General features: G+C 53.7%; 49 protein-coding genes (2 of these 49 only partly in view). 9 read left to right on the forward strand and 40 right to left on the reverse strand.

Annotation, left to right across the window (positions count from 1 at the left end; genetic code table 11):
- On the forward strand, window positions 1–169 hold the 3' end of the coding sequence (locus tag DFP98_RS12445; RefSeq protein ID WP_116060913.1) for a threonine/serine exporter family protein. The gene continues 266 nt to the left of window position 1, outside the view; 169 of the gene's 435 nt are visible here — the last part of the coding sequence; its start codon lies beyond the left edge, outside the window; the stop codon is at window positions 167–169.
- A gap of 98 nt (window positions 170–267) precedes the next feature.
- On the opposite strand, the gene DFP98_RS12450 is transcribed toward DFP98_RS12445, so the two are convergent.
- The 3 genes from DFP98_RS12450 to DFP98_RS12460 all read right to left on the reverse strand — a co-directional run bounded on the left by DFP98_RS12450 (window position 268) and on the right by DFP98_RS12460 (window position 2,258).
- Window positions 268–633: a hypothetical protein gene (locus tag DFP98_RS12450; RefSeq protein ID WP_116060914.1), complete on the reverse strand. Its 366-nt coding sequence runs from the start codon at window positions 631–633 to the stop codon at window positions 268–270.
- 148 nt (window positions 634–781) lie between these two features.
- Complete coding sequence (locus tag DFP98_RS12455; RefSeq protein ID WP_116060915.1) at window positions 782–949, reverse strand: CxxH/CxxC protein; 168 nt, start codon at window positions 947–949, stop codon at window positions 782–784.
- 58 nt (window positions 950–1,007) lie between these two features.
- Window positions 1,008–2,258, reverse strand: a complete 1,251-nt coding sequence (locus DFP98_RS12460; RefSeq protein WP_342772487.1) for a S1C family serine protease — start codon at window positions 2,256–2,258, stop codon at window positions 1,008–1,010.
- A 301-nt stretch (window positions 2,259–2,559) separates the two neighbouring features.
- Between DFP98_RS12460 and DFP98_RS12465 the strand changes: the two genes are divergently transcribed.
- Window positions 2,560–2,760 carry a hypothetical protein gene (locus DFP98_RS12465; RefSeq protein ID WP_116060917.1) on the forward strand — a complete coding sequence of 67 codons (201 nt, stop codon included), beginning with the start codon at window positions 2,560–2,562 and terminating at the stop codon, window positions 2,758–2,760.
- Between the two features lie 20 nt (window positions 2,761–2,780).
- Here DFP98_RS12465 and DFP98_RS12470 read toward each other — a convergent pair whose 3' ends face one another.
- From DFP98_RS12470 to yycF, 5 genes are read right to left on the reverse strand one after another with little or no spacing between them, the layout of a single operon-like run.
- On the reverse strand, window positions 2,781–3,581 hold the full coding sequence (locus DFP98_RS12470; RefSeq protein ID WP_116060918.1) for an MBL fold metallo-hydrolase: 801 nt from the start codon (window positions 3,579–3,581) through the stop codon (window positions 2,781–2,783).
- A gap of 55 nt (window positions 3,582–3,636) precedes the next feature.
- Window positions 3,637–4,401 (reverse strand): two-component system regulatory protein YycI, encoded by a 765-nt coding sequence (gene yycI / locus DFP98_RS12475; RefSeq protein ID WP_116060919.1) that lies wholly within the window; start codon window positions 4,399–4,401, stop codon window positions 3,637–3,639.
- Window positions 4,402–4,432: 31 nt separating this feature from the next.
- The gene (yycH, locus tag DFP98_RS12480) at window positions 4,433–5,758 is read right to left on the reverse strand and encodes a two-component system activity regulator YycH (RefSeq protein WP_116060920.1); all 1,326 of its coding nucleotides are present in this window, start codon (window positions 5,756–5,758) and stop codon (window positions 4,433–4,435) included.
- On the reverse strand, window positions 5,755–7,578 hold the full coding sequence (gene walK / locus DFP98_RS12485) for a cell wall metabolism sensor histidine kinase WalK (protein WP_116060921.1): 1,824 nt from the start codon (window positions 7,576–7,578) through the stop codon (window positions 5,755–5,757). The genes yycH and walK overlap by 4 nt, the downstream gene beginning before the upstream one ends.
- Window positions 7,575–8,315, reverse strand: coding sequence for a response regulator YycF (gene yycF, locus DFP98_RS12490; protein ID WP_147310178.1), 741 nt, complete (start codon window positions 8,313–8,315; stop codon window positions 7,575–7,577). Before yycF ends, walK begins: the two co-directional genes overlap by 4 nt.
- A gap of 284 nt (window positions 8,316–8,599) precedes the next feature.
- Between yycF and DFP98_RS12495 the strand changes: the two genes are divergently transcribed.
- A complete protein-coding gene (locus DFP98_RS12495; protein ID WP_116060922.1) occupies window positions 8,600–8,845 on the forward strand; it encodes a type II toxin-antitoxin system Phd/YefM family antitoxin in 246 nt (81 codons plus the stop codon).
- Window positions 8,842–9,261, forward strand: coding sequence for a type II toxin-antitoxin system VapC family toxin (locus tag DFP98_RS12500; protein ID WP_116060923.1), 420 nt, complete (start codon window positions 8,842–8,844; stop codon window positions 9,259–9,261). Before DFP98_RS12495 ends, DFP98_RS12500 begins: the two co-directional genes overlap by 4 nt.
- Window positions 9,262–9,320: 59 nt before the next feature.
- Here DFP98_RS12500 and DFP98_RS12505 read toward each other — a convergent pair whose 3' ends face one another.
- The 3 genes from DFP98_RS12505 to DFP98_RS12510 all read right to left on the reverse strand — a co-directional run bounded on the left by DFP98_RS12505 (window position 9,321) and on the right by DFP98_RS12510 (window position 10,698).
- Window positions 9,321–9,905 carry an LOG family protein gene (locus DFP98_RS12505; RefSeq protein ID WP_116060924.1) on the reverse strand — a complete coding sequence of 195 codons (585 nt, stop codon included), beginning with the start codon at window positions 9,903–9,905 and terminating at the stop codon, window positions 9,321–9,323.
- A gap of 175 nt (window positions 9,906–10,080) precedes the next feature.
- Entirely contained in the window at window positions 10,081–10,362 is a 282-nt protein-coding gene (locus tag DFP98_RS38640) for a hypothetical protein (protein ID WP_147310179.1), read from the reverse strand.
- 69 nt (window positions 10,363–10,431) lie between these two features.
- The gene (locus DFP98_RS12510; protein WP_116060925.1) at window positions 10,432–10,698 is read right to left on the reverse strand and encodes a DUF6809 family protein; all 267 of its coding nucleotides are present in this window, start codon (window positions 10,696–10,698) and stop codon (window positions 10,432–10,434) included.
- A gap of 122 nt (window positions 10,699–10,820) precedes the next feature.
- On the opposite strand from DFP98_RS12510, the gene DFP98_RS12515 reads away from it, so the two are divergent.
- On the forward strand, window positions 10,821–11,048 hold the full coding sequence (locus DFP98_RS12515) for a helix-turn-helix domain-containing protein (RefSeq protein ID WP_342772488.1): 228 nt from the start codon (window positions 10,821–10,823) through the stop codon (window positions 11,046–11,048).
- Window positions 11,049–11,107: 59 nt separating this feature from the next.
- Here DFP98_RS12515 and DFP98_RS12520 read toward each other — a convergent pair whose 3' ends face one another.
- From DFP98_RS12520 to proV, 6 genes are all read right to left on the reverse strand, one after another.
- On the reverse strand, window positions 11,108–12,676 hold the full coding sequence (locus DFP98_RS12520) for a M23 family metallopeptidase (RefSeq protein WP_116060926.1): 1,569 nt from the start codon (window positions 12,674–12,676) through the stop codon (window positions 11,108–11,110).
- 194 nt (window positions 12,677–12,870) lie between these two features.
- A complete protein-coding gene (locus tag DFP98_RS12525; protein ID WP_116060927.1) occupies window positions 12,871–13,518 on the reverse strand; it encodes a hypothetical protein in 648 nt (215 codons plus the stop codon).
- Between the two features lie 188 nt (window positions 13,519–13,706).
- Window positions 13,707–16,739 carry an efflux RND transporter permease subunit gene (locus DFP98_RS12530; protein ID WP_116060928.1) on the reverse strand — a complete coding sequence of 1,011 codons (3,033 nt, stop codon included), beginning with the start codon at window positions 16,737–16,739 and terminating at the stop codon, window positions 13,707–13,709.
- A gap of 238 nt (window positions 16,740–16,977) precedes the next feature.
- On the reverse strand, window positions 16,978–17,892 hold the full coding sequence (locus tag DFP98_RS12535) for a glycine betaine ABC transporter substrate-binding protein (protein ID WP_116060929.1): 915 nt from the start codon (window positions 17,890–17,892) through the stop codon (window positions 16,978–16,980).
- A complete protein-coding gene (locus DFP98_RS12540) occupies window positions 17,892–18,752 on the reverse strand; it encodes an ABC transporter permease (RefSeq protein WP_220377089.1) in 861 nt (286 codons plus the stop codon). The genes DFP98_RS12535 and DFP98_RS12540 overlap by 1 nt, the downstream gene beginning before the upstream one ends.
- Window positions 18,752–19,948, reverse strand: coding sequence for a glycine betaine/L-proline ABC transporter ATP-binding protein ProV (gene proV / locus DFP98_RS12545; RefSeq protein WP_425455533.1), 1,197 nt, complete (start codon window positions 19,946–19,948; stop codon window positions 18,752–18,754). The genes DFP98_RS12540 and proV overlap by 1 nt, the downstream gene beginning before the upstream one ends.
- Window positions 19,949–20,230: 282 nt before the next feature.
- Here proV and DFP98_RS12550 point away from each other — a divergent pair, with 282 nt between their 5' ends.
- Window positions 20,231–20,794, forward strand: coding sequence for a GbsR/MarR family transcriptional regulator (locus tag DFP98_RS12550; protein ID WP_116060932.1), 564 nt, complete (start codon window positions 20,231–20,233; stop codon window positions 20,792–20,794).
- A gap of 352 nt (window positions 20,795–21,146) precedes the next feature.
- On the opposite strand, the gene DFP98_RS12555 is transcribed toward DFP98_RS12550, so the two are convergent.
- From DFP98_RS12555 to DFP98_RS12595, 9 genes are all read right to left on the reverse strand, one after another.
- Window positions 21,147–22,436, reverse strand: a complete 1,290-nt coding sequence (locus DFP98_RS12555; RefSeq protein ID WP_116060933.1) for an adenylosuccinate synthase — start codon at window positions 22,434–22,436, stop codon at window positions 21,147–21,149.
- Window positions 22,437–22,617: 181 nt separating this feature from the next.
- Window positions 22,618–23,994 carry a replicative DNA helicase gene (gene dnaB / locus DFP98_RS12560; protein ID WP_371822810.1) on the reverse strand — a complete coding sequence of 459 codons (1,377 nt, stop codon included), beginning with the start codon at window positions 23,992–23,994 and terminating at the stop codon, window positions 22,618–22,620.
- 4 nt (window positions 23,995–23,998) lie between these two features.
- The gene (rplI, locus tag DFP98_RS12565) at window positions 23,999–24,442 is read right to left on the reverse strand and encodes a 50S ribosomal protein L9 (protein ID WP_116060934.1); all 444 of its coding nucleotides are present in this window, start codon (window positions 24,440–24,442) and stop codon (window positions 23,999–24,001) included.
- Window positions 24,439–26,403, reverse strand: coding sequence for a DHH family phosphoesterase (locus DFP98_RS12570; RefSeq protein WP_116060935.1), 1,965 nt, complete (start codon window positions 26,401–26,403; stop codon window positions 24,439–24,441). The genes rplI and DFP98_RS12570 overlap by 4 nt, the downstream gene beginning before the upstream one ends.
- A 68-nt stretch (window positions 26,404–26,471) precedes the next feature.
- Window positions 26,472–27,467 (reverse strand): DUF2232 domain-containing protein, encoded by a 996-nt coding sequence (locus DFP98_RS12575; protein WP_116060936.1) that lies wholly within the window; start codon window positions 27,465–27,467, stop codon window positions 26,472–26,474.
- Window positions 27,468–27,472: 5 nt separating this feature from the next.
- On the reverse strand, window positions 27,473–27,775 hold the full coding sequence (locus DFP98_RS12580; RefSeq protein ID WP_116060937.1) for a MazG-like family protein: 303 nt from the start codon (window positions 27,773–27,775) through the stop codon (window positions 27,473–27,475).
- Between the two features lie 164 nt (window positions 27,776–27,939).
- On the reverse strand, window positions 27,940–29,883 hold the full coding sequence (locus DFP98_RS12585; RefSeq protein ID WP_246016508.1) for an amidohydrolase family protein: 1,944 nt from the start codon (window positions 29,881–29,883) through the stop codon (window positions 27,940–27,942).
- A gap of 75 nt (window positions 29,884–29,958) precedes the next feature.
- Entirely contained in the window at window positions 29,959–30,396 is a 438-nt protein-coding gene (locus DFP98_RS12590) for a CBS domain-containing protein (RefSeq protein ID WP_116060939.1), read from the reverse strand.
- A 108-nt stretch (window positions 30,397–30,504) separates the two neighbouring features.
- On the reverse strand, window positions 30,505–31,533 hold the full coding sequence (locus tag DFP98_RS12595) for an LCP family protein (protein WP_116060940.1): 1,029 nt from the start codon (window positions 31,531–31,533) through the stop codon (window positions 30,505–30,507).
- A gap of 285 nt (window positions 31,534–31,818) precedes the next feature.
- Between DFP98_RS12595 and DFP98_RS39030 the strand changes: the two genes are divergently transcribed.
- Together DFP98_RS39030 and DFP98_RS39035 are read left to right on the forward strand one after the other, a co-directional pair.
- Window positions 31,819–32,745, forward strand: a complete 927-nt coding sequence (locus DFP98_RS39030) for an ABC transporter ATP-binding protein (RefSeq protein ID WP_425455532.1) — start codon at window positions 31,819–31,821, stop codon at window positions 32,743–32,745.
- Window positions 32,738–33,694, forward strand: coding sequence for an ABC transporter permease (locus tag DFP98_RS39035; protein ID WP_181917657.1), 957 nt, complete (start codon window positions 32,738–32,740; stop codon window positions 33,692–33,694). The genes DFP98_RS39030 and DFP98_RS39035 overlap by 8 nt, the downstream gene beginning before the upstream one ends.
- 83 nt (window positions 33,695–33,777) lie before the next feature.
- Here DFP98_RS39035 and DFP98_RS12605 read toward each other — a convergent pair whose 3' ends face one another.
- The 5 genes from DFP98_RS12605 to DFP98_RS12625 are packed head-to-tail and all read right to left on the reverse strand — an operon-like array spanning window position 33,778 to window position 39,695.
- Complete coding sequence (locus tag DFP98_RS12605) at window positions 33,778–35,181, reverse strand: sialidase family protein (protein ID WP_116060941.1); 1,404 nt, start codon at window positions 35,179–35,181, stop codon at window positions 33,778–33,780.
- A gap of 13 nt (window positions 35,182–35,194) precedes the next feature.
- Window positions 35,195–36,097, reverse strand: coding sequence for a carbohydrate ABC transporter permease (locus DFP98_RS12610; protein WP_246016509.1), 903 nt, complete (start codon window positions 36,095–36,097; stop codon window positions 35,195–35,197).
- An 11-nt stretch (window positions 36,098–36,108) separates the two neighbouring features.
- Entirely contained in the window at window positions 36,109–37,056 is a 948-nt protein-coding gene (locus DFP98_RS12615; protein ID WP_116060943.1) for an ABC transporter permease, read from the reverse strand.
- Window positions 37,057–37,074: 18 nt separating this feature from the next.
- Complete coding sequence (locus DFP98_RS12620) at window positions 37,075–38,724, reverse strand: type 2 periplasmic-binding domain-containing protein (RefSeq protein WP_116060944.1); 1,650 nt, start codon at window positions 38,722–38,724, stop codon at window positions 37,075–37,077.
- Window positions 38,725–38,765: 41 nt separating this feature from the next.
- On the reverse strand, window positions 38,766–39,695 hold the full coding sequence (locus DFP98_RS12625; RefSeq protein ID WP_116060945.1) for a dihydrodipicolinate synthase family protein: 930 nt from the start codon (window positions 39,693–39,695) through the stop codon (window positions 38,766–38,768).
- 218 nt (window positions 39,696–39,913) lie between these two features.
- On the opposite strand from DFP98_RS12625, the gene DFP98_RS12630 reads away from it, so the two are divergent.
- Entirely contained in the window at window positions 39,914–40,666 is a 753-nt protein-coding gene (locus DFP98_RS12630) for an IclR family transcriptional regulator (RefSeq protein ID WP_116060946.1), read from the forward strand.
- 846 nt (window positions 40,667–41,512) lie between these two features.
- Here the strand turns inward: DFP98_RS12630 and DFP98_RS12640 are convergent.
- The 9 genes from DFP98_RS12640 to DFP98_RS12680 form a co-directional block, all read right to left on the reverse strand.
- Window positions 41,513–44,902 carry an S-layer homology domain-containing protein gene (locus DFP98_RS12640; protein WP_116060948.1) on the reverse strand — a complete coding sequence of 1,130 codons (3,390 nt, stop codon included), beginning with the start codon at window positions 44,900–44,902 and terminating at the stop codon, window positions 41,513–41,515.
- 15 nt (window positions 44,903–44,917) lie between these two features.
- A complete protein-coding gene (locus tag DFP98_RS12645; RefSeq protein ID WP_116060949.1) occupies window positions 44,918–47,671 on the reverse strand; it encodes a carbohydrate binding domain-containing protein in 2,754 nt (917 codons plus the stop codon).
- Window positions 47,672–47,803: 132 nt separating this feature from the next.
- The gene (locus tag DFP98_RS12650; RefSeq protein ID WP_116060950.1) at window positions 47,804–50,455 is read right to left on the reverse strand and encodes a glucosidase family protein; all 2,652 of its coding nucleotides are present in this window, start codon (window positions 50,453–50,455) and stop codon (window positions 47,804–47,806) included.
- Between the two features lie 33 nt (window positions 50,456–50,488).
- Window positions 50,489–51,379: a carbohydrate ABC transporter permease gene (locus tag DFP98_RS12655; RefSeq protein WP_371822812.1), complete on the reverse strand. Its 891-nt coding sequence runs from the start codon at window positions 51,377–51,379 to the stop codon at window positions 50,489–50,491.
- 17 nt (window positions 51,380–51,396) lie between these two features.
- Window positions 51,397–52,287 carry an ABC transporter permease gene (locus DFP98_RS12660; RefSeq protein ID WP_116060951.1) on the reverse strand — a complete coding sequence of 297 codons (891 nt, stop codon included), beginning with the start codon at window positions 52,285–52,287 and terminating at the stop codon, window positions 51,397–51,399.
- Window positions 52,288–52,359: 72 nt separating this feature from the next.
- A complete protein-coding gene (locus DFP98_RS12665) occupies window positions 52,360–54,021 on the reverse strand; it encodes an extracellular solute-binding protein (RefSeq protein WP_116060952.1) in 1,662 nt (553 codons plus the stop codon).
- A 166-nt stretch (window positions 54,022–54,187) separates the two neighbouring features.
- Window positions 54,188–55,606 carry a helix-turn-helix domain-containing protein gene (locus DFP98_RS12670; RefSeq protein WP_116060953.1) on the reverse strand — a complete coding sequence of 473 codons (1,419 nt, stop codon included), beginning with the start codon at window positions 55,604–55,606 and terminating at the stop codon, window positions 54,188–54,190.
- 5 nt (window positions 55,607–55,611) lie between these two features.
- Window positions 55,612–57,372: a sensor histidine kinase gene (locus tag DFP98_RS12675; protein ID WP_116060954.1), complete on the reverse strand. Its 1,761-nt coding sequence runs from the start codon at window positions 57,370–57,372 to the stop codon at window positions 55,612–55,614.
- A 64-nt stretch (window positions 57,373–57,436) separates the two neighbouring features.
- Window positions 57,437–57,671: the 3' portion of a hypothetical protein gene (locus DFP98_RS12680; protein WP_116060955.1), read on the reverse strand. It continues 146 nt past the right edge of the window; 235 of the gene's 381 nt are visible here — the last part of the coding sequence; its start codon lies beyond the right edge, outside the window; it ends in the stop codon at window positions 57,437–57,439.

Consider the following 57,671-nt stretch of genomic DNA (forward strand, 5'->3'; position numbering starts at 1 on the left):
GCTTGTTCCCGGAGGGCTGGCTTACAACGCGATGCGCAGCGCCGTGGAGAACGAGTTCGACGCCGCCCTGCAATCGGGCATGCAAGCCTTCATGCTCTCCGGCGCGATCGCCATGGGACTTGTTCTGTCCGAGGTAATCAACCAGGCCATTCGCAGGTCTCGCTTGTAGCTTTCCGAATCGTCCTTACCGTTCAAGTAGTACCGAGCCCAAGCTCGTATTGTAAACTTATTCGTTGAAAGCTGGGAGAATGGAAGTTACCGATAAATTTAGGAGTGCGGAACTTGGCATACATTGTAACGGGAGGCCCATTTTTCACAGGTAATCACTTTTGTTCCTTCGTTACCTTCGAAAAACAGCCCCGCTCCATTCTGATCGACGTATCTCCAACCTTCCTTCTCCATCTTTGCAATCATCCGCTTATTCGTCTCAGATGGACTCGTTTTGGAAATATACCAGTCTGCAGATTGATAAGTACCTAGTTGAACCAACTCGTCGGATGATCGTTCTACTTTCAAAACGGCTGATATCGGCTTCACTTCTTTGGCTGGAAAATCAAGATTGCTCACGTACGCAACCAGCAACAGTATTCCAGCAATCGTGATTCCAACAATGCCGAAAAGCATCTTTTTCATGAATTCCCTCCGTTTAGCAGTTCACTCTATCCATACTAACCAGTGTTCTGAGACATGTAAGGACCCGCTGGCGCTCCTGCCAACGGGTCCTTCTTTGATCCATTATACTACGCTCCCCTAAGCAGGAGAAGCGTACCTTTATCCCCGCTCACACGACCAATATTTCCGCCGGATTGCCGCACCACTCGCAGTGCTCGGGCGCAGTCCAGGCGGAGAACGCCGTCGTCTGGAGATTCACCAAATCCGGCGCGTCCTCGTATTCGTCCACAAATTTATCGATTGCCAATTCCACGTGCTCCCGGCATACGCAATACATTCCGTTAGTCCCTTCAGTTCGCATCGTCTGCTTTGTACTCCAAGTCCGCGCTTCTCCGCTACTCCTGCGCATCCGCTTTTTCCGTCAACTTCACGTCTAGTGTGTGCTTCTTGCCATCGCGGTAGTAGGTAACCTTCAGCGAATCCCCGATTTTCTTGGAATGATACAAATATTTGCGAAGATCCAGTGTGCTCCCTATCGCCGTGCTGTCCAGAGCGATAATAATATCGTTGAACTTCAGCCCCGCATCCAGAGACGGACCTACCGCCTCCAGCACGATCACGCCTTTGGTCACTCCTTTGGGAACGACCGGCTCCGCAGGCTCGAAGGCCTCGCCATCCGTCTCTTCGCGCGGCTCGCCGGTATCCTCGGATCCCTCTTCCTCGTCCGGATCATCCAGGCCGTTCATCTCTATGCCGTCCAGGTAGTAGCCGAGACTCATCGTATAGACGCCCAAATATGGACGAGACACTTTGCCCTTCTCCATCAAGGCGTTCAACACGGGAACCGCCTGATCGATCGGAATCGCGAAGCCGATGCCCTCGACTCCTCGATCGGCCACCTTCATGCTGTTGATCCCGACCAGCTTGCCGTTCAGGTCGACTAAAGCTCCGCCGCTATTGCCTTGATTGATCGCAGCATCCGTCTGGATGACCTCCTGCTCCCAATCGTAATTGCCGTCCTGGTTGATCGATACCGGAATGATCCGCTTCGTCGACGAGACAATTCCCTGGGTCAGCGAATCCCCGAAGCCCAGCGGGTTGCCGATCGCAATCACCATCTCTCCGACGCGAAGCTTATCCGAGTGCCCCAGCTCCACGACCGTATTGATTCCGTCCGACCCTACCTCCAGCACCGCCAGATCGGTAATGATATCCTTGCCGACGATGGTTGCCTTTTTCCGCTCCCCGCCAACCAGTACGGCTTGAATTTCCCCTGCGTCCTGAATAACGTGGGCATTCGTAATAATATAGGCCTTATCGCCCTGCTTCTTGAAAATAACGCCCGAGCCCATGCTCGTATTGTACGGCAGCTCGCCTTCCTCGAAATCCCCGGCTTCCTGCAGCTCCAGCGCCTGAGTTGTCAAGTTGATGATGCTGACGACAGCCGGCCTTACTTTCTCGGAAGCGGAAATAATCCTCTCCGACGTCTCGACGTACGATTGCCCCCCGGCGATCGCCGGCATCGACTCCGGCTCGGGGCTTCTTCCGCCGCCTCCCCATAGCAGGAAAAGCGCAGCAACGAGCACTGAGCTGGTCAGCGACGAGATCAGCGCGATTCTAAGCGTCGATCCGGGGCGTAAGCCCAAAGCCCGCGAACTCCCGCGCGGCCAATATCGCGAGCGGCGCCTGACTCGCGTAGAATAGAAATCATCATCGAACAAACCCATCGCCCTGCACCGTCCTTCTCCGGAAAGCCGCTCGCTCCCATTCTCTCCGCTGCGAACTTCCTCTATATCTATTCTAGCTGATCGCGGTCAATCTAATCATGCAAAGCTGAAATTCATAGGAATGTTTCTTAGGGTTTTGACTAGAATAGTAATAGAATACAGGTGGACAAGCAAGTGATTTCCTCTCATCATCTCTATGTAAAGAAAGGAAGATTAGCCAATGAAAACTGCGGAATTCGGTTGGCAATTTCTCGACCTTGCCTCTCAGGTGTCCGATATGAAGCACGACAACTACAAACAGCTTCTCGCGCTTAGCACGCTGATCGAGCTTCTGGTCGACAAGGGCATTCTGACCCCGGAGGAAATCAGGCAGAAAGCTTCCGAAATGGAGACCGAGCTGAATCGGCAGCTTCTATTGTAACTTCAGGGCTTCAGGCTGTTTTATCCTACGATATCCCATGCCGTCGGGCGATCGTAGTAGGTATCGCAAAGTGAAAACTCATGCTTATGAAAGAAAAATCCGTTGTTCTCTAATACTGTATTCACGGTAAGTTTGGCTAAATCCATCAAGTTGTGCTCCTGACTAAGATGCGCCAGATAAACCCGCTTCAGCCTTCCGGTCAGCAGGCTGCACAGCGCCTCGCCGGCCGCTTCGTTGGAGAGGTGCCCCATGTCTCCGAGAATGCGCCGCTTCGTATTCCACGGGTATCGGCCCATTCGCAGCATGTTCACATCATGATTCGATTCGAGCACCATCACGTCCGAATTTTGCAGCTGTCTCATCACCTTGTCGCTGACATATCCGAGATCGGTCGCCAGGCTCAGCTTCGCTCCGCCGGATTGAAAGCAGTAGCCTACCGGTTCCGCCGCATCGTGCGAAATGGCGTAGGATTCGATTCTTAAATCGGCAAGCTCCATGACGCTATCGGTCGGGAGAATTCTCCGGTTCTCTTCGGGAATGTCTCCAACCGACTTCATCATGGCTCCCCACGTTTTCTCGTTGGCGTAGATCGGCAGCCGATGCTTGCGCGCGAATGCCCCCAAGCCGCGGATATGATCGGAATGCTCGTGCGTCACGAAGATGGCGTCGAGCTCCCGTGCGGCAAAGTCTCTTTCTGTCATCAGCTCTTCTATTTTCTTGCCGCTAAGTCCGACATCGATCAATACGCTCGCCGCATCCGTGGATACGACGGTTGCATTGCCTGTCGAACCGCTGGCCAGCACCGTAAATCGAAGTCCCATAATCGCCTTCTGTTCCTCTCCCCGGCTTTACGCCGTTTCTCCCCAATTCGTCCAACTACGGATTTGCCGGCGCGTCGCTCTTCTCCACCGTAACCTCGGCGCTGATCGCGTTCACGTAATACACATCTTCCCCGTTTTCCAGCAATATCCTCCAGGACGGCGTCGAGACCTGCTCTTCCAGCTCATCGAAAATTTCCCCATGGTACCCGAGCCGAATCTCCTTAATGACCGATCCCGCAGGCAGGTTTCTCTCGATGACTTTAGCCAACGCCTTGGCCGCCGAAAGCACCTGCTGATCTTTGGCGCCGGCAAGCGGCTTGATTTCGACCAGTTCCTGCGTATAGGCCCGAATTCTCTGGTCGCTGTAGAATAAATTCAGATGGATATCGAACATCGGCCAGCCGCCCTCCATCCGGTTAAAAACGAAGTAGAAGCCTTCCCGGCTTCCGGGCTGGTCGAGCGCATACTTGTCCAACTCCGGGATGACGCCGCCTAGCACCTTTAACAATTCTTCGCCAAATACGATGCGTGTCTCCGGAGGCGATACAATCTGCTTCCCCGCAGCCACGTCGTGCGTCGCCGACTGTTTAAAGATGTAGCTGATTTCGCGCATGTTCGGAGTCTCAGTAGGAATTTTAGCATTGTCGGCCACTTGGATGTTGTTTTCTCGCATAAACTGAATCGTCTCCGGGGGAAGGGACGTCCAGTTGGCCGTCGTATTCAGTCGTTCGCGCCACTCGGTCCACAGCTGATAACCCAATACGATATTCAGCAGCAAAAAGGATACGATCAGCACGTTCTTGGCCCGTCTCCAGTCCATCCCTCTCCTCCTTCCTCGCCTCTTCTACGGTTTACTTCTTCGTTCCTTCGGCCAAAATCGAATCGGCCACGATCATGACCTCCCCGCTCGCGAGCCGTACCGCCCACACCGGGGTCAGAATCATCTTGTCCTCTTTCTTTTCCGGACGAAAGGCCGGGAACAGCGCCTCGACCTTCCCTCCGGCCGACTCCAGAATCGCACGCAGCTCGCTGCCGCCGGGCAGCTTCCTGACCTTCTTGTTCACTACCTCTCGGTCAAGCATAATCAACGATCGGGCATAAGAAGTGACCAATCCCCGCTGCAGCGTCATCTGGATATAGCCGAAATTCATCGCGGTCCCCGACACGATCGGAACATCGCGGTAATATTGCTGAAACCGGATGTTGCCGTTGTTGTCGACCGGGTCGTTCCCATGGGCCAGAGCGTACTTGGAATTCCCTCCTCCGTTCTGATCGGAATTCCAACCTCCATGCTGATTAACGAAGCTGACGGCGGCGATCACGTTCTCGACGAGTTCATCGGCGCCCTCGGTCGGCGCGATCGGGTCCGTATAGGAAAGCCATGTGCCCTCCTGCTCGATCTTCATCGCCCGTTTGGCGTCGTTGTAGAACGCGCCGCTCGGGATCGCCCGCACACTGCTTGCGTCGAATAGAAAATTATCCTGCATCTGTTCCGCCGTATAGCGATCGTAAGGCACTTCCATGCTCAGCATCCGGGAGACCGGATGCTCCGGAATGTAGATCTCTTCGCCAAAGACGACATATGAGTCCCAGTACTGCCCGAAGCCGACATAGCCCTCCACATCCAAGACGGCTAAGTCCGCTTTCTGAGCTTCATATACGTTGCGGCCGTCCGAGCTGAAGAAGTACGTCCGGACTTCGTCGCGAAGCTTGCTCGTATAGATCCAGATCCGGTCAATCGAATCGCGAGAGAACAGGAAATCTCCGTCAATCTTGAATAATCGCTGCAGCAGCTCGAACGGAATCGCCCGGCCGAAGCGCAGCTCGATTCCCTGGTTCTCCCGGGCAATCTGATCCCAATCAACGGATCTTATCGAGTCCCGCTGCAAGCTTTTGAACTCGCGGCTGCGCAGCTTCTCCAGAATCAGATTGTAGTACGGAACGGTGCTCGGATAGAACACGGTATGCCTGTCCTCTCCCAGATGAACGACAAGCTGCTCTGGGAAGATTAGATCCTTCACCTCTGACTCTGTGCCAAGCGGTTCCGTCTTTACGTAATCCAGCTCGGTCTTCACCTTCGCCTCCAAGAAAGGCTTGCTGTAGGCCAGCAAATAACTTTGATAGAGGCTGACCACGACGAGCAGGAACAGCAGCACCGATTTGCCTTTCTCGATCATGCGCTCTCACTTCCTTCCGGCACGATCGGCAGTTGCACGGTCACGACGGTTCCGACGTTCGACTCGGAGTCGATCGTCATCGACCCGCCGTGCGCGCGCACAATTTCCCGGGCAATCGATAGCCCCAATCCCGTGCCGCCCATATTCCTCGAACGCGCCTTATCGACGCGATAGAACCTTTCGAAGATGCGGGGAAGATCCTTCTTCGGAATACCGATTCCGGTATCCTTGATCGCGATCGCCAGCTGGCCGTCTCCATTCGTTGTAGCCGTAATATCGATCGAACCGCCGTCCAGCGTATACTTGATCGCGTTCGAGACAAGGTTGTCCAGTACTTGATCGATGCCGTCCCGATCCAGCATTGCCGTCTTACGCGTCTCCTCCACCTTCACCGATACGGTGATCGCCTTCTGCCTCAATTGAAAGGAGAAGCGATCAACGACCTCTTCCAGCATTTCAAGCAGATCCACATTTTGGCGCAGCAACTGATTACGGCGAGAATCGAAACGGGACAGGTGCAATAGATCTGTAACCAGTCGGATCATTCGCTCTGTCTCGCTGCGAATGACGCCGACGAAGCGGTCCGCAAGCGGCGGCTCGTTCAGCGCGCCTTCGCTCAGTGCCTCCGCATAGCTCTTGATCGTCGTCAGCGGCGTTCTCAGCTCGTGGGACACGTTCGCGACGAACTCCCGACGGGACTGCTCCAGCATCTCCGCTTCCGTGACGTCCTGCAACACTGCGATCGCTCCTACGACTCCCTTATCCCTGCGCCGGATCGGCGTTAGAGTGACCCGGTAGATCTCGTCTTCCGTGCTTTCCTCCGTCTCCCGATGCAGCAGCATGGACGATTCATTGCCCTGCAGCGTTTCCGCAATCGGCTCCCGCTCGATGCCAAGCGCCTGGGACAGCGTAATTCCGTCCCGCGGCTCCTGAAGTCCGAGCATCGCCCTCGCCCGACGATTCGTGACGATGACGCCGCCCACCTCGTCGGTAGCCAGCACCCCGTCGCTCATGTTCGAGAGTATCGACGCCAGCTTCTCTTTCTCTTCCTCGTTCAAGGCCAGCGCGTCGCTCAGCCGATCGGTCATCTCGTTAAAAGCGATGCTGAGCTGACCGATCTCGTCCTTGCCGAACACCGGTACCCGCTCGTCGAATCGCCCTTCCGCCACCGCTCCCGCTTGGCGGGTCAGCGCTTTAATCGGCGAGGTTATCGTTCCTGCGAGCAGGACGCCTAGCACCGCCGTGAGGCCAAGTGCGATCAGCGTCGCCGAGACGAAAATACGGTTGATATCCTCCATCGTCCGATACAGTTCGCTCATCGAAGCGACGATGTAGACCGCTCCGACGATTTTATCGCCGCTAAAAATCGGCTTGGCGATGACCTTGTTACGGACGTTGCTTTCGTCAATAATCTCTTCCTCGTTGTTCCGCACGCCCTGAAGCGCCCGGCTGACGAGCAGGGACGTATTTTTGCGGCCGATGTACGATTGATGGTTGCTGGATGTCGCCAGTACCTTGCCGCCGGCGTCCAGCACCTGCACCTCGGCCCCGCTGTAGGTTAAGAAGTTGCTGACCAGAGCGCTCAGGTTCACCTCGGCGCCCGTCGGCAAACTCCCTTCGCTATTGGCATTCGATGTGGAGAGCACCGTTGTCAGCATATTCGCCTGACTGTCCAGAGTACTTGAGAACGTGTTGATCAGCGATGTTTTCATCGTACTGATGAAATACACTCCGATTAGTTGAACCGCAATCAGAATAAGCAGCAGCACCATCATAATCAACTTAATTTGAATGCTGCGGAAAAAACGAACGCCTCTCATCCGTAGTAACCGCCCGCCATCTTCGGATTGCGCACCAAATACCCCAGCCCGCGCCGTGTCAAAATAATTTCCGGCCGGCTCGGATCATCCTCCAACTTCTCCCGCAAACGACGAATCGTCACATCCACCGTGCGCACGTCTCCGAAATATTCGAACCCCCATACCGCTTGCAGCAAATGCTCGCGCGTCATGACCTTCCCGCTGTTTTTCGCCAGATAGTGCACAAGCTCGAATTCCCGATGAGTCAGATCGAGCGGCTGGCCGTTCTTGTACACGACGTACATATCGGTATCGATAAACAAATTGAAAAGGCGAATACCCTGCCGCTCCGCTTCCGGCTCGGCTTCCTCATCGGAACGCGTCGCCTCCACATTGCGCTGACGGCGCAGATGAGCCTTCACCCTCGCCAGCAGTTCTCTCGTTCCGAACGGCTTGGTCACGTAATCGTCGGCGCCAAGCTCCAGCCCGAGCACCTTGTCGATCTCGTTGTCTTTGGCCGTCAGCATAATGATCGGCACAGACAGGCGCGTCCGCACTTCCCGGCACACGTCCATGCCGTCCTTGATCGGCAGCATCAGGTCGAGCAGAATCAGATCCGGCTCTTCCTCGAACGCCAGCCGCACCGCAGCTTCCCCGTCGAAAGCGCAGACGACCTCGTAGCCTTCCTTCTCCAAATTAAACTTCAGAATATCCGCGATCGGTCGTTCATCGTCGACGACCAAAATTTTACCCAACATGGTTTGCACCGCCTCCCTATTCTCGGAAGCTAATCCTATCCTTCTATCTTAACATAATGCGGGCGCTACCCCAACGATGGATATAAGCTCCTCCTCGCCATGATAATTTGATCTTCCCGCCAAGTTTCATCTGCAGACAGTGAGGGTTCTCTAGACCTTCGGTGACCTGTTGTATGGTTCTTTATTCGATTAATTGCAAGTCACGTTTGGTAAATAGGCGCTTAAAAGTCAATTATCCATGGTATAATATAGCTAGACAGTCTAGCCGAATGGAGGGCTACAGGATGCAATGGCAACTTCAGGATGCGAAAAACCAGTTAAGCTCCGTTGTCAAAAGAGCAACGGATGAAGGTCCCCAAATCATCAGCGTTCGAGGGAGACCGGCGGCTATCGTCTTGTCAATGGAGGAGTATCATCGTCTAACGAAGCCCAAAACTCGATTGACAGATTTTTTTAAGAACTCACCTTTTCGCGAACTTGAGCTTGACCTTGAAAGAAACCAAGACGTTCCGCGAGAGGTAGAACTATGAAGTATCTCCTAGATACAAATGTAATTTCAGAACTTATAAAAAAGGAACCTAATTTGGGCGTGTTGAATTGGATAGATGAACGCGATGAGTCCGCATTGTTTCTAAGCGTGATCACATTCGGTGAATTACAAAAAGGAATTAGCAAATTAAGCGATAAAGATCGTGCAGCACGGCTACAAGTATGGATCGATCAAGATTTAACCGAACGATTCCACGGACGTACCCTTTCCCTTGATTTAAATATTCTGATGACATGGGGACAAATCCAAGGAAATTCAGAAAAAGGTGGCATTGCACTTCCTGTAATGGATAGTCTAATTGCTGCCACCGCAATTACCCACAACCTTACTGTTGTCACTCGAAATGTGAAAGATATAGAACGCTGTCAGGTTCCTGTCTGTAACCCCTGGATATAACTGAGTCCGTGGAGCGATTCAGCTTCCACGGACTCGGTTTATTTGGCATATCTAGAAGCTTAGGTTTGGCTTCCTTCTTTAATATACGTCTTCACTGAAGGCGGCTGATAGGCCCGGAACTTGTCCAGTAATCCCGCAGGGCCGGTATCCGCCAACACCATGGAGGCGTATTTATCTTGGAGGAACTGCTGTTCGTTCATATGCCGGAAAAATTGCAGCATCAGATCGAAATACCCGTTGATGTTCAAAATGCCGCAAGGCTTGCCGTGCAGCCCTAGCTGCGCCCACGTGAATATCTCGAAAAACTCCTCCATCGTCCCCGGGCCGCCTGGGAGAGCAATAAAACCTTCGGCGAGCTCCGACATTTTCGTTTTTCTCTCATGCATGGAGTTCACAACGATCAGCTCCGTCAAGCCGCGATGGGCGATCTCCCTATCCTGCAGCATTTTCGGAAGCACGCCGATCACCTTGCCGCCCGCTTCCAGCACGGCATCCGCAGCCGTACCCATAATTCCCACGCTTGCTCCTCCGTAGATGAGCGTAATTCCCTGCTTGGCCAGCTCTTGTCCCAGTTCGATGGCGCCTTCTTTGTAGGAGGGCGAAGCTCCCATACTGGAGCCGCAAAATACCGCTACACTCTTCACTGCTATCCCTCAAATCGAATTAATGTTCTCCACAAAAGTATATCGAAGTGCATGAGGCAATTCCATCGATAGTACAAAAGGGGCACTTCTACACACAAAATGCCCTCCGGGATCGAAGGGCTTCGGCCTGCATTGCTTTTTTCTTTATTCATGGAGTTCTAGGGCCGGATGTCTTTTAACTTGAACGCTCTAGGCTTGGCCAACACGCTTGCAGCCGCATAACATCGCGATTGGACGCTCTAAGCTTAGCCAGCACGCTTGCAGCCACCCAACAATCGCGATTGGACGCTCTAAGCTTGACCAGCACTCTTGCAGCCACCCAACAATCGCGATTGGACGCTCTAAGCTTAGCCAGCACGCTTGCAGCCGCCCAACAATCGCGATTGAACACTCTAAGTTTGGCCAGCACGCTTGCAGCCACCCAACAATCGCGATTAGACGCTCTAAGCTTGGCCAACACGCTTGCACCCGTGTAAAATCGCGGCTGAATGCTCTAAGCTTGGCCAGCACTCTTGCAGCCACCCAGTTACTCGGACAACACCTCAATCATCAAAGACGCTCCGAGCTTAAAACCATGCTCAAATGAGGCTTCCAGGTCCATGGCGATCGTCTGGATGCGCAGGTCGAGCAACTCCTCCAACTGCTTATATTCCTCCCCCGTCAATCGCTTTTTCCATATACCTAACTCCTCTGCAACCCTGCGTCCAATTTCTCGGTATGCCGTATTTTTCGATATGATCTGCGCTACGGGACAGAGGTCCCCATTGTAGAGCTCCTGTACGATGCTTTTCATAACATCCGCCATCTCCCTTCGCCATATCACGACCATTCATCAACTTAAGTATAGCGATAATATCGCTAAAAATAAATAGCGATCATTTCGCTAAAATATACTTATCTTGAGGTGAGCTATTGGTGATCTATGAGAGAATTCGAAGTCTCAGGGAAGATAAAGATATGACACAGACGCAAATGGCCGCTATCCTTAACTGCAGTCAGCGAATATACAGCAACTATGAACGGGGCGAGGCTAACATACCTATTGCGATTTTGGTAAAGATGGCCGATCTGCATCAAACCAGCATAGACTACTTGCTGAACCGGACTGACCGCAAAGAACCTTACCCGCCTAAAAAGAAATAAACGCCGCATTCCTGTTGCTCCAGGATGCGGCGTTTCGTATATTATTAGAAGTTTCTTTCCTACAAGTAACTAGTCGGATTCTTCAACTTGCCGTTCAGATGAACCTCAAAGTGAAGGTGAGTGCCTGTGGAGCGGCCCGTGCTGCCCATGACGCCGATGGAGTCGCCTTTTTCCACGACCTGGCCCTTCTTCACCTTAACGCTCTTCATGTGCCCGTAGGTCGTTTTGAAGCCGTTGCCGTGATCGATAATAACCGCATTGCCGAGTCCGCCGGACTTGTAGCCCGCGAATTCGACGACGCCCTCGTCGGCCGCCATAATGTTGCTCTTGCCGATCATATCGATGCCGTTATGGCTTCTGCCCCATCTCTTGCCCATATAGCTGGTAATACGAGCGCCGGATACCGGCCAGATGAACTTGCCCGAGCCTACGCCGCGAATGACCTTCGTTCCCTTGAGGATAACCGTTGGAATCGGCTCTATCAGGACTTGGCGAGCAATCTGCTCTTCCTCGATCAGCGCTCCGTTGCGCTTCAGCAGCTTGTAGGTGACCTGTTGACTGCCTTCTTTGCCTTCCTTGAGCACCTTCTGCTGGCCGAGCTTCATCGAATCGCTCTTCTGATATTCAATCGGCGGCTCGATGACCTCGATCTCCGTCACCTCTTCTTCGGAGTTGACGTTCAGAATCGGCGGCTCTTCCTGAGACAGATCCAACACATCGCCGATATTAATAAAATCGTTCTTAATCCATTTGTTATTCGTATAGATCAATTCTTCGGAAATGTTCAGCTTCGCCGCGATGCAGCCAATGCAATCGCCTTTCTTGACCGTATAAGTCCGCGGAATCGGTTCGCCTTCCGTCAGCGTCTTGAACAGCTCTTCCGGATCGGATAGCTGTTTTGCGTCAATGACGTCCTCGACCGTCTCCACCTTCTCCGCGAAGGATACGGCGGTAACGACCCGCTTCGGTTTGTCCTCTGCCGCCTTCGCTTCGTCTGCACCGGCCGCGTTCACGGACAGAGAGCGCACTTCCATATCCCCTTGCTTGGCTACAAGCCTGGCCGGAGCATACTTGTTCTTCACCCGCTGCAACAGCTTCTTGGCCGTAGCCTCATCCCGAACGACGCCGACGACTTCGCCTTCTACGACTACTTTGACGCCTACGGCATGAGTTTTAAGCATCCCTTCAAGACGATTCAGCGTCGCCTCGTCGTCGGTCTGCTTCTTGTATGCCCTTTCAGCCGCGAAGGTGACCTGATTGTCGTTCAACACCAGCTGAGCGGGGGTATCTGCGTGCTTCAGCTCTTCGATCTTATCCGCGATCAACTGATCCACTTTCTCCTGGCTGCTGATCTCTCCCGCCACTTCGCCGTTAACCAGAACCTGATAGTAATCTACCTTATTGGCTTCGACATAATTGAATCCTATGACTCCTGCCGCTATAACGGCGGCTATGCTGCAGGACGCTATGATAATCGGTTTACGATATTTGCGTACAGAATGCGTTTCTTGTGCTGTGATCCCCGTACCGTTGTTTCCGTTCCTTTGCGCGAATTGAACGAACCGGAAGGTTTGCCGCGCTGCGGCAAGGATTTTCCGGATCCGATTCGTTCCCCTAAAATCGGCCATGATCTTCCCCTTTTCCCTTGCTTTCGGTGTTCTTCGTCTCCGGTTGTGGCGTTTGCTTGTACCTCACTTTAGCATAGGTCTTAGGACTCTATCAACCTTTTGAACGGATTAGAATTATGAAAAATGGAAAGAACCGCCGGTTGACAGCACCGGCGGCCATAATTCTTGAAAGCGTTTTATGTGTTGATGCGACGCTATTCCTCCTGCATGCCCTCGCCTTGCAGCAGCCCTACCATCCGCGAGTACTCCTCATCCGTCAGCACCGACTGCAGCATCTCTTGCATGCTCGCGAGCTCCTCCGCAGTTAGTCCATCTTGCAGATAATTCGACAGTTGACTCAGTTGCTCGGCATTCAGCTTCGAGACGACCAGGGCGTATAACGATTGCCGCTGCTCATCGCTAAGCTGCGCGAGCGCCGATAGTCCGCCGAACACCGGTACCGCTTCTTCAGGCGGATTCTCGCCCCCGTCGTCCGGTTCGGGGGACGCACTGGCAGGCTCCGGAGGAGCGGTTGCTTCCTCCGTCTCCTTGCTTTCTACAGGCGGCTCCTCGTACCCTCCGGCCGCTTGCGGTTCCGTGCTGGCGCTCGGCGGCGGCTCTTGAGAAGCGCTGCCGGAAGCCGCTTCTTCGACCGCGCGCTTCTCCGGAGCTCGCTCCGCCCCCCATAGCGTGCCCCACACGCCGGACAAAGCAAGCGGCTGCACCTCCAGCGGCAGATTCAACTGCTTAAGCGCCGATTCCATATAACTGTTCACAATATATCCCGTCGTCCATATACACAAGAAGCTGAGCAGCAGAGCGGTCGCAACCACCCGGAACACCCAGCTTATCCATTTGAACATGACTTACCTCCTGCGCTCTTGCTTCGAGTTTCATAGTTTTTAGTATGGGCAAACCTCCTTGCAAACATTCATAGAGCCCGAAAAGTCTTGCTAGAAAAAGAAATCGTCCTTACAGGCCATCGCGCAGCCTGAGAGGACGACTTCTGAAAAACCTTATTGTACGTACGGATAGATAACAGCCTGTATTTCTAAGCTGCCGCATCCGCCAAGCCCGCGCCGGCTGCGCGGTGCTGCTTGCGGGAACGCTTGTAATACAGAAGCTCATACATGACCGGCACGACGACCAGCGTAAGCAGCGTCGAGCTCGTCAAGCCGCCGATCACAACGACCGCGAGACCGCTGGATATGATGCTGCCTCCGCCCATGCCGATCGCCAGTGGAATCAGCGCACAGATCGTCGCGATCGCTGTCATCAGAATCGGACGGAGTCTTGTGCCGCCCGCTTCGATCAGCGCCTCGCGAATGGCAAGCCCGTGCTCGATCTGCTGCTGGACGCGTTCAATTAAGACAATCGCATTCGTGACGACGATGCCGATCAGCATCAGGAAACCGATCATGCTCGATACGGATAGCGGTTCTCCGCTAGCGAGGACGCCGAACAGCCCTCCAATCAAGGCGAACGGCAGCGAGAACAGCACCGCTAGAGGCGCCCGGCCTTCGCGGAATGCGACGACCATCACCACATAGACCATTCCTACGGCTACCAGCATGGCCATGAGCATATCGCTCATCATCTGGCCGATCTCTTCGCTGCTTCCGCCCAAGGAATAGGATACTCCGGCGGGAAGCTTCAGCTTCTCCAGAGCCTGCTGTAAATCCGCATTGACCTTGCTGACGTTCTTGTCTGCAATCGTTGCCGTAACCGTCGCGTACTCCGCGCCGTTTTTAAGCTGCAGCGCGCTTGGCAGCTGCGTCTCTCGGACGTCGGCAATATCGCGAACCCGAATCTGCTCGCCGACAGGCGTGTTCAGCGCCAAATCGCCGATATCGCTCTGGGATGAGATTGCCGCTCCGTTCAGAGAGACGTATAGGTCTTTAGACTCATTTTTACTGCCGATTCTTCCAACCTTGGCTTCCGTCAAAAAAGGACGAAGGAGCATCGAGGCCTGCAGGGCCGATAAACCGTATTTAGATGCATCCTGCTGTCGGACTTGTACGGCGATGCCCTTCGTTCCGTCCTGCAGATTGTTTTCCGCGTCCTCAATCCCCTGAATTCCTGCGACGGCCGCAGTAATTTGCTCCGTCCCCTCGCGTACAGCCTCTGCGGATGCGCCGGTCACATCGATTGCCACTCTTCCTCCGCCGCCCATATCATCCTTAATCAGGTCGAACTTGGCCCCTTCGGGCAGCGCGATTTGGGCGTCGATCTCTTCCACAAACTGATCCAGGTCGGCCTCCGAACGCAATCCGATAAACCAGTCGGCCTGATTTTCGTTGTCGCCGCTTATCAGACCGCCCCCGACCGTCAAACTCGAATTTTCCACATCCGAATGCTCCCGGATCAGAACGTCCATACGTTCGGCTTCCTGCTTGACGGCCTGCAGAGCCGTTCCCTTAGGCATAGAGAGGGTAGCGAACATATACTTGTAATCCGATTGAGGCAGCAGCACGACGCCGACCTTGCCTGCGAAAATCGGAACCAGGCTGCCGACGAACAGCAGCAAGGAGACGGAGATCACCAGCGTCTTGTGGCCGAGCGACCAACGCAGCGCCTTTTTGTAGCCCCGGCTCATCGCCGACTCCTTCGCTTCCTTCGGAGCCTTGCGTCTCATCAACACCCAAGCCATAAGGGGAACGACCGTCAGCGCCACCAAGAGCGAGGAGAGCAGAGCGAAGCCCACCGTCAAAGCGAACGGCCGGAAATAACCGCCGACCATCCCCTGAAGCAAACCGAGCGGAGCGAATACGGCAACCGTAGTCAGCGTCGAAGAGGTAATCGCTCGGCCCACCTCGGAAGTGGCGGACAAGATCAGCTCCTTGTCGACCTTCTCTCCGCGAATTCGCCGTACGATATTCTCGATGACGACGATGCTGTCGTCGACGACCCGTCCCGTAGCCACAGCCAATCCGCCAAGCGTCATGATGTTCAGCGTCACGTCGGTGAACGTCTTGAGACAGATCATCGCGATCAGCATGGACAGCGGAATGGACACGATGGCGATCAGCGTCGCGCGAATGTTCCGCAGGAAGAACAGGATCAGGATCGACGCGAACAATGCTCCCAGCGCACCCTCTCGGGCAAGCGTGTTCACCGATTCCTTCACGTCGGTAGCGCGGTTGTACATGACCAGCGATTTTGCTTGACCGGCTTTCTCCGCTTCCTCATACACCTTCAGAACTTTGTTGGCTACCTCTACAGTGTTTGCATCGCCCGATTTAACGATATTGAGGGATACGCTCGGGCTTCCGTTCGTCAGACTGATTATGCTCTGGTCTTTGCCCTGTTCGATCTGAGCGATGTCGACCAACTTGACGGAGCCGTCCGGCGTCAGGCTCCAGCTCTTCAGCTGCTCCACCGTTCGAAGATCCCCCTGCACGAAGACGGGAAGACGATTATCCGCCAGCGTCGCTTCCCCCAGCGGAACGCTCAGATTGTTAGCCTGCAGCATGCCGACGACTTGCTCGTAGACGATGCCTTTCTCCGTCATTTTCTTCGCATCCAGCCGAAGATATACCCCCTCGTCCTTCAAGCCGGCCGTCTGTACCTCGCTGATCCCTTCGATTGCTTGCAGATCGGGGATGACGGAGCTTTTCACGAAGCCGGCCAGCTCCTCCTGGGACACGCCCTCCATGGCGGACAACGTCGTATACATAATCGGTTGGTTCGTCGTGGAGAAGTACAGTACCTCGGGCTTCTGCACGTCCTCCGGCAGACGAACGTCGCCGATGGCTTGCTTGACCTCTTCCTGCTTCTTCATATCGTCGTTAAAACTGAATTCGAGCTGAAGCACAGCCACGCTGTTAGCTGATTGGGAGGATACGTTCTTCACTCCCTCAACGTTCCGCAGCACCTGCTCAAGAGGCCGAGTGACTTGATCCAATACTTCGTTCGGGGCCGCTCCCGGATAGACGGCCGACACCGCAATGCCCGGAAACGCGATCTCCGGCTGCTGCTCCTGCTTGAATTGCAGCGTAGAATAAACTCCCCCGACCGTTACCAGTATAATCATCAGTACGATCGCCACGGGGTTTCTTAACGAAAAATTCGTGAAAAATTTCATGCGCCCTTACCACTCCTCCAAATTTTATCCCGAGCTGCGTTCCTTCATGCTGGAACCATCTGGATATGATTGTAAGTTCTTTTCATGCGGCGCGACATGGTCCTGGGAAGGGATTTGCTGCTGGACTGCAGGCGGAGCCCAGGTTGGTCTCAAGACTTGCATCCACATTGCCGTACACAGCAAAGAGGAACGATCGGAGAGCATTCGCTTCCCAACCGTTCCTCTTCTCGCGATATGGTTAGATCCCGTCAATCCACTTGTTCACTTTGTCCGCGTTAGCTTCGATCCATTTTTTGGCCGCATCTTCTTCGCTCGTGCCGTTAAAGATATCGACCATGACCGCTTCCATATCGGCCGGCGTCCACTCGAACTGATCCAGGAACTTGTAAGCATCGGGTTGGTCATCCTTGAGACCCAACCGTACAAGCGTATGAATCTGCTCGTCTCCGCCGTACACGTTCTTCGGATCGTCCAAATATTTCAGGTCCATCTCCGCGAACATCCAGTGAGGCGTCCATCCCGTGACGATGATCGGCTCCTGCTTGGCGTACGCTTCCTGAAGCACCTTCGCCATCGCGGCCGACGAGCTCTCAAGCAGCTTCCAATCCTTCAGCTCGTATTCCTCGATTGCCTTGCTCGTCGCCGTCATGATGCCTGCCCCCGGCTCGATGCCGGTAATCGTATAGTTCAGCGATTTAGCGATGTCGCCGTTCAAATCCTCGATCGAGGAGATGTCCATATAGGAAGGAACGGTCAGCCCGACCTTGGTGCCGTCGAGGTTAACCCCGAGGTCCTCGAACTTGTCTTTGTTCGGCTCGTAGTAGTTCTCCCCGTGCGTGCTCGGCAGCCAAGCCGCCACCATAGCGTCGGCGCTGCCGTCCGCGATGCCCAGATACATCGGACCCGCGTCGACCTGCAGCATGTTCACCTTGTAGCCCAGCTTGCTCTGCAGCACTTCCTTCACGACGTTCGTGCTGGCAATTTCGGAATCCCAAGCCACATAGGCGAGCGTAATCTCTTTATTTTTCGCCGGGGAACCCGACGCTCCGCTTGAAGCTCCGCTCTCATTGTTCTCCTTGGAGCATCCTGCAAGCACAAGCGCGAAGACCAGTACGGCTGCCAACAACAGATTTACGCTTTTCTTCAAATTCATCACGATCCTTTTCTTTTATTCTTAACTAAATTTTGCGTGATCCGATCAAGAATGATCGCAAGCACGACTACGGCCAAGCCCGCTTCAAAACCGACTCCCGTCTTGGCCTGAGTTACAGCGCGATACACGTCCGCCCCGACGCCCTGCGCTCCGATCATCGAAGCGATGACGACCATCGACAACGACAGCATAATCGTCTGGTTGACGCCCGCCATAATAGTCGGTGCGGCGATCGGCAATTGAAGCTTGAACAGCTTCTGCATCGGCGTGGAGCCGAAAGCGTCGGCTGCTTCGACCAGATCGGCAGGCACTTGGCGAATACCCAAATTCGTCAAGCGAATCGTCGGCGGAATGCCGAAAATAACGGAGGCGATTACGCCCGGTACGACGCCAAGGGAGAAAAAGGCGACAGCGGGCAGCAGATAGACGAAGGCCGGCATCGTCTGCATGAAGTCGAGCACCGGCGTGACGATCTTCTGCACCCGATCGCTCCGGGCGCAAGCGATGCCCAGCGGAATTCCGATCACGACGGAGATGACCGATGCGGTCAATACCAGCGCCAGCGTCTCCATCGTGTTCTCCCAGTAGCCCAGGTTGTAGACGAGATAGAGGCCGAGCAGCGTAAATACGGCAATTTTCGTTCGACCTATCCAAAACGCCAGCGCAGTAAACAGCACAATCAACAGCAGTGGGGGAACCGCGTTAAACCCGTCTGCCAAGCCGTTTACGGTAAATCCGATAAACGACTTGATGCCTTTGAACACCGGCCCGGCATTCCCCTCCAGCCAGGACTCGATCGCCTCTACCCACTTGCCGATGGGGATTTTCGGCAGATCGAGCGCCATTAAACGTTGTATCATCACGTCGAATCACCCGCTCCCGTCCGATCCCCGTTGCCGCTCAGTGCGGCTAGAACCGCTCCTCGAATAATAATGCCGAGCAGTCTCCCTGTGTCGTCGACGACGGCAACCGGGATTTTCGCTACGCTGACGGTATCGAACAATTCGCTGAGATGAACGTCCGGTCCGACTGTCGTTACTTCGCGTACGAGAATATCCTCCAAGCCCCTGCCTGTCTTCACCGCTTCTGCCGAAGCCTCGGCCGTTACGGCTCCGATCAGTCGGCGGCCCTTGTCGACCACGTACAGGTTCGAGATACCCCGGTCGCGCATAAGCTGCAGCGCCACCCTGGGGCCGCGATCAGGAGCGATCGTCTCGGCGCGCACCATGACGTTGGAAGCCGTCAGCACCTTGGATAAGTCGACATCTTCGACGAAGCGCTCCACGTATTCATTGGCCGGATCGGTCAAAATCTGCTCCGGCGTACCGACCTGTACGACCGCTCCGTCCTTCATGAGCGCGATCCGGTCTCCGATGCGCAGCGCCTCGTCCAGATCGTGCGTGATGAAAATAATCGTCTTTTTCATCGATGCTTGCAGTTCCACCAGCTCATCCTGCATTTCTTTGCGAATGAGAGGATCGAGCGCGCTGAACGCTTCATCCATGAGAAGAACCTCCGGATCGTTCGCCAAGCCTCTTGCCAGACCCACGCGCTGCTGCATACCTCCGCTCAGCTCATCCGGACGCTTCTGCTCCCAGCCTGCCAGGCCGACGAGCTTTAACGTCTCCTGCGCCTTTTGCCGTCGCTGTTCTTTAGGTACGCCCTGAATCTCCAATCCATATTCCACGTTCTCCTGAACCGTGCGATGAGGAAACAAGGCAAACTTCTGGAACACCATCCCGATCGTCTTGCGCCGCACCTGGCGAAGCTGCTCCGCGTTCAACTGCACGATGTCCGTCCCGTTGATGAGCACTTTTCCCGAGGTCGGTTCGATCAGACGGTTGAGCAAGCGCACCAACGTCGATTTTCCGCTTCCGGACAGTCCCATAATGACGAAAATTTCGCCGCGTTCAATCGTGAAGCTCACTCGGTTCACTCCGACCGTGAGCTTGGTCTCTTTGGCGATTCTCTCTTTGGTCCACCCTTGATCCAACAGCCGAATCGCCCGTTTCGGGTCGCTTCCGAACACTTTGGTCAAGGCTTGAACTTCTATAATCGAATTCACCGCATGTCCCCCTTTCCGCTTACGCTTATTATTCTCATCTTTCTCATACAGCCGCTTATACAAGTGTAGACGTCCGGTCTTGGAGGGGTCAAAACGGATATGCCTCCGTATAGTACGTACAGTTTTAACTTTACACACTTTATTTACTGTATGCTCCCATTTCCTTAAACATCCTCCCGGATCGCATTCTTTACTTACGATCGACTCTTTTCTACAATAGAAGTCAGGCATCATCGACCGCTCGCGGAGAGTCGGGGGATAGGAGTGTAAGGCATGGCGACTTTCGAAGGACTATCGGAAGAGCAGATTAAGATGATAGAGAAATCGCGCCGACGCGTCGTGGATTCCATCGGCAACAATATGGACTTATATGGGGTGACTACGTCGATCGGCCATTTGTACGGCATGATGTATTTTCACGAGGGCGCCGTTACGCTGGATGAGATGGGCGAAGAGATGGGTCTCAGCAAGACAAGCATAAGCACGGGAATGCGCACCCTTGTCGATCTGAAGATGATCAGCAAGATTTGGGGCAAAGGCTCGAGGAAAGATCTATATGAGGTCGAAGAGGATTGGCATCAGAATTTTGTCGATTACTTCTCGATCAAGTGGCGCAAGTCGATGGAGATGAACATGTCGGCTTTGAACAAATCGATGACGGAGCTGCGCAAGCTGCGCGAGCAAAATCTGGACAATGAGAAGCTGGGACAGCTGATTGAATACGATATGGCGAAAATGGCGCATGCCCTGCAATATTATCGGTGGTTGGATCGTTTTATCGATGTGCTGGAATCTGGAGAGATTTTCGACTTGGTTCCGCGGGAAGAGGAGAGTTGATCAGGCTTACTGCGGTAAGAGCAGCCGCCGTATACGAGAGGAGGAGATTCCCTTTAATCATGGGGGAGCCTCCTCTTTTCACGTTAAATGCCCAGTTTGATCTGTTTTGCCATTAAAGCAGATCTGCGGCTTTAATTTCGGCTGCCGGGCAGATTCGGGATAATTAAGGCGGGTTTTCCGCTTTATACGGTAGAAAAATTGATTTTCCCGAATTTAAACCGGATAATCCGCTCTATTTTCCTCAAAATTGCTGGTTTCGCGAAAATAAGGTGGATTTTCCGCTTTAGCGCATGGTCATCCAAGAGAAAAAACCCCAGATCCTTAATAGGATCTGAGGTTCTCCCCTAACAATTTACTCGCCGTAAATCTTGGCCACCTGGTTCGTCTGCTCGCGGTTGCGGCCAACCGAGAAGATGGCGATCGGAATGCCGGTCAGCTCGGTAATGCGCTCGATGAAGCGCTGAGTCGTCTCCGGCAGATCGCTGATCTGCTTCGCTCCGGAGATATCCTCGTGCCAGCCCGGAAGCTCCTCGTATACCGCCTCGCACTCTTCCAGCAGCTTGAGGTTGGCGGGGTAGTGCTCCATCAACTCTCCACGGAACTTGTAAGCCGTGCAGATTTTGACGGTATCCAGCCCGGTCAGAACGTCCAGCGAGTTCAGGCTGAGTCCGGTGATGCCGCTGACGCGACGAGCGTGACGGACGACAACTGAGTCGAACCAGCCGACGCGGCGCGGACGTCCCGTTACAGTGCCGTATTCGTGTCCTTTGTCGCGAATCCATTGGCCGATCTCGTTATCCAGCTCCGTCGGGAACGGACCGTCTCCGACACGCGTCGTGTATGCTTTGGCTACGCCGATCACTTCCCTGATCTTGGAAGGTCCGACGCCGGAGCCGATGCACACGCCGCCAGCGGAAGGATTCGAGCTGGTCACGTACGGATACGTTCCTTGGTCGATGTCGAGCATGACGCCCTGAGCGCCCTCGAATAGTACCTTCTTACCGGCGTCGATCGCGTCGTTTAAGACGACCGACGTATCGGTGACGTATGGGCGAAGCTTCTCGGCCAACTCTAAGTACTCATTGACGATACTGTCCGCATCAAGAGCTTCTCCGCTGTACATTTGGGTAATGACTTGATTCTTATCCGCAATAATAGCGCGAGCCTTCTCCGCGAAAGCTTCCGGCACCATCAGATCGGCGATGCGAATGCCGTTGCGAGCTGCTTTATCCATATAGCAAGGACCGATGCCTTTGCGCGTCGTGCCGATTTTGTTGGCCGCTTTGCGGTCCTCCTCCAGGGCGTCGAGCACCAGGTGGTAGGGCATGATGACGTGAGCGCGGTCGCTAATCTTCAAATTATCGGTGGAAAATCCGTTGTCTTGGATGTATTGAATTTCTTCAATGAGAGCTCCCGGATTGATAACCATTCCGTTTCCGATCACGCAGAGCTTGTTCTGATTGAATATGCCGGATGGAACCATTGTTAACTTGTACTTCTTGTTATCTATAAGGATAGTATGCCCGGCGTTATTCCCGCCTTGATAACGGGCGACGACGTCGGCCTTCTCGGCCAAATAGTCGGTAATCTTTCCTTTACCCTCGTCTCCCCATTGCGTACCAACGACAACGACTGTTGACAATGCAATCCCTCCATCCGAATGCGTTGCTTGCGCATCGGCATGATAATGCCGCCCGACAATCGCTGAGCGCGATCAGGCAGCATGAATAGTTTATCAACTGCGCCGGGGGAAGTCAACGCAAAAACGAACAATGCCGCACACGTCCATATTAATGTTCGGAATTCGCTCTTAATAAATTCATTTATGCGCTTCCGGCATAGGCTTCTGCATGAGATCGGTCCAAGCTGACGAACTTATTGAAGTTCTTCAGGAATACCAGCTCGACCGTTCCGACCGGACCGTTCCGCTGTTTGGCGATAATGATCTCGATAATGTTTTTCTTTTCGGATTCCTTGTCGTAATAATCGTCTCGATACAAGAACGCGACGATATCGGCATCTTGCTCGATCGAACCCGATTCCCGAAGGTCGGACATCATCGGACGTTTGTCCTGTCGCTGCTCAACGCCCCGGGAGAGCTGAGACAGCGCGATGACCGGAACTTCCAGCTCGCGGGCGATCTGCTTGAGCGTACGGGAAATCTCCGAGACTTCCTGCTGACGGTTCTCTCCGGCTTTGCCGCGGCCCTGAATGAGCTGCAAGTAGTCGATCAGAATCATGCCGAGGCCTTTCTCTTTCTTCAGACGCCGACACTTGGCCCGAATGTCGGATACGGTAATGCCCGGCGTATCGTCGATATAGATCTGCGCCTCCGATAAGGCGCCGATGGCCATCGACAGCTTCTCCCAGTCGTCGCCTTCCAGGTGGCCCGTTCTCATTCGTTGAGCGTCTACGTTGGATTCGGCGCAGATAATCCGCTGCACCAGCTGGGCGGCGGACATCTCGAGACTGAAGATCGCCACCGTCTCCGAAGCTCGAACGGCGACGTTCTGCGCAACGTTCAGCGCGAAGGCCGTTTTCCCTACGGACGGACGGGCGGCGACGATAATCAAGTCGTTCGGTTGAAATCCGGCGGTCATCCGATCAAGATCGACGAAACCAGATGGAATGCCGGTTACGCCCCCCCGGTTGTTAAACAGAAACTCGACGCGCTCGAATACTTCCATTAGCACGTCGCGAATACTGATGAATCCGGTGGAAGAGCGCCGGTTCGAAAGCTCCATAATCCGCGCCTCGGCATCGTTCAGCAGCACGCTTACGTCGTCTTCCGTCGCGTAGCCGTTAGAGACGATCTGCGTCGCCGTACGAATCAGACGCCTAAGAAGCGATTTCTCCTCGACGATCGTTGCATAGTATTCCACATTCGCCGCCGTGGGAACCGCGTTGGCGAGCTTGGTCAAATAAATAATTCCCCCGACCTCTTCCATCTGTCCGAGATCTTGAAGCCGGGAAGCTAATGTGATGAGGTCAATCGGTTCATTGTCGTCGTTCAGAGACACCATGACATCGAAGATGCGCTGATGAGCGACACTGTAGAAATCCTCCGACTTCAGGCGTTCCATGGAGGCGACCAGAGCTTCGGTTTCCAACAAAATTGCGCCGAGCACGGCCTGTTCCGCTTCCAGGTTCTGCGGCGGCACGCGGTCGTACAGCATTTGCTCCTCCATGTTTCCGTTCATCGAATCATTCCTCCACAACTTGTACGCTTAATGTGCCCTTTACGTCCGGATACAGTTTCACAGTGACTTTCGTTACGCCAAGCGCCCGAATCGGCTCTTCAAGTTCGATTTTCCGTTTGTCGACGGATATCTTCTGCTGCTCCAGCGCTTCCGAGATTTGCTTGCTCGTGATGGCGCCGAACAAACGACCGCCCTCTCCCGCCTTCGCCTTAATCACAAGAGTCAACTCGCTTAAGCGCGCAGCCAGCTCCTGAGCTTCCTTCTTCTCGTTGTCCTTCTTCTTCTGCGCCGATGCTACTTGCTGGTTCAACGTCTTCTTGGCGCCTTCGGTAGCGATCTGAACGACGCCCTTCGGCAGCAGGAAGTTGCGCGCATAGCCTTCCGACACCTCTTTGATCTCGCCTTTCTTTCCTTGACCCTTCACGTCCTGTAAGAAAATAACCTTCATTCGAATAACCCCTCTTCCTTTTCAAGTTCTTCTAACACTTGCTTAAGCTTGCCGGCGACTTCCGAAATCGTGCCCTGCATCTGCGCGGCGGCATTGGTGAAATGGCCGCCGCCGCCCAGTCGCTCCATAACGATTTGAACGTTGATCTGTCCCAAAGACCGGGCGCTGATGCCGACGAGCCCGTCCGGCCTCGTCCCGATGACGAAGGAAGCCTTGATCCCCGTCATATTGAGCAGCGTATCCGCCGCTTGCGCGATTAACAGCTGCGGCACTTGCTTGCCGGAATCGGCCGCCGCGATCGCGATGCAGTTGCGGAACGTCTCCGCGTGGCGAATCAGCTCCGCTTTGCGAATGTATTCGTCCAGGTCCTCCTTCAGCATCCGCTGAATGAGCGCCGAATCGGCGCCGTTGCGACGGAGGAAGGAAGCGGCCTCGAACGTGCGCGAGCCCGTGCGGAAAGCGAAGCTCTTCGTGTCGACCGTGATGCCCGCCAGCAGAGCCGTGGCCTCCCGCATGTCGAGTACGACGCGTTCGTGGATATACTGCAGCAGCTCGGTAACCAGCTCGCACGTAGACGAGGCGTAAGGCTCCATGTAGACAAGCACGGCGTCGTCGATAAACTCCTCGCTGCGCCGATGATGGTCGACGATGACGATACGCTCCGTCGCCTGCAGCAGCCGGGGCTCCGCAACCATCGTCGCGCGATGAGTATCCACGACGACGGCAAGCGAGCGTTTGCTGATCAGGTTAAGGGCCTGTTCCGGAGAGACGAACCTCTTCGTCAGCTTCTCGTCTTCCTTCAACATGTCCATCATTCGCTGAATCGAAGGATTGACGCCCTCAAGCACGATGTAGGCTTCTCTGCCGTACAGCTGCGCCGCCTTGAGCACCCCGATCGCCGCGCCGATCGCATCCATATCCGGCTGCTTGTGGCCCATGACGATGATGTTGTCGCTTTCCTTCATCAGATCTCGCAGCGCATGAGCGATGACTCGAGCCCGGACCCTGGTCCGTTTCTCCACCGCATTGCTCTTGCCGCCGTAGAAGCTCTGACGCTGTCCGAACTTGACGACCGCCTGATCGCCGCCTCTTCCGAGAGCGATATCCAAGCTGCCCTGAACGAGATGTCCGAGCTCGTTCACGTCGTCCGACCCGGATGCGAAACCGATGCTCAGCGTCATTGGCAGCTTCTGCTCGATCGTGATCTCTCTCACGTCATCCAGAAGCTCAAACCGGGACTGCTCCAACGCCTTCAAGGTTCCCTGCTTCGTAATGACCATATAGCGATCCGAGGACAGACGGCGCAGCAGCAAGCCGTATTTCAGCGCCCATTCGTTGATCTCGCCGGTTACCTTGGATAGCATAAGCGCTCGCTGCTGTTCATCCATGCCTTGGGCAACCTCTTCGAGATTGTCCATCATGACGATGCCAAGCGCCAGCTTCTCTTCCTCGTACCGCTTCTTCAACGTTGAACGATCGGTGATGTCCACGACGTACAGCACCCGTTCGCTCATTTTCAGCTGAAGCTCGTATACTCGCCCGTTGATCGTAATCTCATTCCCCGGCTCCTTATCCTTGCCCGCCGGCTGCAGCACGGGAAAGCTCGTGTGCAGCGACTCCCCGACGATGGACGATTTTCCGACAACCGTTGAGATAAATCCGTTATGCCATTGTATTTCGTTGTCCTCGTCAAAGATCACGATGCCGATGGGAAGATGGCTGATCACGTCGTTGCCTACGCTCTTGATCCGATAGGACAGCGTAAGCACGTAGTCGTCCAGATCCTTCCGAAAAGCCTTCTCCGCCATGATTCCATATACGGCGACGATCCCGCCCAGCATTAGCCCCAGTAAGCCAAGAAGCCACTGATACCAGGCGAGAACGACGGTCATCATGAATATCAGCACCAGCGCCCAGACAATATGCATGCCATGCCAGCGCTGCACGAGAAACTTGGGCATATCCGCTCCGCTCCCGTCCTAATGTTTATCGGATGAACAGCCCTTGCGGGCCTGCCCATTCGACGAACCTATTTCTCAAAATATTTCCTTATAGGAAACGCCGTGTCCAACAGCCCGATGATAAACGCGTGAGGAATTAACAGCACTGGCACACACAGCAACAGAGAAATCGCCCTCGGCCATTTCTTGAGGTCCGATAGGAAGAAGACGAAACCGATCGTCTGGGCCACGAACGCAAATTCCAAAATCGGAATCAGGTTTATGGAGGCGATCCACCAATAGCCGCTGGATTCCTCCGACATCGCACTGACCGCAATGATCGCGATGGCGAAGTACAGCACAAGGCTCTTCGGAAGCTTCCATGTCTTAGCTTGGGGCAGCGCCGGCGCGTCGAACGACACGCTGCGCAGCGCAAGTCGCGATAATGCATGCGCAATTACGGCTAGAAAGAAGGTCACGAAGAACAGCAGCATAGGAAGGGCCGACATGATCAGGCTGCTACTCGCAGCTGCCACCTCGGCGGCCCATCCCGTCTCGCTCAGATGACCCATCCCCAGGTTCGCCGCTATCATCGATCGGATCAGGTTGCTGAATTCGGTTGCCGACTCCGCGACCCAGCCCGACTCGATCAGACCTGCCGGCTCGAGTTGTTGGAAATATGTTGTTATCATCGAAGTCAATTGAGCCTTGATATCGATATCGAACATCACGGTAAGCAGGACGAGCTCAAGCAACAGCTGACCAAGAATAAGAACAAACGCTGCCGTCACCGCGGCTTTGGCCGACCTTGCCCGCTTGTACAGATGTCCCATTGCGGCTGCCGGAACGAGGAGCAATAACGCTAACGTAATTACCCACGGTTCCAATTCCCCCGACAATAAGAAAACGGCGGCTCCAATCGGAACAAGGTGTAGGACGAACGATTTCAAATCCAACATCGTATATAAAACGACGAAGGGCGTCATGATGAGAAATACGGTAAAAAAACCTAAAGGCGTTGCCAAAGTCAGCAACAGCATTGCGGCCGCTGCACTCCATGCCAGCGACTTCCAGCTTATCTTCAAACGATTCACCTCTTGCGGATATGTTCGGACAGCTCGGACAAATCCTTGTATTGATCCTCCAGCTGGTGTCCTTCCTGTCTCAATCGGGCAAGCTTGTCCGCAATGGCGTTATCCAGATCCCGATAAGGAATGCCGAGTCTTCGGCCCAAAATGTAAGAGCTGGCGATCAGCCCGGCCAGACCATCTATGACCCGTGACGTGCTCCCATCCCACATTCCCTTAAACAAACGGGACATTTGGTCTACGACTTCGGTCTTCAGCCATTCGATCATGCGTGTTCGAGTTGCTACGTCCAGATCTCGTTCCATCGCTATTCCTCCTATGCTCTTCGACTGTACCTGGGTGCATAAGTCCGGAAAGCTGCAAATTCCATTATATCATAACTCCCGCTTCCTCCGGCAAGCAATAGACAGAGAACCCGGGTGCGGCGAACGCAACCGGGTTCTCGATATTTCCGCTATAGCTTGGAACTTTAGGCCTTCGCAAGCTTGTACGTTTGTCCGTCCTTCGTCAATTGCCAGCCATGAGCCTCTAGAGCCGACAGCGGTAAATAATTCCGCTCTCCGACGGACAGCAACTCGGTGCGACTGCCATCCTCCCATGCGAGCTGATGACCCCGCTCCAGAATCAACTCTCCGACGGCAGGCGCGGGCACATCCGCGTTGCCCGAGTCCGTCCCCGACGCGACCGAACCCGAACGACCGGTCTTGTCCCACTGAACGGAATAGCCCTGTTCCTTCAAGGCCTCTACATCCACATAATTGGAGTCGCGATATTCCAGCAACGTCAGCTTGCTCTCGTCCCAGACGAGGGCAGGTCCGCCGCTCTTCACCCGTACGAATTCGCTCTTGATCGGCTGGCCGACGCGGATTTTCTTATTAATTCCATCCTGATCCAGCGCTACCTGGCCGTTAACCAGCACATACTCGATGCCGGCGGATACGATCTCCGGCTTGGCTACCGTCGATTGGTCGCTGATCTTGTCGTAGTCGAACACCACGATGTCGGCGTCCATTCCCTTAGCGATGCGCCCTTTCTTCTTCAAGGCGGGCGCCTGCTTCTCCAGCCGCTGCGCGGGCAGAAGGGACATCTTGGCGATCGCGTCCGACAGCGAGATGACCTGCTGCTCGCGAACGTAAAGGCCGACCGTTCTGGCGAACGTGCCGGACGCGCGCGGATGGTTGTTAAAGCCCGGCTCCAGAATCGCGTCGCTGCCGATCATGACATACGGAGCCTTGAGCGAGTCGATGACGTCCTGCTTCGGAATGGCGTAAGCGACCGCCAGCTTGCCTTCCTTCTGGTACTTGCGGAACGTCTCCTTCGTCAGCCGCTCCTCCGTGCCGGCGATCTGCAGATCCTCATAGGAAATGCGGAAGCGTTCCTGCCAGCCCTCGTCGAACCGTGCCGAATTCAAGTACGTTCCCCAGTAATCGTAAGGATAGATGCAGGAGGTAATATCCAGCCCCTCCGCGATCGCGTCCTCCACCATCTTCAGCGATTGCTGCATCGAGAACGTGCCGCCGGTGCTGTTGATATGATCGATATGTACAGCAGCCCCCGAGGCGCGGGCATAGCCGATCAGTTCGTTAAGCGCGTCGATGTTCGTGCCCGGCTCTTCCATGTCCGAATATCTGGCGTGAAAATAAACCGGAACGTTATACTCATGCGCCAGCTTCATCAACGGCAAGATTTCCTTGTCGTTAACGCCCGGCACGTACTCGAGGCTGAACGAAATACCGAGCACGCCGTTATTCAGCGCGCGCTCCGCTTGGTCTACAAGCTTCTGCGTCTGCTCCGGCTTGGCCGTATCGTAACGGCTCAGCTTGAACTGATTGCGCGCTTGGGTGTAGAAGAACGACGCCCCGAAATGCACGGGAGGCTTGTCCCTCTCATAGTAGGGATACCACTTCTCCGGGCTGGCGGTTCCGCCGTGCATGGCGATGTTCGCCGTTACGCCGTCGGCGATCTTGTTCCAGACCCCGACCGGGTTCGGATCGTAGGACAGATTGTCGATAAAGCCCGGCGCGACGACAAGTCCTGTCGCATCGATGACCCGTTCGCCCTTCAGCTTCTGGTCCGTAACGAGCATGATCCGGCCGTCCTGCACGGCTACGTTCAGACCTTCACGATCCAGCTTCGTCTCGGGATTGATCACGCGCCCGTTCTCGATCACAATATCGTAGGTCTGCTCCAGCTCGGAGGAGGTCGGCGTATCGATCTCTCCCGCAGCTTCTTCTGCCGGCTGAGAAGCGGACGGACTCGCAGAGCCGTTGCCAGACTCCGTCGAAGAGCTTGAGGCGGTTCCGCCTTTTGTGGCGGAAGGGGAAACAGACGGCCCCGCGTCGCTTCCGTCCTTGAGCAGGGCGGAAGCGGCCCAGATGCCGCCTGCGATAAAAAGAGCCAAAACTGAGATCATAATTGGAAAAATCCTGCGATTTCGTGATTTGCGCCGACTGTTCGTCATCGTTCCTCCGCGTTGTCCAATATTTTCCTAGGCTTCCCTTATCAAACTTTTTTCATGCGTCGCGGCAGTCAGCAACTTCTCGGTATAGTCGATAATGTCGCTGCGGCGCACGATGCCGATAAAGTGATTCATATCGTCCACGACCGGGACGAAGTTCTGCGTCTTCGCCAAAGAAATCAGATCCACCATATTCGCGTCGATGCGGACAGGCAAATTGTTCAATCTAAGCGGCACTTCGCCGAGCGGTACGCGATGGAGCTGATCGAAGCTCAAATCCGGATTCGCCTTCAAATACCAGAGCAAATCCCCTTCGGTAACCGTCGCCTTATACTCGCCCTTCTCGCTGATGACGGGGACGGCCGTGTAACGATGACGTTCCATTCGCTCCAGCGTTTGGCGCAATGTCGCCTCTTCGCTGACGCTCACAACCTCTTGCTTAGGCAGTAAAAAAAACGCGATATTCATAATTTCCTCCTTCGCAGTAACGAAAGACCCGCGAATTCCAAGCACGGTATTATCATTATATCACGGCAAGCCGATGCGTCACCATGTCACTTGACGCTTTTTGTCCGATTACAGCGAACGGTCGGGAGAAGCGGAGGCGGACTCCGCATTCTCCTGATCCGGAACGGTCAGTCCGCTTTCCGGCGTACTCGGATCGAGCCACGACGCGATCGTCTCGCGCACCGCGGCCAGATCGTCCTCGTCTCCGACGAAATACCACAGGTTCTGCGATCCCATTCGTTTGCCTTCGCCTTTGAGCGTGTAGCTTTGGATCTCATGGCCGGCTTGCAGAAACTTCTTGGCTAACTCGTTCATGGAAGACGGCGGCAGATCGGTCTGGAAGTTGTCGCCGACAATGTCCAGAACCTCCGGGATTTTGTTCCATTGCTGCAGCGACGAAGCCTTGCTAATCAATTCCTCCAGGAACACGCGGTTGCGCGAAGTGCGAGCCATATCCCCGCCGGCGTCCTCGCGATAGCGGACATAGTTCAACGCCTCGACTCCCGAATAGTTGTCCTTGTTCGCCTTGACCGTAAACTTCTCATGATCGGCGCCTTTATTAACAATATCTTTGCCGATGGGCAGGTGGATGCCGCCAAGCGTATCGACAACCTTCACGAAGCCTTGAAAATTAATGGAAGCGTAGTGGTCGATCTTCGCATCCAGCAACTTCTCGACGCTGTTCACTGCCATTTCCGCTCCGCCGAATGCGTAAGCATGCGTGATTTTATCCTTTGAATCCCTGCCTACAATATCGGCATACGTGTCGCGCGGAATAGAAACCATAAGAACGTTGCCGTCTCCCGGTCGCACGACCGTATAGATCAGCGTATCCGAGCGACCGCGTTCCTTCGCCCTCGCGTCTACGCCCATCAGCAGCATGCTGAACGGCTCCTCGACTACCGGTTTTTCGACGACCGGACGATTGGTTAACGGTTGATACGAATTCGCAAAGCTCGATTCTACTTTATCCGACAAAAAAATATCATACCCGATCGCCGATAAGGCTCCCCGGTTCGCATAGCCGACGCCCGCCAGGACGATCAGCAGCGCGGCCGATACGGCGACAATCTTGTGCCAACGACGCCACTTGCTCATACAACCTCTCTCCTTCTCCTGCTTGTTTGAGTCTATTTGGTCTATATCTCTCTTTGTTCTGCTAGACCCCTAATATACGATGCTCGAATATGAATTGTTACATAGAAACCTTAAACTTTCATGAAATCGATTGAATCATTTCCACGGGTGCCAGCAGTCCCCTCTCTTTCCGGCGAGTGTCGCCCCCGACTAAAGTACGGGCTTCGGACTCATCCGGAGGCCATTTTTCGACTCGGTCACGCCCGGTATACTTCAATTCATGCGCAATACTTTGAGGAGGATTGAATGAGGATGAATGAAGCCGTCCTGCAGCTTCGCAACGTAACGAAAACCATCGGCAGACGGACAATCGTAAACGATCTGTCGTTCGATATTCCCGCCGGTGAAGTGTTCGGGTTTCTCGGACCGAACGGCGCGGGCAAAACGACGACAATCCGCATGATTGTCGGCCTGATCTCGATGACGAAAGGCGAAATTACCGTTAAAGGCGTGTCCGTTCGCAAGCAGTTCGAGCAAGCCATGACTCATATCGGAGCAATCGTTGAAAATCCGGAAATGTACAAATTTCTGACCGGTTACCAGAATCTCGTGCACTTCGCGCGGCGCCACTCCGGCGTCACCAAGCAGCGGATCGACGAAGTCGTTCAGTTGCTCGGCCTGCAAAATCGCATCCACGAGAAAGTAAAGCGTTATTCCTTGGGCATGCGTCAACGTCTTGGCGTGGCTCAAGCCATTCTACACAAGCCGTCCGTGCTCATTCTCGACGAGCCGACGAACGGTCTCGATCCGGCAGGCATTCGCGAGCTTCGCGATTACTTGCGCAAGCTGAGCCAGGAGGAAGGACTATCCGTTATCGTCTCCTCTCATCTGCTGTCGGAGATGGAGCTGATGTGCGACCGGGTGGCGATCATTCAAGGCGGCAAGCTGATTGATGTCCGCTCCCTGCAAGAGGCGAAGAACTCGGTTCAGACCAAGATTGTCATCGAATCAAGCGACATCGAATCCGCCCACCGGCTGCTGTCCGGAGCGTTTAATCACCAAGGCGTCGAACTTATCGGAGATCGGATCGAGATTACGGCCGACCGCAGCCTCATCCCGGATGTGGCGCGGCTGCTGGTGAAAGCCGGCTTGGACGTCTACGGCATTCATGCCGCTCAGCGTTCGCTGGAGGATCAGTTCATAGAGATTACCGGAGGTGAGATGGTTGTCTAGTCTGGGGAATTTGATACGGAACGAAAATATGAAAATTTACCGCCGTCCCCGTACCTGGTTGATGATCGGCTTCCTTGTGCTCGCGATAGGGCTGATGAGCGGATTGATGAAATGGGACGATAGCCGCAGCAGCCCGGACAACTGGCAGCAGAGTCTGACTCAGCAGAACGTTCAGTACCAGAAACAGTTGGCTGAGGACAAAAATATGGACTCCGATTACAAGGAGTTTATAACGGACAAATTCAAGATCAATGAATATTATCTGGCCCACGACATGAATCCCTATGCTCTGTCTCTCTGGGATTATGTCAACAGCTCGGCCTCCCTCATCCTACTGATCACAATTCTAACTGTCATCGTTGCGGCCGACATGATCGCCGCCGAGTTTACATGGGGGACGATCAAGCTGCTCCTTGTGGGCCCGGCGTCGCGCTCGAAGATTATGCTGGGCAAGTACATCTCTACGATGATGTTCGCCCTGTTGCTGCTCATTCTTGCATTTGTGGTTGCGTTCGCGGCCGGAGCCGCGCTGCAAGGCTTTGACGGGCTGGCCCATCCGCATCTGTCCGTCGGCGCGGACGGTCTCGTGCACGAAAACTCCATGATCGTCAACGCCCTGCAAAAATACGGCTACGCCGTCGTCTCGCTGCTGATGTATGTCACGCTTGCCTTTATGATCTCCTCGGCATTCCGCAGCTCATCGATGGCGATCGCCTTCTCGCTGCTGTTCATGCTCGTCGGCAATACCGTGACGATGCTGCTGAGCCGTTATGAGTGGTCGAAATACTTGCTGTTCGCCAATACCGAGCTCTCTCAGTATTTGCCCGGCAATTCTCCGATTCGACCGGAGATGACGCTCGGCTTCTCGATCACGATGCTCGCCGCCTATTACGTCGTCTTCCAGATCGTCGCGTGGACGCTGTTCACTAAGCGCGATGTGGCGGCATAAACCTGACAAAACCCGTCGGCACGTTAATGTCCGACGGGTTTGCTTATTCCTGCCGCTCGAATCCTCCAAGGATCGGGCGCTTTCTACTCTTCGACCGCGTATTGCCTGAACCGTTCGATCCGATGGAAGGTCGAATAATTGGCGTCATGCATGTTTTTCGCCTGGTTGATCGCGGTGCGGCACAAGTAAAGCAGATCTTCGCCGTCAATCAGCATGCTGACATATTGAAAACCGACATCGTCCGGGTTTTCATGACGGTAGTCCAGCATACGCTTGACCAAGCGGAAGCTCTGCAAATCCTTGGAGACCGAGAGCGACAGCACATTTCTCTGATGGGGCGTCCGCTCGTCCACCACTTCGTTGGCGATCGCCCAGTAGAGGCCGGAAGGCTCGTCGTACAGCAGCTCGAACTTGCAGTTGCTGCCTCCGTTGAAGTCGGCGAAACCATGAAACTGAAGCGATTCTTCTGGCCGGTCCTTGTTGCCCTTCAGCACGAGCGCTTTGCCGTAGCCTTTCATTGTGTAGCGCAGTACGTTGTAGATGTCCCCGTCGGGTCCTACAACGGCGTTGCCCTCCAGCCCGCCGCCGACGGCAGCTCCGGGAGCCGCATTCTCCCATGCCGGATCGTAAGGGAGAAATCCTGTACACTGCCAGTTGCCCGCATCCATCAGATCGGCATCGGCGTCAATCGACAGCAGGGCGTTGCTGTGCCCTCCGCTCGACCACGACCCGTAATCGATCCCCGTGTACAACCGATTGTCCAACTCGACTACCTGCATCGGCGCCTTGTGCGGTCCTCTGCCCATCCAGCTCCCCGCACCGGTCATGATTGTGACGGGCGAGCTCCAGGTCAGTCCTTCATCGGCCGTTCGGCCGATCAGCAGGTCGCCGTACTCGGTTGAATTGGCAAGCATGTACAGCTCGCCGCGATGTACGAACAGCTTGCCCCAGAAGCAGGGCATCAGTTCAGTCACATACCGCCAGCTTTGGCCTCCGTCGTCGGAGCGAAATATCAGCGTCAGATTTTGCGGCGCCTTGCCCGCAAAGACGTCCATCGAAGCCAGCAGAGCGCCTGACGGCAGCTTGACAAGCGACGGACTGCACAGGCTTCGGCCGGAGAAAGCATAGATTTCGTCCTCCGGGTGCAAATAGTTGACAACCGTTCCGACCGGCTTGCCGGTCCGTGCCAGACGGACCTCGCTTGCGCCCGCCCCGCTTGCGCGGGCTACAAAAAATTCGTAGTCGCACTCCGACTCCAGCGCCTCGATGATATAGACTGAACCATCCAGCTCTTTCACCTCGAAAGGATCGTTCGTACGGAATTTGCGCCAGTGCAGCAGATGGGTGCCGCTATCCCCCGCATCGAACCATTCGAGCTCGATCGTCTTCTCATCCGGCGCTATCCGGCAAATATACGGCAGGTTACGTTTATCATATTGATCATAGGGCCGATAGGGCCGATAGCTCCAACCGGAATAACCTTTCATAGAAGAACCCTCCTCATCCTTTGACGGATCCAATCATAACGCCTTTGACAAAATATTTCTGCACGAACGGATAGACGCACATGATCGGCAATGTCGAGACAATGATAACCGCATAGCGCATCGCTTCGACCAGATAAATCTGCGCGGCCGCGTCTCCGCCCATATCCGCGCTATCCGAGGCCATGCTCATCGCAGACTGGCTGACGATCAAATCGCGCAGCACCATCTGCAGCGGCATCAACTGCTGATCCCGCAAGTAGATCATCGCGTTGAACCACGAATTCCACTGGCTTACGGCAGCGAACAGCACCAGCACGGCAATGAGCGCCTTCGACACCGGCAGCGCGATGCGGAAGAAAAACGAAAAGTGAGAGCAGCCATCCATACTCGCTGCCTCGAACAGCTCGTCCGGAATTGTCGACTTGATGAACGTCCGGCTGATAATAATGTTAGTTACGTTGACGGCCCCCAATAGAACGATGACGAGCGGATTTCCGTAAAGACCGATTTCCTTCATCAGCAAATAGGTGGGGATGAGTCCTCCGTTAAAAAACATCGTGAACAGCAAAAATGCGGTAACGAGCGTCTTGCCCGGGAACGGCTTGCGGGACAAGGCATATCCCGCGAGCAGGCTCGTCATGACCGACAATGCCGTGAACAGCGTCGTATAGATCAGCGTGTTCCGATATCCCGTCCAGATCGGCGCATAATTCAGCACTTCGATATACCCTTTAATATCAAGGCTGCGAGGCCAGAACAGCACCTTGCCGCTTGCCACCAGCTTCGGATCGCTGAACGAGGCGATGATTACAAAATATAGCGGATATGCAACCGCGAGCAAAAGCAGCGTCAAAATCGTGTAATTGACCGCATCGTATAGCCGGTCCCCTCTGTTCGCTCTGATAGACTGCCGCATCGTCGTCCCCCCTACCATAGCGATTCCTGGCCCAGTCTCTTGCTGATCTGGTTGACGACCAGAATCATAATGAAGTTAATGCCGGAGTTGAACAGGCCGATCGCTGCGGAAAGACTATACTGTCCTTCCTTGATGCCGATTTTGTATACGTAGGTGTTAATAATTTCGCTGGTGCTGATGTTGAACGAATTCTGCATCAGAAACGCCTTCTCGAAGCCCACATTCATAATCGTACCCGACTCCAGAATAAGCAGGATAACGATCGTCGGCAGAATCGAAGGCAGATCGATCCGCATAACGCGCTGAAACTTGCTGGCCCCGTCGATGATCGCCGCTTCGTGCATCGACTGATCGACGGCGGACAGCGCCCCGAGATAGATGATGCTGCTCCAGCCCAGCCCCTGCCAGACTCCGCTCCAGACATACAAATGCGGGAAACTGGAGGCGTTCATCAGCACCCCGAGATTGCCCTCGTGCACTCCCAGCATATCCAGCAGATTGCGTACGATGCCCATGGACGGCGAAAAGAAAATGTTCACCATGCCGACTACGACGACGATTGAAATGAAATGCGGCGCGTACGTGATCGTCTGCACGAGCTTCTTCATGCGTTGATTCGTCGTGCTGTTGAGTGCGAGCGCTAACAGTACGGGCAGCGGAAAACCGGCTATCAGCACGTAGAAGCTGATCAACAGCGTATTTTTCAGAACGACCTCAAACATCGGCATGGAGAAGAAACGATCGAAGTGTTTCAGTCCGACCCATGGGCTATCTATAATTCCGAGATGCGGTTTGAAATCCTTGAAAGCGATTGTGATGCCGTACATCGGCAAATAATTGAATGCGATCACCAGCGCGATGGCCGGCAGCAGGAAGAGATACAGCTGGCGATTGTCCCACACTCTCAAGCGCAGCGGCTTGAGCGCTCCCCGTTCTCGCGCGGTTCCGGCAAGTTTCACCCGATCAAGCTCCTTCCTCTATTTCGCGATAACATCGTACGCTTTCTGCCGAAGCTCTACGAATTGTTCGAGTCCGAGTTTATTCATCTGCTTCACGTAAGCGTCCCATCCGGCGTCAATGTCTTGCCTGCCCGTAATGAAGTCGGCGAATACCGTCTTGCGATAGTTGGTCAGGTCCGTTCTGTATTGGTTCGTCAAGCTCACATCGTCTGCTCCTAGAGCGCCCTCGACGTAGACCATGTCGTTGGGCAGGACAGCGTCCTTATACACATGCTCATAAGCCCAAGCCCGGGTATTTTTCACGTCGTAGGACAGCTCCTTCCACTTGTCGGCATAGAACGACTGATCCTTCAACGCGACGAAGGAATTGTGCAATCCGAGCTTGCCGCTGTTCTCCGCCATCTTGTCCGGAGCTTCCTCCCAGAATAGCTGATACGCCTTGCCTTCGGCGTCGTAATCCCATAATGTGCCCTTTACTCCCCGGCTGACCGTCAGCTCCAGCTCGAGATCGGTCGCAATTGCTTCCAATAGACGGACGGTTGCCGCCGGATATTTGTTTTTCTTCGTAATGACGGCCGTATTGGCCGGCCCTGCAACATAAGCCTGACTGCGAATGAACGGCTTCTGGCCGTTGCCGCTGTCGATCGGTCCCATGGCCGTCCCCAGCTCGGGCTGCCGGTTCGCGTACGAATGGTACGAGCCGACGAGCGGTGGCAGCGAGCTGATCTTGGACACATACGTATTCCCGTCATCCGTGAATACTTCAGGCGGAATCAGACCGGACTGATACAGATCGCGCAAATATTTGAGCGGCTCCTTGATCATAGGATTGGTCGACTGATCCTTCACGACGCCGTTATCGACGTAGAGATAGTCGGCGCTGGTAACATAGACGCCGAAGCTGCCGTAAATGTCGAACTGCCCTCCGACATAACCGTCGAACTGGAAGTAGTAAGGAATGACATCGCTAGGAATGGTGCCCTTGCCGGCGTTGTCCTTGATCGCCTGCAATACATTTTTGAATTCTTCAGTCGTCTTTGGAATTTCTAGATTCAGTTCTTTTAACCACGATTCCATAATGATCCATTGATCGCGCAAATTCCGATCGAACGGCGCGAAATCGATGTACGGCACGCCGTACAATTTGCCATCCGCAGCCAGCGAGCCGTTATAAACCAGCTTATTTTCCTTCATAAAGCTGCTCCATGTCGGAGCGTATTGCTCCAGCAGCGGTTCGATCTCTACGAACTGTCCTCCCTCGGCCGCGGAGGTCAGTTGATTGGCGTTCATCCCAACGCCGAGAATCAGATCGGGAAAATCGTTGCTGGCAAACATCAGATCGACTTTCTCCGCATCCTTGAGCACTTCGACTTCAAGATCGATATTCGTTTTCTCGGCCACGTACTTCCAGATTTCCGTTGTATCCATGTTAGGCCGCAGCGCGCTGTAGGAGACGACGGCCTTAAGCTTGATCGGCTCCTTCGTAATCGGATACCCGGTCAAATTCGTCATGCCGCCGTCCGCCATACCGTCAGACGTCTCCTGCGATGCGCTGGCACCGGAGCTGCCGGTTGCTTCTTCTTTTTGGCTCGAGCAGCCTGCCAGCAAGGCGATGATTAGCGCAATGCACAATCCGATCACCATTGCACGACTTTTGGAATTTTTCATATTCGTTTAGACCTCCCATTTTTAATGTATCGAGTTTCCTTTCAGCCGCGCGTGGCGGCGGACAGCGCTTCGCGGGCCATCCCGGCCAGACCGTTAAGCTGAATCACTTCGAGCTGCTTGGACTCGGTGAACAACTCTCCGTTCAGCACCCTGCTTTCAATCTCCATTGGGACTCCTTGCAGCGACAGGCTGAATTTGGCATTCACCGGATAATACTGATATTCCGCCATTGAGCAAACTCCGAGCAGCTGCTGCAGCCGTTCGGCTCTTTCCGGTTCGGTACGGTAATGACGATACAGCCATACATACAAGTCGGGATGAAAATTCGCCATGACACCGCTGTACCCGTCCGCCCCCAGCCGAAGGCTCTCAAGCAGCGTCGCGCTGTTGGCGTTGAACAGCTTGATGCCTGAGCCTTCGATCATGCGCAGCTTGACGGCGATCTGTTCCAGATTGCAGCAGGTATCCTTGATAAACCCGAAGCGTCCGGATTGCAGACAGGCGCTCAGCACCTTGGGCGTCAGCAGCCGCTTATACGGATACGGGCACTCGTACATCCCGAGCGGGACGTCCGGAAATCGCGATAAGAACGCTTCCATTCTGTCGATCAGCGCTTCGTCCGGCTCATCCGGTTCGGCAAAACGGTTAGGCAGCACCACGTATGCGGTTACCCCGGAATTCATGATCGCCTCCGCCTCGCGCACTTGATCCTCCAGCCGACTCGTCGTATGACCGGACACGATCACTTGCATGCCCTCCGGCACGTTCGAAACAATGAACTTCGTCAGTTCCCGCTTCTCTTCCAGACTGAGATGAAACATCTCGCTGGACTGGCAGACGGCAAATATGCCGTCAACTCCGCACTTGCTGTAATACTCGATCAGCTTTTCCACGGCATAGTAGTCAATTTCGTTGCCTTTCGTGAAGGGAGTTGCCATTGTAGGCCAGATGCCGCTGCTGATGTTCTGCATGTCGACCGCCTTTCTTTTGTTCTATTATTTAGAACAATATTCTAAATATAATTAATTCATGGTCATTCTAGCACGAGAAAGCTGCATATGTAAACGCTATTATTGAGGTTTTTACGGATTTATTTGCTAAAACTAAGCACGTTGTTCTATAATTAAGAACACAAGTTTATGGTAATGATCAAATTGGAAAAAATGGGTGAGGGGAAGGAAGAGCAGGGATGACGGAGGAAGCCAAGGTCAAAACGTTGAAAAAATCGCTGGATATTTTAGAATGCTTCACCATAGCGGTGCCGGAGCTGGGAATCTCCGAAATCAGCGAAAGACTCGGACTGTATAAAAGCAACGTGCACAATATCATTTCAACTTACGAGCAGCGCGGTTATATCGAGCGGAACCCGGAGACCGGAAAGTATCGACTGGGAACGAAAATATTAGAGCTCTCCTATATTATCAATGCTAATCTGGGGCTGCATAACGCGATTCATCCGCCAATGAGCGCGCTGTCGGGGGAAATCAATGAAGTGGTCTATTTCGCGGTTCCGAAAGGTCCCCGCGTCATGTATCTGGAAGGGGTGTATCCGGTCAACTCCTTCAACGCGCGTTCAATGGTCGGCGAAACGGCGGAAATGTACTGTACGTCTATCGGCAAGGCAATTCTTGCCTACCTGCCGCCGGATCAAGCCATCAAAGCCATCAGCGAGCAGAGTATGATCAAGCATACGGCTAATACGATCACGGAAAGAGGGGCGCTGCTGGACGAGCTGGAAGCGATCCGGAAACGGGGCTATAGCATCGACAATATGGAGCATGAGTTCGGCATCAAATGTGTTGGCGTACCGGTATTCCGCAGAGGCGGCTCCCTGCTGGGCGCCATGAGCGTATCGGGGCCTTCCCCGCGCCTGGAGGAGAAGATCGAAGAGTATGCCGCGAAGCTCCATGCCTATAGCCAGAAAATCAGTTTGCGGACATAACGCGATCGGGCATCGACGGAATAACAAAAGCTCTGGCCTTATGCTTATGCGGTCAGAGCTTTTTATACTGCGCGTTTTATGTGGTAAGAGCAATGAAAACGGGTTTCTAAAGGAGGCATGCTATAGGACTTGAATATCGGTGCTTGAATTTCTTGATCCATTTGAATAATTGATGGTACGATAGGGCTGACCTTCCAGGTTAGTTCTATCGGCTTTTTTGAAAAATTGCTGTAGATCATATTACGGGGGTGTAGATGTGTTGGTTAGTGAAAATGATTTCTCTAATTTTAGGCCCATATTCATCCTATTTATTGTTATATTAATTGTCTCTTTAATAGTCATTCTCTTTCAAAAGAATCATTATAAAATCATTAATGGATACACAGTAATCATAACATTAATAATCACATATATTGTATCTGCCATTTTGTTATATCAGACAGGCATTCTTGCTGATGAATTGGGAATGGGCGGAGACGCTCTTTCCACGATTATGTTTTTTGTAATAATCCTTTTAGGTTTCGTTAATTATCTTGTTTACCTTTTCAAGAATAGAAAATAATTAGGCCAAGTAGTACAACAAGAGATACAGCCTGATAGTATGCGAGAAATGAGATTTTCCATTGCATTGAAGCCGATCAAGCGGATATTGTGATTAGGAAAGCAAGTCCTCTGCTATGCGTTATCCGGGTGGATCATCCGATCCTTCGGGCACAAATACATCATGGTTTGCGCAACGTTCACGAATGACCAAAAATCAAGAAAAAGAGCAGGTTATCGAAAAGATAGCCCGCTCTTTTTGTACGAGATCCGATAGATGAAACTGCTACTGCTCTTCCGAAAATATTATGGAATTATAGTAGCAGTTAAACTGACATTAGCAAGCGATACGGCTCCGTTGCCGGAGTAGATGAACTGCACGAACATCCACTTATACGCGGGCACGGAAAATGTCTGTTCAAACTTCTGCCAGCCTGAACCGACCGGAGGGTTCACCGCCACAGAAAGGGAGCTTCCGGCCTCATCGTAATTATCGCTATACAAGACCGCGGAACCGCCTTCCGATTTTGCCCACCAGGTTAAGGTGTACTCGCCGCTCTCGACGGGTAACCACATGTTGATATTAAAGCCGTCCGTGCCGGAAAACTCCAGCGCCTTTCCTTTTTGAGCGTCGTTTTTGATCTCAAGCCCATCGCCCAAAGCTTTGCCGGACCAGCCGTTCAAACCGTCGAGGAAATTCCCGTTCGGGATCAGGTTTCCGGGTATAATGGCAGCCTCGCCATCCTTAACCAAATCAATGTCTGCAATCGCGATCGTTCCGTTGCCGGGATAAATAAACTGCAAGAACAGATATCCATCTGCCGTGACTTGGAACGTCTTTTCGAATTTCTGCCAGCCCGCTCCTGCAGCCGGGGTCACACCCACAGCAAAGTTGCCTTGGCTGCTCCAGCCGTCTGCGGTATCGTAATTTTCGCTAAATAAAGTCGCGATGCCGCCATCCGATTTTGCCCACAAGGTCAAGGTGTATACCTCGCCGCTCTTAACGGGAATACGAGGTTCCGCGAAGATGCTGAAATTTTCTGTACCCGAGAATTCCAACGCTTTGCCATGTGCGGCATCGCTATGGATCGCAAGTCCGTTGCCTAATCCTTTGCCGTTGCCTACACCCCAGCCGGCCAATCCGAGAAGGAAGTTTCCGTTCGGGATCAACTTGCCAAGCGTAATCTCGCCATCCTTAACAAAGCGGATGTCCGCAAGGGCGATCTCTCCGTTGCCGGGGTAAATAAACTGCACGAATTGATACCCGTCAGCGGCTGCATGGAAGGTCTTCTCGAACTTCTGCCAGCCCGCTCCCGCTGCAGGCTCTACACCCATAGCAAAATTGCCTTGATCGTTCCACCCGCTGCCGGAATCGTAATTTGCGCTAAACAGCGTCACGGTGCCGCCCTCGGATTTTGCCCACCACGTTAACGTATATACATCGCCGCTCTTGACGGGGATTCGAGGCGACGTGTACATATTGAAGCCCTCCGCACCCGAAAACTCCAGCGCTTTTCCGCGTTCGGCATCGTCTTCAAGAGTAAGTCCGTATCCCAGCCCCTTGCCGCCGCTTACCGTCCAACCGCTTAGACCGAGGCCAAAGTTGCCGTTCGGCATACGATTTTTCGGCAGCGATTCATCGGCGTAAGTAAAGACTACAGTATAGGTTTCACCGGCCATCGCCTTGAAATTGACCTCGTCGACCGTCAGACCGAATAGCTTGATGTTTTCAAGCGTATAGCCCGTTGCATCCGTTGGCGCGAGCACCACATCGGTTCCCGCCGGCACCGTATACGTACCTGCTGCCACGCCGCCGGTATAGGTAAACGTCGGATATCCGCCTAACGGTTTATTGAGCCAACTTTCTATGATTTTGATAGTCGCCGGCGATTCGGTTTTCGGCGTATTCTCGCTGACAAATATTCGATCTATGTTCGCGCCGATTGTCTCGTTCGGAATGTAGAACACATAGCTTCCGTCATTGGCCTTCTGCTGATCTGTCTGCACCGAGATTTCATAATCCCAATATTCCGCAAGTCCTTGGTCGCCATCAAAATCCCAAGCCGCAAATAAGTTACCCGTGTTAGGAGGATTTACGGCTTCAAATACCGCCTTGATCGTCACGTTCTGGGCAGGCATTACGAATGTGTCTCCGCTGATTGAGACGGTTCCCGCGACAACTTGCCACTCTTTGAATTGATAGCCCGAGTTCGGCGTTGCGGTCAGCGCAACTGTCGTTCCTGCCGACGCTGCGGTCGGGCTTCCGCTCGCTGTGCCGTTGCCGTCGTTTTGTACCGTTATCGCATAATTCGTCTGATTGTTGCCACCTGGGTTGCTTCCGCTCTGATTACCGCCCGGATTTCCCCCACCCTGGCTGTTACTGCTTTGGCTGTTACCTCCCTGATTGTAATTGACATCGATCACTACGCCGTCGGAATTGATATTCGCCGTAATGATACTCCCGCTTCCCGAAACATGTACAGGAACGCTAAAATTGGCTGTCGTTACGGTGCTCCCGGTATTAAGCATGATTTTTGCGCGTGCCGCCAAAACGGTCAGAGCATTTAATAAGTTAACTTTGCCCTCGACAATCAAGGTTGCCTGCGCTTTAATCTCTATTCCGTTCACCGTACCTCTTATCGTCACAACGGCACTTTCCGGAGTACCTGCCGCCACTGAAATATTCGGGTTCACCGCGTTCTGAACATCGATGATCCCGCCCGACAGCGTGATGATCCCCGCTACGGAATGACTTCCTGTCCCGTCGAATACGAGTCTTGTGTTGTATTCCGAATTCAAAACAACATACCCCAGATTGCAGTTCGTCATCCCTACAGAGTTCTTGCCCCCGCCGTAGATGTACGTTATTCCTTTTACAGTGACGTTATTAAGCGTTACGTTTCCGTCCGCAACGTCTTTGGCGATTATCAGATCGCCGTTGACGACAACGCCGTCTAGCGTCACGCCTTTTTTCGCTACCGTCACATCCATGTAATTTTGAATTTTTACGCCATCTCCAAGATTAGATGTAACCGTGACGGACGACAATTCAGCCGCATTATTCCGATCCGCCATTAATCGCTTCTCGGACCTCAGCATAACGGCATAAGCTTCCGCCCTTGTGATGTTGTTTTTAGGCTGGAATTTCCCGTCCGGATAGCCTAGCAGCACGTTTGCTTTAGCCAGCGCACCGACGAAATCGACAGACCAGCCGGCTATATTTTTGACGTCGACAAAGGTGCCGGCATATTCTTTTCCCTGAGGAAGCTTCAAAATTTTCCCGATAACCGTAGAAAGCTCCTGTCTGGAGATCGGATCGTTCGGATGAACATTCGATCCGTCGCCGATCATATACCCTTCCGCTCTCGCGATCTGCAAATCCTTGTAATACCAAGCGGAGGAATCCGCATCCTTATAATCGATCGCCGCCGTACGGGTATATCCGTACATTTTGTTGATCGCTGCCGCGACTTCTGCGCGGGTGATCGGAATTTGAGGGTTAACATTGCCATTGGCATCGTCCGGACTTATGATACCTCGTTCGAGAAGAACCGCTATTGTCTCTTTAGCCCAACTGTTCTCGTAGTCTACTCTTGTCGTATCCGAAGCCAAGGCCGGGGTCCTAATTGCAAACGCCGATAAAATGACGCATAGAGAAAGAATGATCGATAGGATTCTCTTAATTTTACTCTGCATGCTCCACCCCTCCTTTTAAGGCTGCTTAAAGCATTGAATATCGTCAAAATATACAGTGCCGCTACCCTCTAGCATCACACGGAATTCCGCTCTGGCGGCTTCGCTATAAGCGGATGGGATGCCAACCTCTGTCGAAAATGACTTCCATTCGTCCGCCGTAGAGGTGAAATAACTGCTTTGCCCGTTGCCTAACACCTGATCCGCATTGTCATATACGGTCCATTCGATGCTTGGCCCCGTGTTGCTGCCCGGCACAAAAGTTGATTTCAACCATCCGGCGATGTCGTATACGCCGCCCGCTTCAACCGCAATATCGATAGAAATATAGGCCTCGCCGCCGCTTGCCGCTTCGAGCTTCAACACCTTGCCTCTCGCCGCTTCCCCGCTATCCACGAAGCTGACCGCACCGCTGGAAAGATAGGCGGACGGCACCTTCCACCCGGCCGATCTTGTCGTAATCGTGATGCTTTCCTTCTTATTAAATACGTTTCCGTCAACCTTCAAATATCCGCCGTTAGAGCTATTGTCACGGACGTAGAGCAGTCCCGGAAAATCAGCTCCGCTTTGCACGCCGGATTCAATTTTCAGAGCGTTTGTCTCCGTACCCTGACGAGAATTGTTCTTCACCGGGGGAATCGTCGCGGCAATACCCGAGTCTTCGGCCTCCAGGTTCAAGGTCTTCCAGTCCGTAATTTTATAGAGCGCAGCTTCCTCCCTCCCCAGATTAAGGGTCATGCTCCCGCTGCCTTCCTGTATGCCGCCTTCCGTCAACCCAACCGGAACTGCCATGTATTTGCCGATCGCGTTGCCGTCGCCGTTTTTAAGAGGGATTGTCACACTATGCGCATTCCGTCCTTTGTTATAAGCCATAACGTATAATTGACCGTCATCCGAAAGCCAGTTTATCCATAGCAGGCCGTTGGCCTGACCCTGTTCTCCCGCCGGGATAGCGTCGTGCTCGCCGAGGATCTGGACATTTCCGTTGACGTATAGATCAAATAGCAGCGGGACCTCTTCGTTATTAATCTTACTGAAGGGTCTCCACAGATGCGTATCGTAAAGGTGAGCGATTAAGGATTGGTCCGCTGCCAAGAACGCATCGTCTATTCGGTAATATCCTACGCCGCGTCCGCCAGCCTCGAACGTTCTGAAGACCGAGTTGCGGATGGATTGTACAGTCGGGTGCCCTCCATTCTCAAATCCGTAATAATACGTTGCGACGAGATTAAGTACGGGACGTCTATTATTTTGAGCAAGATTCACATCGATTGTATTCGTAATGCTCGTAGTGTCATTGCCGCCTCGCACATAAGCATCAAAGCTGAATATATCGCTGTATTTTCTCGTTTCGTTCTGATTGGCTCCGAAATCGACCAGATACACGGGATGATTGTCGTCGATATTGCGAATCGCCACGTAAGCCGCCTCTAGCTCTAACTTCTTCTGCTCCATTGCTTCTCTGTCATTGGAGTTATAAATTCCGAGCGGCTCGTCATCCACCATCCACGCGAAGACTCGCGGGTCGTCCTTATATTCGTCCACTGTTTCTTTGGTTTGTTCGATCTGATCGGGGTGCCCCGCTCCAAGTGGAGGAACTCTGAGGTTGTACATGATTTTCAATCCTGTATCGTCCAACGCTTGCCATGTATTGGCCGATCTTTCCATGTAATAATAGGAAAACACAACTGTGGTTCCCGCATCCTTCGCCATTTGGAACCGGGATGGTGAATCTACGCCATAAGCAATAACAGGATTGAATTTTTCGTCTCGTTCGCCCGGGAAAATGCCAAAGTTAATATCCCCGTCACTGTCCATCATCTTCGGTCGAGGATATTTGTACAGGTTTTGGCTGAACTCCTCCAGCTTCTGACCGCCGCTGTCCTTGATGGTCGCCACCAGCGTGTACTTATGCTTCATCTGGCTCAGATGGGCGATTGGAATGAAATAATTCGCCGTGAATGAGGTGAACGGCGTGTTCAACTGCTCAGCCACCTTCGTCTCTGTCTCACTGTCATAAAGGACAAAATCGACCTTAGCGCCTGCTTCCGGCTTGCCCTCGTAATACGGCTCAACATGAACGGAGGCGTTCACGCCGTCCTCGTCCGGATAAGGAAATACCCGATCCGTATCCAATCTGTACGGCTCAGGTCCGCCGGAGACCGTAATCTTCACGTCGTCGACCCAGACCGTTCCGAGGCTGTCGTTGCTGAACCGGGGCGCGATAATAACCTGGCCTCCTGCATCCATGGGAACTCTGAATGTTGTTTTAAGTTCTGCCCAATTTCCTTGGGTATCCTCTGAAATCCCCATTGCGCTGTTGTCCGTGGTGCTGTGCCACGCACCGTTCGCGCGATAATACTCGATCAGAAACCAGACATTGCCGGTTCCGTTGGTCCAATCTGTTTTCACCCGGGCGCTTAATTCGTAGGTGACGTATGGGCTGAATAAGTTCCCGTCCAACGTTTGAACTTCCATTCTATTGCTGCCTGTGCCTAACCCCTCAAACTTGAGAGAATGGCTTCCGGAATACGATGTGGTGGAATCGATCGATGTCCGAACATTTGACGAGGAATCTTTGAACCTGGTCGACCAGGGCGACGCCCAGCCTGCTGCGAGGGTCTCGAAACCGCCGTTGACCACCGGGACTTCACTGCCTACAGCGGGGATCGTATCGTCGGCTTGCACCGGTAATACATTCACCGGAAACAGTTGAAGGATCATCGCCAAAGCAAGTGCGGAAGTTAAAACACGAAATACGATTTTCTTCACCTTTAGTCCTCCCTTTAATCAGTCTTTATGTTAGCGCTTACATTAAGATGATACAGGAGGCTCACTCGCTTTCATATGTTCATACTTAGTATCCAGTATGTCTATATTTTAGAGTGAGCCTCGATCAATCCCCTATTCTTCAAAATACAATTCAATCTCTGCCTCTCCGCCGAAATCGTCCCACCGCACGCTCTCCTCATCCGGCAAGTAGACGCCTCCGCCCGATAGGCGGACGACACGTTTGCCTTCCGGATGCGGGAGCCGCAGCTGCACGGTCGCGGGCCCGCGGCTCGAATCGCAATTCAGGCTGACCGTTATGCGGCTGCCTTCGGACTTGACCCGCAACGAGAACTGGCCGAAATAACTATGCACGTCCTGAAGTTCAATGCGCTTCCCTTGCTTCAGCCAATCGCGCGGAATCCCCGGCAGCAGCTTGAGAGTCGTGCCTTCCTCCATATATAGCATCCAACGGGTTTGCATCAAGAACCAGCCTTCTTCGTGCGTCTTGTGAGGACTGACCTGGTAATAATGCTCCCAGAACGTGTATGTCTCCCTGTCGGCCAGAGCAGCAAAGGTATTATAGTAAGCTTTCAGGAACGCTTTTACCTCGCCGCGCTTCAAGTGAACCCACGGATGCGTGCTGTAATAAGGCTGGCTGAACGCCACATTGCGCGTAAACATCAGTTCGTTATGGTAGTGGATGAGGTAGTCGGCCGCTCGCTCGCGCGGATCGATCACTTCCTGGAACAGCAAATACATCGGCCCGAGCATCGAATCCCGACTCATGAAGGAGCCGTGCGTATACCAGTTGCCGCCTTCCGTATAGAGCGACAGTGGGCCGCGCGATTCCGTCCAAGGCGGCGCGGTAGGAACCCATGTGCCGTCGCCAAGCGGAACGACCGGTGAACGGGCGACCGCTTCGTCGAACGAGGCGCGGATATCGGCTTTTAGCCCTTCCGCATCGGCGTGAATTTGCCCGGACAGCTCGGCGTCAAGCTCAGTAAGCATTTCCGCCAGCCTGCTCAGCCCAATATATGCATAGCCGCTCAGCATAAAGGAATGGAACGGGTCCTCCGGATCGGCCGTCTTGCCTTCCAGCATGCCGTAGCCCCGACCGCGCAAATTCTCCGTTTCGTTGCGCTTGCGCCAATCCATCAGGAAGGCATAGGATTTAAGCAGCTTAGGCTGGATTTCGCGAATCCATTCCAAGTCGCGCGTATAACGGTAATACTCCCCGATGCACCATAGAGCCGCACCGGTTTCCAGCATATAGCCGCCGAAATTTTGCATTAACCCGCTCTCATGCTGCTTATCCAGGAAGAAGCTCAGCCCCCGCCGGGCCGTATCGCTCCATCCCATCGCGTTCATAAACTGGATAATCGGCGAGCTTTCCGAGCCGATGGCGGTATAGATGCCAATCGCCGGAACGAGCGTTCCTTCCGGTTCCTGACCGTAAAAAATTAGATCTGTATGCAGAAGACCCGCCCGAAGCATCTGTTCGATGCGCGGCTCCGGCAGCCGAATCTGCGCGCCTCGCGATAGCTTATCTTCCCAGAAAGCGCGACATTCCGTATGCCGCTCCCGGAAATTCTGTTCGCTCAGCCTAAGCGCCCGCTCGCGCGACACAGGTTCGTGAGGCAAATAGAACTCGAAGCAGGCTTCCTCGCCCGGCATCACCAGAACAGCCGACTCCTCCGTTTGCAGCGGTCGGCCATTCAGCTTCGATACGCCGAACACCCGATCGTCGCTATAGTGCGCGAAGCCCGTGCTGCCCTCAAACGTATAAGGAATGCCGCCGGCGTTGGGAATCAGGTTCTTGAACCAGGCGTATCTCGGCACCGAACCGGTATTGGCAGCCGTAATCCGGCAGTAATATACCGTTGTCTCGCCCGAGATCGCAGCTCCCTGAAGCAGAATCTCCCGCTCCTCGGCCTGAGCTTCCGTAAACATATGACCGAATCCGTAACCGTCGGCAAGCAAATAGTGCGTTCCGTCTACGCTGCCCGACGTCAACGGGCGAGACTCATAGGAAACAAACGATACCGCCGTGTAGACCATCTCGTCATCCGTAATCTCTGTATGAAGGATCGGCAGCGTTCCCTCCTCCAGCTTGCGGACAACTCCGTCCGTACAGCCCATTCCCCGGCCGACCATATAATAGTAGCGAACCGGTTTGCCGCCGCTCTCCGGCAAGCCGACTTCCGTTGCATGCTGGCGCGGCTGAACCCAGTCCCATTGCAGCGCCGAGCCGCCTATAGGCGGCTCCCAGAAGTTATTGCTCGGTCGGCCGCGCACCTGGGATTCGAAGATGCGCGTATCCCGGCTGACCCCTTGCCAGATCGGGCAGGGCTGATCCTTCGTCGCTGCGCTTGCCGCCTCGAACGACTCCTCCGGTTCCTCGGCCAGCTTCTGCAGGTTTGTCCGCAGCCCTCTCCGCTTGATGTCGGCTTCCAGTTCCTCATAGGAACGGAAGTCGGCAGCCGATGTTACTGCCACGCCGTAATCCGGCATGTAGATGGGATACGCCTCATGAACGTCCTCCGCAAAAAAGCTGAAAGGACAAGCGCAGTCGACGATGCTGACCAGCAGCTTCCCCTCACCGGGCGCGTAAAGCGGCTCAATAGACACCACGAGAGTCAGCGGGCCTGCGCTGTGATCCTTCCATTCCTCTATCTCCGCAATCCCGTCACCGGTCTCGATCCCAAAACTATGCAAGCTGCCGTTCATGACCTCGATACGGCCGGCTGCGGGACCCTTTTTCCATACGACTCTTACCCTCTTCACCGTGAATACACTTCCTTCTGCACAGATGCCCGATTACTCCTTCACCGATCCCAGCGTGATGCCGTGAATGAAATAGCGTTGCAGGAACGGATAGACGAGCAGTACCGGAATAATCGTGACAAATATTTTCGCCGCATTCAGCGACTTGTTCGAAAGCTTCGCCGCCTGCTCCAGCTTGTCGGAATCCGTCTCGTTCAGATCGAGCTGCACGACCAATTGCTGAATGTACGTCTGCAGCGGATAGTTCTCGGGCTTGCTCATCAGAATAAGTCCTTGGAAAAAATCGTTCCAGTGCGCCACGATGCTGAACAGCGTTACGGTAGCGAGCGCCGGGACGGCCACCGGAATATAGATGCGAAGCAGCAAATGCCAAGGACCCGAGCCGTCGATGTAAGCAGCTTCCTTCAGCTCCTTGGGCAGATTGCGCATGAAATTCATTACGAGAATCACGTTGAAGACAGGTACGGCTCCCGGAATAACGAGCGCCCAGATCGAATTGAGCATGCCGAGCGACTTGACCACCAAGTACCACGGAATCAATCCGCCCCCGAACAGCATCGTAAAGACGATAAACCACATGTAGACATTACGGCCTTTAAACTCTCTGGCATTCATCGATAGCGGATAAGCCATCAGTACAGTCAGCAGAAACTGAATGCCCGCTCCAAGCACAACCCTCTCCAGCGATACCGCGAATGCGCGGAAAAACTTGGCGTCGTCCAATATTTTCAGATAGGCGTTCCACGTAAAATCGACCGGCACAAACAGCACTTTGCCGCCCTCCACCGCCGACTTATCGCTCAGAGACACCGCAACGGTGTGCCAGATCGGCGCTATGCATGCAAGTGTAATCAGCACAAGCAGGGTAGCGAGCAGATAGTCCGTTATCGTCAGCTTTCGCGTATTCGTACTTATAGCCTGCACGGCTCTCCCCCTCCCCGTTAAAAGACCCGATAATTGGCAAACCGGGAAGCCATCCAGTAAGACATAACGATCAAAAGGAATGAAACAACCGATTTCATTAATCCGACCGCCGTCCCGAGACCGTATTGAATGTTCAACAATCCTACCCGGTATACGTAGGTGTCGATAATATCTCCGGACGCATAGACGAGCGGATTGTACAGGTTAAAAATTTGATCGAAGCCGGCGTTCAGAATATTGCCCAGACTGAGCGTAGCCAGCAGCACAACCGTCGTCGCGATGCCGGGAAGCGTAACGTGGATCAGCTTTCGCATCCGGCTTGCGCCGTCGACCTCTGCCGCTTCGTACAGATCCGGACTGATTCCGGTCAGAGCGGCCAAGTAAATAATCGTCTCAAACCCGAATTCCTTCCACGTGTCGCTGGCTACGATCACATAGGGAAACCAATTGTTGTCTCCGAGAAACATGATCGATTGACCGCCCAACGCGACGATTAGTTGATTAATCGGCCCCTCCGAGGACAGTAGTTGAATGACGATCCCCGACAAAATGACCCATGATAGAAAATGAGGCAAATAGACGATCGTTTGAATCCAACGCTTCAGCCTGCCGAATCGCAGCTCATGCAGCATAAGCGCGAAAAGAAGCGGTACGATCAGATGGGCGGCCATTTTCATTAGTGCGATAAAAACGGTGTTGAAGAAGATCGTTCGACTGTCGCGAAGCTCAAACAGATATCGAAAGTTGTCCAGCCCTACCCATTCCGAACGGAAAAACCCGAGACCCGGATTAAAATCCTGAAACGCGATCACGCCGCCTAGCATAGGTACGATGCTGAAGATACACAGCACCACAATACCGGGAAGCATCATCAAATGATAATGAAACTGAAATCGCCGATTTCTCATGAAGCCGCTCACCCGCTCTTTCCGAAGAACGGGCGTTCGCCGCAATACGCGATGACGAACGCCCGAATCCGCTTATTCCGTTAATTGCTCTTCAATTTCCCGGGTAATCTGATCGCCGCCGCTCTTCTTCCACTCGGCCACGAAGGAGTCGAACGCATCCAGCGATTCTCTACCCATGATAATCTGCGTAATCATCTCGGCTTCCATCTTTTTCAGCGCCGGCCATTTCAGCTCCATCGACTTCGTCTGCGAATAGAACACGCCCAACACTTTGTTCATCGGCGATTCCAGCGCTCCGCCGCCCACCATATAGGAAGTGCTGTACATCCAACTTCCAGGGTCCTTGCCCGGATCGGCGTTGTTCGCGGCGACTTTGTCGTAGACGTCCTTCTGGTCGAGTCTCAGTTGATCCGGTTGGATTTTGCCGTCAAGCGCTTCCTTGACCGCCTTCAACCGATTGGTCACAATATTCGGTTCCACGAACGTAGCGCGAAGCGGGAAGTACGCCGCATTAACGCCATTGATCAATTTGGCCATCGCTTCGGCATCGTTCTCGACATTCGCATACAGGTTCAAGTACTTCACGAGCGCTTCCGGATTTGAATAACCTTTCTTCACAACGAAATATAGCGAGCTAACCGGCCCTAATGTCGCATTGTACTGACCGGAGCCGTCCAGCGGAAGCGCGTACGCTTTCCATACCGCTTTCGGGTCGTTTTTGAACGAATCGTACAAGCCCCAGCCTGTGGACCAGCCGCCGAACAGGAACATTCCGGCGCGCCCGCCGTTGATCAGTTCCCACGTATCCTTGCGAATTGCGTACTCCTTGTCCAGCAAACCTTGCGCGTACATCTCACTAAGCTTGCCCAGAGCTTCTTTCATCTGCGGAGTCGTCGTTCCATAGACGACCTTGCCGTCGGCATCCTTCAGCCACATGCCGGGATAAGCCTGATACGCGGAGTATAGCGGTCCGAATGTATTGTCCGAATCCCCCAATAAACCGAACGTATCCGGCTTGCCGTTGCCATCCGGGTCCTGCTCGATGAAAGCTTTGGCAATCGCAGCCAGCTCATCGACGGTTTGAGGAGGCTTGAGACCGAGCTTGTCGAGCCAATCCTGACGCACCCACAGCAATTTGATCGGATCTTCATCGACATTCAGGTTCGGCAGCGCCATCAGCTTGCCGTCGAAGGTCGCGTTCTTGAACGCCTTGCCGTTCGTCGCATCGTACATCTGTTTCAAATACGGAGTCGCATATTGCTCGTATACCGTTGTCAGATCCTTGAGCTGGCCGGCTTTCACCATTGTTTTCAACTCTTTCTCGGACACGACCATTGCATCTGGCAGATCGTTGCTGGAGATGGAGAGCGCCAGCTTCTGATCGTATGCGTCGCCCTGAGCCGCTATCCAAGCCGCTTTGAACTTCAAGTTAAGCTTCTCCTCGAAATAGCGCGTAAACTGGTTATTCTCTACCGTGTCCCCTTCAGGAAGCGTCTTATCGTCCGGAGGCACCGCTTTCCCGATCGTCATTGTGACGGGCTCGGCGTATTTGCCCAGCGGATCGACCGTTTCCGACCCGGCGCCCGACGCCTGAGCAGACGGCGACTCCCCCGAGTTGGAGGCGCTTGAGGGCGCGCTGCTGCCGCTATTACTGTTATTGCTGTTGCAAGCGGATACAAATGCAAGCGAGCAAGCCAGCATCAGAAGGCCGATTTTCTTGTGCTTCCCCTTCATGTTCCCATCCCCTTTGTTGTGATGTTCCTTGTTTACAATCCCTATCTTAAAACAAAAAAGACAGCGCCCGAGAGACGCTGCGTTCCTGCGATTGGGACAATAATTAACGCTGCTCAAAGCGTCGACTAATGCAAGTGTGAAAAAGTGTACCTCTTGGCGGAACAAATTATACCTTAGCTTTCTCTTGCCGGTATTCGCTTGGAAGCCTACCGGTTTGTTCGCGAAATACTCTGCTAAAATACTTCTCGTTCGCATACCCGCACTGTTCCGAGATCCGGTAGATCGGCTGTTTCGTTTCCGCGAGCAGCAACTGCGCGTTTTCGATTCTTGCGTCGCGAATATAATCGTGGAACGTACGACCAACGATCTCTTTGAAGCATTGACTGAAGTACCCCTTGCTCATATTCGCTTGCTTGGCCAGATCGCTGTGGCGAATGTCCTCCTCAAGATGGAGGTTGATGTAATCGACCGCCGACATAATGCTTTGGGCGATTTCCTCCGAATAAGCCGATTTTGCCACGATCGCCCGCAGCTTGCCGCGAACCGCGTTCAGCCAGCCTGTCCATTCGCTCCAGAGCGCCCCTGTGCCCGGCATTTCCTCCTCGATGCCCGCTTCCTCGCGCGAGATGCGAACCCAGCTCATTCTGGCGGTATAGAACAGGTTGGCGAGCTGCGCCGCAGACGGTCTTGCTCTCTCGATCTCTTGCAGCAGCTCCTCGTACGCGCCGGTACGAACGATCCAGTGCAGCGAAGACCAAGCGTCGCGATTCCTGCGCAGCTCTTCGTCGCTCCATCCCGGATACTCCACCTGCAATCGCCCGGCGGTGTATTCGTAATAGAATACGCCAGGCTTGCGTTCGTAAAACAAAGATATTTCCTTGTACCGCAGCAGCCGTTGCCGCAACTGCTCACGATCCGTATCGCGTATTCCGCGAATGTGCAGCACCGTAACTTGCCGTTCCAACCCCAGCTCGACCAGCTCTCTCTTCATCGCCGCAACGTCTTCATCCGTCATCTCCCGCTCCGGAAGTACGGTCCACAGCCCCAAGCTAACCTCTTGTATCGTCTGCCCTTGCATGGACGTATGCTGCCAGAGCGCGCCAAAGTCGGCCTGTCCGGCGCCTGCGATGTATACGAGCATGGAATCCGCGGCGGCCGTCGGCTCGGCCGATCTCCGTTCGGCGTTGGGAAGAGAAGCTTCCTGACTGCGCCGGATCCGTTCGCTGATTCGCTCCAGTACCTCCTCCATCCGGGCATCCTCGATTTGCGTCTTGGCAATATAATCGATCGCCCCGATACGAAGCGCCTCCTGGATCAGTTCGAAATCCTGGTGAAACGTAAGCACGACAAACCAGATCTTCGGATAGAGACGCTGCACCTCTCGCATCAGATCGAGCCCCGACATAATCGGCATGGCAAGATCGGTAATCAACAGGTCCACTTCCTCGCTCCGCAAAAACTCCAAAGCGTTTTCCCCGTTGTTCGCTTCCCCGACCACCTTCATGTCGAATGCGTCCCACGGCATTTCCGCGATGATCCCCCGCCGCGCCAATCTATCGTCATCGACAACCAGAACTTTGATCATGCGTCTCAGCTCTCCTCCATGCTGCGTTCTTCATCCAGCGGAATGCGAATAGCCATCGTCGTCCCTTTCCCCGATTCACTGCTAATATCAAAGCTCGCGGTATCTCCATACTGTGCACGGATCATGCGATTGACATAATAAAGTCCAATCCCCATCCCGACTTTGCGTCGTTCGCGAGTATGGTTCTCCAATAGCCGCTTCATCTCCTCTTCCTTCATGCCGGCTCCGTTATCCTGCACTTGAATGCTCGCATAGCGCCCTTCCACCGCTTCGATGCGAACCTCGATCCGCCCTTCGTCCTTTAACCCGTGATACAGGCTATTTTCCACCAGCGGCTGCAAAATGAATCGCGGAATCGGCAGATTAAGAACATCCTCATTGGCATGAACGTTAACCGTAAACGCAAAATCGTACCGGATGCGCTGCAGCTCGACGTAATCCTTCAAAGCTGCGATTTCTTCCCGGATCGTCGAAGGGCCGCCCTTGCCCATATTGTAATAGAGAACCCGATTAAGCGCCGAGATCAGGTTGTCGATCTCCTTCATGCCCTGTGAACGCGCCAACCAACGGATCGTATCCAGCGTGTTGTGGATGAAGTGCGGATTGATCTGAAACAGCAGCTTCTCGACCTCCATCTCGGTCTTCCGCTTCTCTTTCTCCTTAATTTCCTGCAGCAGCTCCCAGATTTGCTGTCTCATCTGCTGGAACTTTCGCAGCAGAAAATCGAACTCGATGATTTTGGTCATTTTGAGTGGAGAGTGAAAGTTGCTGTCGTGGACTTGCTTGATCTCCTTATTAAACCGGGCAAGCGGCTTGCGGATCGTCCGCCAGATCGTCCAGAAGCACACCAACGCAATCAGGATCGAGACACAGGTGAACAGAGCGAACTGGCGAATCCACAAATTCTTCTCACTGTTGTAGCTTTCCTTCGGAATGACGGCGACAAGCTTCCAGCCCTGCGCATGCGGCTCTTCGAAGAGCAGGCTGCCCTGAGTCTCATAGATGCCCTCGCGATTGCGGGCAGGCTCATACCGGCTTCCGACGGGAAACAGCTGGGCATTCTCGCTGTAGGTCACCTGATTGTTTTCGTTAACAAGCAGATGCCCTACGTTCATGGATGTATTATCCGCTTGCAGCACGTTCTGCGTCAATTGGAAGCTTGTCTCGATATAGATGTACAGGTTATCGTAGCCGGGAACGTCCACCTTGCGAGTAGCGGACAGCACCATCCGATCGATGAAACGCGACATCGCCGTTTGGTGGGGCCCGTAATAGGTCAGCTCGCCCTGCTGCAGCAGCTTAGGATTGCTCTCCGGGACGAACTGGTCGCTCAGCATCGGCTCCGGAAACACATAGCTCTGCGTATCGGCAAAATAGTAGAACATGCGGCCGAGGTCGGGATTCGTAAAATTGATGAGATTCACATTGTTCTGAATCTCTTTGCCCAGCCGATCCTTCAGGAGAAGATCGTCCATCTCGAGATATTTGGACAGATCTCGCCCGACCGTACCGTTAAAAGCAAGCTGCTGAGATACGTGGTTCAGATTGGCGAGTGTATTGACGAGGGAAATTTGCACCTGCTTGAGGTTGCTGTGCACCCCGTTCTGAATTTTGTTTTCCAAAATCGACGTAATCGAGAAATACGATATGCCGCCGCTCAGCACGAGCGGAATGATCGTACTGAGCAGCAGAACGGCCGCCACCCTATTCTTCAGCGAATGCAATGAAAAATTCCCCATGCTCGGAAACGACAACCGCCATTCCATCGCCTCAACCACCTTGCTCCGTTTTTTTCAGCCATTATAACACGAGTGGTTGATGGGTTGGCTACTAACACTTCGGGGATAACAAATTCTGGGAATAACAGCAACCTAGTAGCCATGCACCAAAGCGGATTATCCGCCTTAAATGTGGGAAATAGACTGTTTTGAGGGAAATAGAGTCGGTTCTCCGCTTTAAATTCGGTAATAGCTGATTTTTTGAAAAATAAAGCGGGCTTTCCGCTTTAAAAGCGCTGAATTGGCCCAACAGATGGAAATAAGCCAGACTATCCGCTTTATTTGCA

Source organism: Cohnella phaseoli (assembly GCF_003386235.1).
GTDB classification, from domain to species: Bacteria; Bacillota; Bacilli; order Paenibacillales; family Paenibacillaceae; genus Cohnella; species Cohnella phaseoli.

Excerpts from the sequence above, each read along its gene's own strand:
- DFP98_RS12450 (WP_116060914.1), bottom strand. The coding sequence starts at position 633 with ATGAAAAAGATGCTTTTCGGCATTGTTGGAATCACGATTGCTGGAATA.
- DFP98_RS12455 (WP_116060915.1), bottom strand. The coding sequence starts at position 949 with ATGTATTGCGTATGCCGGGAGCACGTGGAATTGGCAATCGATAAATTT.
- DFP98_RS12465 (WP_116060917.1), top strand. The coding sequence starts at position 2,560 with ATGAAAACTGCGGAATTCGGTTGGCAATTTCTCGACCTTGCCTCTCAG.
- DFP98_RS12470 (WP_116060918.1), bottom strand. The coding sequence starts at position 3,581 with ATGGGACTTCGATTTACGGTGCTGGCCAGCGGTTCGACAGGCAATGCA.
- yycI (WP_116060919.1), bottom strand. The coding sequence starts at position 4,401 with ATGGACTGGAGACGGGCCAAGAACGTGCTGATCGTATCCTTTTTGCTG.
- yycH (WP_116060920.1), bottom strand. The coding sequence starts at position 5,758 with ATGATCGAGAAAGGCAAATCGGTGCTGCTGTTCCTGCTCGTCGTGGTC.
- walK (WP_116060921.1), bottom strand. The coding sequence starts at position 7,578 with ATGAGAGGCGTTCGTTTTTTCCGCAGCATTCAAATTAAGTTGATTATG.
- yycF (WP_147310178.1), bottom strand. The coding sequence starts at position 8,315 with ATGTTGGGTAAAATTTTGGTCGTCGACGATGAACGACCGATCGCGGAT.
- DFP98_RS12495 (WP_116060922.1), top strand. The coding sequence starts at position 8,600 with ATGCAATGGCAACTTCAGGATGCGAAAAACCAGTTAAGCTCCGTTGTC.
- DFP98_RS12500 (WP_116060923.1), top strand. The coding sequence starts at position 8,842 with ATGAAGTATCTCCTAGATACAAATGTAATTTCAGAACTTATAAAAAAG.
- DFP98_RS12510 (WP_116060925.1), bottom strand. The coding sequence starts at position 10,698 with ATGAAAAGCATCGTACAGGAGCTCTACAATGGGGACCTCTGTCCCGTA.
- DFP98_RS12520 (WP_116060926.1), bottom strand. The coding sequence starts at position 12,676 with ATGGCCGATTTTAGGGGAACGAATCGGATCCGGAAAATCCTTGCCGCA.
- DFP98_RS12525 (WP_116060927.1), bottom strand. The coding sequence starts at position 13,518 with ATGTTCAAATGGATAAGCTGGGTGTTCCGGGTGGTTGCGACCGCTCTG.
- DFP98_RS12530 (WP_116060928.1), bottom strand. The coding sequence starts at position 16,739 with ATGAAATTTTTCACGAATTTTTCGTTAAGAAACCCCGTGGCGATCGTA.
- DFP98_RS12535 (WP_116060929.1), bottom strand. The coding sequence starts at position 17,892 with ATGAATTTGAAGAAAAGCGTAAATCTGTTGTTGGCAGCCGTACTGGTC.
- DFP98_RS12540 (WP_220377089.1), bottom strand. The coding sequence starts at position 18,752 with ATGATACAACGTTTAATGGCGCTCGATCTGCCGAAAATCCCCATCGGC.
- DFP98_RS12550 (WP_116060932.1), top strand. The coding sequence starts at position 20,231 with ATGGCGACTTTCGAAGGACTATCGGAAGAGCAGATTAAGATGATAGAG.
- dnaB (WP_371822810.1), bottom strand. The coding sequence starts at position 23,994 with ATGAACGGAAACATGGAGGAGCAAATGCTGTACGACCGCGTGCCGCCG.
- rplI (WP_116060934.1), bottom strand. The coding sequence starts at position 24,442 with ATGAAGGTTATTTTCTTACAGGACGTGAAGGGTCAAGGAAAGAAAGGC.
- DFP98_RS12570 (WP_116060935.1), bottom strand. The coding sequence starts at position 26,403 with ATGCCCAAGTTTCTCGTGCAGCGCTGGCATGGCATGCATATTGTCTGG.
- DFP98_RS12580 (WP_116060937.1), bottom strand. The coding sequence starts at position 27,775 with ATGGAACGAGATCTGGACGTAGCAACTCGAACACGCATGATCGAATGG.
- DFP98_RS12585 (WP_246016508.1), bottom strand. The coding sequence starts at position 29,883 with ATGATCTCAGTTTTGGCTCTTTTTATCGCAGGCGGCATCTGGGCCGCT.
- DFP98_RS12590 (WP_116060939.1), bottom strand. The coding sequence starts at position 30,396 with ATGAATATCGCGTTTTTTTTACTGCCTAAGCAAGAGGTTGTGAGCGTC.
- DFP98_RS12595 (WP_116060940.1), bottom strand. The coding sequence starts at position 31,533 with ATGAGCAAGTGGCGTCGTTGGCACAAGATTGTCGCCGTATCGGCCGCG.
- DFP98_RS39030 (WP_425455532.1), top strand. The coding sequence starts at position 31,819 with ATGAGGATGAATGAAGCCGTCCTGCAGCTTCGCAACGTAACGAAAACC.
- DFP98_RS12605 (WP_116060941.1), bottom strand. The coding sequence starts at position 35,181 with ATGAAAGGTTATTCCGGTTGGAGCTATCGGCCCTATCGGCCCTATGAT.
- DFP98_RS12610 (WP_246016509.1), bottom strand. The coding sequence starts at position 36,097 with ATGCGGCAGTCTATCAGAGCGAACAGAGGGGACCGGCTATACGATGCG.
- DFP98_RS12620 (WP_116060944.1), bottom strand. The coding sequence starts at position 38,724 with ATGAAAAATTCCAAAAGTCGTGCAATGGTGATCGGATTGTGCATTGCG.
- DFP98_RS12625 (WP_116060945.1), bottom strand. The coding sequence starts at position 39,695 with ATGCAGAACATCAGCAGCGGCATCTGGCCTACAATGGCAACTCCCTTC.
- DFP98_RS12630 (WP_116060946.1), top strand. The coding sequence starts at position 39,914 with ATGACGGAGGAAGCCAAGGTCAAAACGTTGAAAAAATCGCTGGATATT.
- DFP98_RS12640 (WP_116060948.1), bottom strand. The coding sequence starts at position 44,902 with ATGCAGAGTAAAATTAAGAGAATCCTATCGATCATTCTTTCTCTATGC.
- DFP98_RS12660 (WP_116060951.1), bottom strand. The coding sequence starts at position 52,287 with ATGAGAAATCGGCGATTTCAGTTTCATTATCATTTGATGATGCTTCCC.
- DFP98_RS12665 (WP_116060952.1), bottom strand. The coding sequence starts at position 54,021 with ATGAAGGGGAAGCACAAGAAAATCGGCCTTCTGATGCTGGCTTGCTCG.
- DFP98_RS12670 (WP_116060953.1), bottom strand. The coding sequence starts at position 55,606 with ATGATCAAAGTTCTGGTTGTCGATGACGATAGATTGGCGCGGCGGGGG.
- DFP98_RS12675 (WP_116060954.1), bottom strand. The coding sequence starts at position 57,372 with ATGGAATGGCGGTTGTCGTTTCCGAGCATGGGGAATTTTTCATTGCAT.